59 protein-coding genes and 1 riboswitch (2 of these 60 cut by a window edge) are annotated in these 57,671 nt (G+C 29.2%); of the genes, 24 read left to right on the forward strand and 35 right to left on the reverse strand.

The features are described from left to right. The 3 genes in view from ACTTBO_RS02960 to ACTTBO_RS02970 are tightly spaced (at most 4 nt apart) and all read right to left on the reverse strand, a layout consistent with a single transcriptional unit that may run on beyond the window. Positions 1-190 carry the beginning of a putative hydro-lyase gene (locus tag ACTTBO_RS02960; protein WP_440656336.1) on the reverse strand. 596 nt of this gene lie to the left of the window's left edge, so only the first 190 of its 786 coding nucleotides appear in the window; the start codon lies at positions 188-190; its stop codon lies off the left edge, out of view. A 4-nt stretch (positions 191-194) separates the two neighbouring features. Continuing rightward, the gene (locus tag ACTTBO_RS02965; protein WP_440656337.1) at positions 195-677 is read right to left on the reverse strand and encodes a tetratricopeptide repeat protein; all 483 of its coding nucleotides are present in this window, start codon (positions 675-677) and stop codon (positions 195-197) included. Continuing rightward, positions 677-1,450: a 5-oxoprolinase subunit PxpA gene (locus tag ACTTBO_RS02970; RefSeq protein ID WP_440656338.1), complete on the reverse strand. Its 774-nt coding sequence runs from the start codon at positions 1,448-1,450 to the stop codon at positions 677-679. The genes ACTTBO_RS02965 and ACTTBO_RS02970 overlap by 1 nt, the downstream gene beginning before the upstream one ends. A gap of 28 nt (positions 1,451-1,478) precedes the next feature. Between ACTTBO_RS02970 and ACTTBO_RS02975 the strand changes: the two genes are divergently transcribed. The 10 genes from ACTTBO_RS02975 to ACTTBO_RS03020 all read left to right on the forward strand — a co-directional run bounded on the left by ACTTBO_RS02975 (position 1,479) and on the right by ACTTBO_RS03020 (position 12,240). Next, positions 1,479-2,156 carry an allophanate hydrolase subunit 1 gene (locus ACTTBO_RS02975; protein WP_440656339.1) on the forward strand — a complete coding sequence of 226 codons (678 nt, stop codon included), beginning with the start codon at positions 1,479-1,481 and terminating at the stop codon, positions 2,154-2,156. After that, positions 2,146-3,087 carry a biotin-dependent carboxyltransferase family protein gene (locus tag ACTTBO_RS02980; protein WP_440656340.1) on the forward strand — a complete coding sequence of 314 codons (942 nt, stop codon included), beginning with the start codon at positions 2,146-2,148 and terminating at the stop codon, positions 3,085-3,087. The genes ACTTBO_RS02975 and ACTTBO_RS02980 overlap by 11 nt, the downstream gene beginning before the upstream one ends. Further along, complete coding sequence (locus ACTTBO_RS02985) at positions 3,087-3,950, forward strand: DMT family transporter (RefSeq protein ID WP_440656341.1); 864 nt, start codon at positions 3,087-3,089, stop codon at positions 3,948-3,950. Before ACTTBO_RS02980 ends, ACTTBO_RS02985 begins: the two co-directional genes overlap by 1 nt. Before the next feature lie 41 nt (positions 3,951-3,991). Next, positions 3,992-4,081: riboswitch (glycine riboswitch) on the forward strand. Between the two features lie 78 nt (positions 4,082-4,159). Continuing rightward, entirely contained in the window at positions 4,160-5,260 is a 1,101-nt protein-coding gene (gene gcvT, locus ACTTBO_RS02990; RefSeq protein WP_440656342.1) for a glycine cleavage system aminomethyltransferase GcvT, read from the forward strand. Then, positions 5,260-5,640, forward strand: coding sequence for a glycine cleavage system protein GcvH (gcvH, locus tag ACTTBO_RS02995; RefSeq protein ID WP_262589607.1), 381 nt, complete (start codon positions 5,260-5,262; stop codon positions 5,638-5,640). Before gcvT ends, gcvH begins: the two co-directional genes overlap by 1 nt. Then, positions 5,640-8,510, forward strand: a complete 2,871-nt coding sequence (gene gcvP / locus ACTTBO_RS03000) for an aminomethyl-transferring glycine dehydrogenase (protein WP_440656343.1) — start codon at positions 5,640-5,642, stop codon at positions 8,508-8,510. Before gcvH ends, gcvP begins: the two co-directional genes overlap by 1 nt. 6 nt (positions 8,511-8,516) lie before the next feature. Continuing rightward, positions 8,517-9,755: an NAD(P)/FAD-dependent oxidoreductase gene (locus tag ACTTBO_RS03005; protein ID WP_440656344.1), complete on the forward strand. Its 1,239-nt coding sequence runs from the start codon at positions 8,517-8,519 to the stop codon at positions 9,753-9,755. After that, positions 9,748-10,512, forward strand: a complete 765-nt coding sequence (locus ACTTBO_RS03010) for a DUF1365 domain-containing protein (RefSeq protein ID WP_440656345.1) — start codon at positions 9,748-9,750, stop codon at positions 10,510-10,512. The genes ACTTBO_RS03005 and ACTTBO_RS03010 overlap by 8 nt, the downstream gene beginning before the upstream one ends. After that, on the forward strand, positions 10,512-11,690 hold the full coding sequence (locus ACTTBO_RS03015) for a class I SAM-dependent methyltransferase (protein WP_440656346.1): 1,179 nt from the start codon (positions 10,512-10,514) through the stop codon (positions 11,688-11,690). The genes ACTTBO_RS03010 and ACTTBO_RS03015 overlap by 1 nt, the downstream gene beginning before the upstream one ends. A 10-nt stretch (positions 11,691-11,700) precedes the next feature. Further along, positions 11,701-12,240: a DUF3833 domain-containing protein gene (locus ACTTBO_RS03020; RefSeq protein WP_440656347.1), complete on the forward strand. Its 540-nt coding sequence runs from the start codon at positions 11,701-11,703 to the stop codon at positions 12,238-12,240. On the opposite strand, the gene ACTTBO_RS03025 is transcribed toward ACTTBO_RS03020, so the two are convergent. Continuing rightward, complete coding sequence (locus ACTTBO_RS03025) at positions 12,241-12,999, reverse strand: SDR family NAD(P)-dependent oxidoreductase (protein ID WP_440656348.1); 759 nt, start codon at positions 12,997-12,999, stop codon at positions 12,241-12,243. A 21-nt stretch (positions 13,000-13,020) separates the two neighbouring features. On the opposite strand from ACTTBO_RS03025, the gene ACTTBO_RS03030 reads away from it, so the two are divergent. Together ACTTBO_RS03030 and ACTTBO_RS03035 are read left to right on the forward strand one after the other, a co-directional pair. Then, a complete protein-coding gene (locus ACTTBO_RS03030; RefSeq protein ID WP_440656349.1) occupies positions 13,021-13,488 on the forward strand; it encodes a TspO/MBR family protein in 468 nt (155 codons plus the stop codon). 2 nt (positions 13,489-13,490) lie between these two features. Beyond that, positions 13,491-14,594: an NAD(P)/FAD-dependent oxidoreductase gene (locus ACTTBO_RS03035; RefSeq protein ID WP_440656350.1), complete on the forward strand. Its 1,104-nt coding sequence runs from the start codon at positions 13,491-13,493 to the stop codon at positions 14,592-14,594. 1 nt (position 14,595) lies between these two features. Here ACTTBO_RS03035 and ACTTBO_RS03040 read toward each other — a convergent pair whose 3' ends face one another. Genes ACTTBO_RS03040 through ACTTBO_RS03065 form a run of 6 tightly spaced genes read right to left on the reverse strand, consistent with a single transcriptional unit; the run spans position 14,596 to position 22,204 of the window. Continuing rightward, positions 14,596-16,041, reverse strand: coding sequence for a protein adenylyltransferase SelO (locus tag ACTTBO_RS03040; RefSeq protein WP_440656351.1), 1,446 nt, complete (start codon positions 16,039-16,041; stop codon positions 14,596-14,598). Positions 16,042-16,046: 5 nt separating this feature from the next. After that, positions 16,047-18,815 (reverse strand): formate dehydrogenase subunit alpha, encoded by a 2,769-nt coding sequence (gene fdhF / locus ACTTBO_RS03045; RefSeq protein ID WP_440656352.1) that lies wholly within the window; start codon positions 18,813-18,815, stop codon positions 16,047-16,049. Further along, positions 18,815-20,470: an NADH-ubiquinone oxidoreductase-F iron-sulfur binding region domain-containing protein gene (locus ACTTBO_RS03050; protein ID WP_440656353.1), complete on the reverse strand. Its 1,656-nt coding sequence runs from the start codon at positions 20,468-20,470 to the stop codon at positions 18,815-18,817. Before ACTTBO_RS03050 ends, fdhF begins: the two co-directional genes overlap by 1 nt. A gap of 16 nt (positions 20,471-20,486) precedes the next feature. Continuing rightward, complete coding sequence (fdhD, locus tag ACTTBO_RS03055; protein WP_440651104.1) at positions 20,487-21,326, reverse strand: formate dehydrogenase accessory sulfurtransferase FdhD; 840 nt, start codon at positions 21,324-21,326, stop codon at positions 20,487-20,489. A 2-nt stretch (positions 21,327-21,328) separates the two neighbouring features. Next, positions 21,329-21,805: an HPP family protein gene (locus tag ACTTBO_RS03060; protein ID WP_262589592.1), complete on the reverse strand. Its 477-nt coding sequence runs from the start codon at positions 21,803-21,805 to the stop codon at positions 21,329-21,331. After that, on the reverse strand, positions 21,806-22,204 hold the full coding sequence (locus tag ACTTBO_RS03065; protein WP_440613951.1) for an iron-sulfur cluster assembly scaffold protein: 399 nt from the start codon (positions 22,202-22,204) through the stop codon (positions 21,806-21,808). A 42-nt stretch (positions 22,205-22,246) separates the two neighbouring features. On the opposite strand from ACTTBO_RS03065, the gene mobA reads away from it, so the two are divergent. The 6 genes from mobA to ACTTBO_RS03095 are packed head-to-tail and all read left to right on the forward strand — an operon-like array spanning position 22,247 to position 28,454. Next, the gene (gene mobA, locus ACTTBO_RS03070) at positions 22,247-22,852 is read left to right on the forward strand and encodes a molybdenum cofactor guanylyltransferase (RefSeq protein WP_440656354.1); all 606 of its coding nucleotides are present in this window, start codon (positions 22,247-22,249) and stop codon (positions 22,850-22,852) included. After that, positions 22,849-24,102: a molybdopterin molybdotransferase MoeA gene (locus tag ACTTBO_RS03075; protein WP_440656355.1), complete on the forward strand. Its 1,254-nt coding sequence runs from the start codon at positions 22,849-22,851 to the stop codon at positions 24,100-24,102. The genes mobA and ACTTBO_RS03075 overlap by 4 nt, the downstream gene beginning before the upstream one ends. Positions 24,103-24,151: 49 nt before the next feature. Continuing rightward, the gene (locus tag ACTTBO_RS03080) at positions 24,152-25,057 is read left to right on the forward strand and encodes a DMT family transporter (protein WP_262589588.1); all 906 of its coding nucleotides are present in this window, start codon (positions 24,152-24,154) and stop codon (positions 25,055-25,057) included. Between the two features lie 6 nt (positions 25,058-25,063). Continuing rightward, complete coding sequence (locus ACTTBO_RS03085; protein ID WP_440656356.1) at positions 25,064-26,281, forward strand: aminopeptidase P family protein; 1,218 nt, start codon at positions 25,064-25,066, stop codon at positions 26,279-26,281. Between the two features lie 5 nt (positions 26,282-26,286). Next, positions 26,287-27,402: a serine/threonine protein kinase gene (locus ACTTBO_RS03090; RefSeq protein WP_440656357.1), complete on the forward strand. Its 1,116-nt coding sequence runs from the start codon at positions 26,287-26,289 to the stop codon at positions 27,400-27,402. 2 nt (positions 27,403-27,404) lie between these two features. Then, positions 27,405-28,454 carry a threonine aldolase family protein gene (locus tag ACTTBO_RS03095; RefSeq protein ID WP_440656358.1) on the forward strand — a complete coding sequence of 350 codons (1,050 nt, stop codon included), beginning with the start codon at positions 27,405-27,407 and terminating at the stop codon, positions 28,452-28,454. On the opposite strand, the gene ACTTBO_RS03100 is transcribed toward ACTTBO_RS03095, so the two are convergent. Next, entirely contained in the window at positions 28,447-28,674 is a 228-nt protein-coding gene (locus tag ACTTBO_RS03100) for a hypothetical protein (protein WP_262589584.1), read from the reverse strand. The genes ACTTBO_RS03095 and ACTTBO_RS03100 overlap by 8 nt on opposite strands. Positions 28,675-28,703: 29 nt before the next feature. Here ACTTBO_RS03100 and ACTTBO_RS03105 point away from each other — a divergent pair, with 29 nt between their 5' ends. Then, on the forward strand, positions 28,704-29,174 hold the full coding sequence (locus ACTTBO_RS03105; protein WP_440656359.1) for a GFA family protein: 471 nt from the start codon (positions 28,704-28,706) through the stop codon (positions 29,172-29,174). Here ACTTBO_RS03105 and ACTTBO_RS03110 read toward each other — a convergent pair. From ACTTBO_RS03110 to ACTTBO_RS03135, 6 genes are read right to left on the reverse strand one after another with little or no spacing between them, the layout of a single operon-like run. Continuing rightward, entirely contained in the window at positions 29,167-29,994 is an 828-nt protein-coding gene (locus ACTTBO_RS03110; RefSeq protein WP_440656360.1) for a phytanoyl-CoA dioxygenase family protein, read from the reverse strand. The two genes, ACTTBO_RS03105 and ACTTBO_RS03110, sit on opposite strands and share 8 nt — an antisense overlap. Positions 29,995-30,008: 14 nt before the next feature. Further along, positions 30,009-30,938: a hypothetical protein gene (locus tag ACTTBO_RS03115; RefSeq protein WP_440656361.1), complete on the reverse strand. Its 930-nt coding sequence runs from the start codon at positions 30,936-30,938 to the stop codon at positions 30,009-30,011. 23 nt (positions 30,939-30,961) lie between these two features. Beyond that, entirely contained in the window at positions 30,962-32,035 is a 1,074-nt protein-coding gene (locus ACTTBO_RS03120; protein ID WP_440656362.1) for a Gfo/Idh/MocA family protein, read from the reverse strand. Beyond that, positions 32,032-33,042 (reverse strand): Gfo/Idh/MocA family protein, encoded by a 1,011-nt coding sequence (locus ACTTBO_RS03125; RefSeq protein ID WP_440656363.1) that lies wholly within the window; start codon positions 33,040-33,042, stop codon positions 32,032-32,034. Before ACTTBO_RS03125 ends, ACTTBO_RS03120 begins: the two co-directional genes overlap by 4 nt. A gap of 27 nt (positions 33,043-33,069) precedes the next feature. Next, positions 33,070-33,750 (reverse strand): formylglycine-generating enzyme family protein, encoded by a 681-nt coding sequence (locus tag ACTTBO_RS03130; RefSeq protein WP_440656364.1) that lies wholly within the window; start codon positions 33,748-33,750, stop codon positions 33,070-33,072. A gap of 4 nt (positions 33,751-33,754) precedes the next feature. Then, positions 33,755-34,579 carry a phytanoyl-CoA dioxygenase family protein gene (locus ACTTBO_RS03135; protein ID WP_440656365.1) on the reverse strand — a complete coding sequence of 275 codons (825 nt, stop codon included), beginning with the start codon at positions 34,577-34,579 and terminating at the stop codon, positions 33,755-33,757. An 11-nt stretch (positions 34,580-34,590) separates the two neighbouring features. Here ACTTBO_RS03135 and ACTTBO_RS03140 point away from each other — a divergent pair, with 11 nt between their 5' ends. Next, positions 34,591-35,364 (forward strand): MOSC domain-containing protein, encoded by a 774-nt coding sequence (locus tag ACTTBO_RS03140; RefSeq protein ID WP_440656366.1) that lies wholly within the window; start codon positions 34,591-34,593, stop codon positions 35,362-35,364. Here ACTTBO_RS03140 and ACTTBO_RS03145 read toward each other — a convergent pair. From ACTTBO_RS03145 to rpsF, 12 genes are all read right to left on the reverse strand, one after another. Further along, positions 35,361-36,689: an MFS transporter gene (locus tag ACTTBO_RS03145; protein ID WP_440656367.1), complete on the reverse strand. Its 1,329-nt coding sequence runs from the start codon at positions 36,687-36,689 to the stop codon at positions 35,361-35,363. The genes ACTTBO_RS03140 and ACTTBO_RS03145 overlap by 4 nt on opposite strands. A 31-nt stretch (positions 36,690-36,720) precedes the next feature. Beyond that, positions 36,721-37,596, reverse strand: a complete 876-nt coding sequence (locus tag ACTTBO_RS03150) for a DMT family transporter (RefSeq protein ID WP_440656368.1) — start codon at positions 37,594-37,596, stop codon at positions 36,721-36,723. After that, positions 37,593-38,516, reverse strand: coding sequence for a glutathione synthase (gene gshB, locus ACTTBO_RS03155; RefSeq protein WP_440656369.1), 924 nt, complete (start codon positions 38,514-38,516; stop codon positions 37,593-37,595). The genes ACTTBO_RS03150 and gshB overlap by 4 nt, the downstream gene beginning before the upstream one ends. Further along, entirely contained in the window at positions 38,506-39,801 is a 1,296-nt protein-coding gene (locus tag ACTTBO_RS03160) for a glutamate--cysteine ligase (protein ID WP_440656370.1), read from the reverse strand. The genes gshB and ACTTBO_RS03160 overlap by 11 nt, the downstream gene beginning before the upstream one ends. Before the next feature lie 29 nt (positions 39,802-39,830). Further along, complete coding sequence (locus tag ACTTBO_RS03165) at positions 39,831-40,388, reverse strand: HD domain-containing protein (RefSeq protein ID WP_440656371.1); 558 nt, start codon at positions 40,386-40,388, stop codon at positions 39,831-39,833. A gap of 3 nt (positions 40,389-40,391) precedes the next feature. Next, a complete protein-coding gene (purF, locus tag ACTTBO_RS03170; RefSeq protein ID WP_440656372.1) occupies positions 40,392-41,873 on the reverse strand; it encodes an amidophosphoribosyltransferase in 1,482 nt (493 codons plus the stop codon). Then, positions 41,827-42,372 carry a CvpA family protein gene (locus ACTTBO_RS03175; protein WP_440656373.1) on the reverse strand — a complete coding sequence of 182 codons (546 nt, stop codon included), beginning with the start codon at positions 42,370-42,372 and terminating at the stop codon, positions 41,827-41,829. Before ACTTBO_RS03175 ends, purF begins: the two co-directional genes overlap by 47 nt. Next, positions 42,372-44,765 (reverse strand): efflux RND transporter permease subunit, encoded by a 2,394-nt coding sequence (locus ACTTBO_RS03180; RefSeq protein WP_440656374.1) that lies wholly within the window; start codon positions 44,763-44,765, stop codon positions 42,372-42,374. The genes ACTTBO_RS03175 and ACTTBO_RS03180 overlap by 1 nt, the downstream gene beginning before the upstream one ends. Positions 44,766-44,785: 20 nt before the next feature. Next, positions 44,786-46,204 carry a replicative DNA helicase gene (locus tag ACTTBO_RS03185; protein WP_440656375.1) on the reverse strand — a complete coding sequence of 473 codons (1,419 nt, stop codon included), beginning with the start codon at positions 46,202-46,204 and terminating at the stop codon, positions 44,786-44,788. Between the two features lie 69 nt (positions 46,205-46,273). Beyond that, complete coding sequence (gene rplI / locus ACTTBO_RS03190) at positions 46,274-46,732, reverse strand: 50S ribosomal protein L9 (protein WP_440652727.1); 459 nt, start codon at positions 46,730-46,732, stop codon at positions 46,274-46,276. After that, complete coding sequence (gene rpsR / locus ACTTBO_RS03195) at positions 46,732-47,004, reverse strand: 30S ribosomal protein S18 (RefSeq protein WP_440652725.1); 273 nt, start codon at positions 47,002-47,004, stop codon at positions 46,732-46,734. The genes rplI and rpsR overlap by 1 nt, the downstream gene beginning before the upstream one ends. Continuing rightward, positions 47,004-47,357, reverse strand: coding sequence for a 30S ribosomal protein S6 (gene rpsF, locus ACTTBO_RS03200; protein ID WP_440656376.1), 354 nt, complete (start codon positions 47,355-47,357; stop codon positions 47,004-47,006). Before rpsF ends, rpsR begins: the two co-directional genes overlap by 1 nt. An 87-nt stretch (positions 47,358-47,444) precedes the next feature. Between rpsF and fabD the strand changes: the two genes are divergently transcribed. The 4 genes from fabD to gmk are packed head-to-tail and all read left to right on the forward strand — an operon-like array spanning position 47,445 to position 50,034. Then, positions 47,445-48,371, forward strand: a complete 927-nt coding sequence (gene fabD / locus ACTTBO_RS03205) for an ACP S-malonyltransferase (protein WP_440656377.1) — start codon at positions 47,445-47,447, stop codon at positions 48,369-48,371. Beyond that, positions 48,368-49,105, forward strand: coding sequence for a 3-oxoacyl-[acyl-carrier-protein] reductase (gene fabG, locus ACTTBO_RS03210; protein WP_440656378.1), 738 nt, complete (start codon positions 48,368-48,370; stop codon positions 49,103-49,105). Before fabD ends, fabG begins: the two co-directional genes overlap by 4 nt. Before the next feature lie 48 nt (positions 49,106-49,153). Further along, complete coding sequence (locus ACTTBO_RS03215; protein ID WP_008544320.1) at positions 49,154-49,393, forward strand: acyl carrier protein; 240 nt, start codon at positions 49,154-49,156, stop codon at positions 49,391-49,393. 8 nt (positions 49,394-49,401) lie between these two features. Next, positions 49,402-50,034 (forward strand): guanylate kinase, encoded by a 633-nt coding sequence (gene gmk / locus ACTTBO_RS03220; protein WP_440656379.1) that lies wholly within the window; start codon positions 49,402-49,404, stop codon positions 50,032-50,034. Here gmk and rsmA read toward each other — a convergent pair. The 6 genes in view from rsmA to ACTTBO_RS03250 are tightly spaced (each overlapping or abutting the next) and all read right to left on the reverse strand, a layout consistent with a single transcriptional unit that may run on beyond the window. Beyond that, positions 50,023-50,808 (reverse strand): 16S rRNA (adenine(1518)-N(6)/adenine(1519)-N(6))-dimethyltransferase RsmA, encoded by a 786-nt coding sequence (rsmA, locus tag ACTTBO_RS03225; protein ID WP_440656380.1) that lies wholly within the window; start codon positions 50,806-50,808, stop codon positions 50,023-50,025. The genes gmk and rsmA overlap by 12 nt on opposite strands. Beyond that, positions 50,805-51,767, reverse strand: coding sequence for a 4-hydroxythreonine-4-phosphate dehydrogenase PdxA (locus tag ACTTBO_RS03230; RefSeq protein WP_440656381.1), 963 nt, complete (start codon positions 51,765-51,767; stop codon positions 50,805-50,807). Before ACTTBO_RS03230 ends, rsmA begins: the two co-directional genes overlap by 4 nt. Next, positions 51,757-52,692, reverse strand: a complete 936-nt coding sequence (locus ACTTBO_RS03235) for a peptidylprolyl isomerase (protein WP_440656382.1) — start codon at positions 52,690-52,692, stop codon at positions 51,757-51,759. Before ACTTBO_RS03235 ends, ACTTBO_RS03230 begins: the two co-directional genes overlap by 11 nt. Then, entirely contained in the window at positions 52,673-55,492 is a 2,820-nt protein-coding gene (locus ACTTBO_RS03240; protein ID WP_440656383.1) for an LPS-assembly protein LptD, read from the reverse strand. Before ACTTBO_RS03240 ends, ACTTBO_RS03235 begins: the two co-directional genes overlap by 20 nt. Next, positions 55,482-56,555 (reverse strand): LptF/LptG family permease, encoded by a 1,074-nt coding sequence (locus tag ACTTBO_RS03245; protein WP_440656384.1) that lies wholly within the window; start codon positions 56,553-56,555, stop codon positions 55,482-55,484. The genes ACTTBO_RS03240 and ACTTBO_RS03245 overlap by 11 nt, the downstream gene beginning before the upstream one ends. Next, on the reverse strand, positions 56,552-57,671 hold the 3' portion of the coding sequence (locus ACTTBO_RS03250; protein WP_440656385.1) for an LptF/LptG family permease. Its footprint extends 26 nt past the window's final position; the window shows 1,120 of its 1,146 coding nt (coding positions 27-1,146); its start codon lies beyond the right edge, outside the window; the stop codon is at positions 56,552-56,554. Before ACTTBO_RS03250 ends, ACTTBO_RS03245 begins: the two co-directional genes overlap by 4 nt.

Raw genomic sequence — 57,671 nt, forward strand, 5'->3', positions numbered from 1 at the left:
TACCAAATCCAATTAATGGACAAGGTTTTGGATTTTTTTGACAGAAAGAAGCAAAGTCCATTGCATATTTGCTTGGTAAGATACAAAGATTTCCTTGAACATACTTATTAGCAGTACCCGCAGTTTGTTCTTTGTAATTATTTTCTCTTATAACTTTTCTTGCTTCTAATGGATTTTGAATATCTAGCATTAAATTAGTATTTAGATTTCTTAGTTCCTTTGATTATTTCTTTTAACTCGTTATATTCTTCACAGTTACAAGTTTTTAATACTTTAAGTCTTTCTTTAGCCAAATCCATTCTATTTGTAGCAACATAAAGTTCTCCAAGATATTCATTAATACCTTTATGGTTTGGATCAATTTCTAGACCTAAAAGATAATATTTTTCTCCATTTTCATAATCTCCTAGTTTTCTAGTTGTAAATCCTAAATAGTTTAACGTATCTGCTTGAAGTGGTTTCTTCTTATTTGATTTAATAAGCAAAGGTAAAGCCTTTTCATATCTCTTTTTGGCTTTTTCTAGTTTACCTTTTTTTTCATATTTTTTTGCAACTTTGATATGAGTTACAGCCTTATCATAATCAGATTTCACTTTGCTTGTACTATCTGTACCTGCAGCTATTAGGTTTGTTGAGAACAATGTTAATACAATTATTAAGAATATTTTTTTTATCATTATAAAAATTTCTCCATTTGGCTTAAAGGTTTTAAGTTTAGTCCATTTTCAATTAAATTTTCTCTAATTGATCTTGCGGTAGCAAGTGAACTTTCATTGTCACCATGTATGCACACAGAGTCGATTTCACAAGGTATTTGCTTTCCACTGTGACAATTCAGTGCCTGATTTTTTACCATGCTCAACACATGTTTTTTAGCTTTTTCAGGGTCAGTAATTAATGCATGTGGTTTTTTTCTAGAAACTAAATTTCCATCATCTTCATAGGTTCTATCTGCAAAAATTTCACAAGCAATTTTCATATCTAATTTTTTAGCTGCTTGTTCCATTTTAGAGCCAGTAGGTACTAAATAAATCAAATCTTTACTTATTTCATTGATTGCTTTTGCTAAAGTAGTTGCTAGATCAATATCCTCACACGCCATATTATTTAATGCTCCATGTGGTTTTATATGAGTTACATTTTCTCCATGATCTTGAGCAATCTTTTGTAAAATTTCATATTGATCAATAATTAATTTTCTAACTTCTTCAGGTGCCAGGTTCATTCTTTGTCTTCCAAAATTTTCTGGGTCATTGAATGATGGATGAGCACCAATGCTTACACCGTTTTTTTTTGATATTTGAACCACTTGGTTCATAGATTCTTCATCACCGGCGTGAAATCCACATGCAACGTTAGCAGAATTTACTATATCGAGTAAATCTGGATCATATTTATTTGAATGGTGTTTTGATTTTTCACCTAAATCACAATTTATATTAATTTCCATAGTTCTATTTGTTGAAGTATAACATGCCATGATAAAAAATATATCAAATCTTGGTGACGCAGCTGTTTATTGCGACTTTGGTGTAGAGGTAAATAAATCAGTTAACTCTGAGGTAATAAAATATTTTAAAGCTTTAAAAAAAGAGAATGTTCAAAGTATAAATAATCTTACTCCTTCTTATAATAAATTAATTGTTTCTTACGACCTTAGAAAAACAAACTTTAAAGAAGTTAAAAAATTAATTGAAAATTTAAATATTAATGAAACTCAAGATAACAATAGCACTAAAATAGAAATTCCTGTTTGTTGTGATGATCAATTTTCTCTTGATATAAAAAGATTAGAAGAAAAATTAAATATCAGTCGAGATAAAATTTTAGAAAATTTTTTTAGTAAGGAATATTTTTGTTATATGACAGGATTTATCGCTGGTATGCCATTTTTAGGTGATTTGGATGAAAATATGAGAGTACCAAGATTAGAAACACCAAGAGTAAAAGTCCCAAAAGGATCAGTAGCTTTAACTGAACAATTTGCAAATATTTATACATTTGAAAGCCCTGGTGGATGGAACATACTTGGTAATACACCTGTAGATGTTTTTGATAATTCAAAAGAGGTTGAGCCAAATTTAATAAATCCTGGCGACATAGTAGTTTTTAAACAAATAAATCTTGAAAAATATAATAGCTATAATGACAAATAATTTCGAAATTATAAGAGCTGGAGTAAATACAACCTTTCAAGACCAAGGAAGAAATAATTTATATCATATAGGAATTCCATTTAGCGGAGCAATGGACAATAGAAATTATAGTTTAGCTAACAAGCTGGTAGGTAATAAATTAAATTCACCAGTTATAGAATTTGCATACCAAGGACCACATTTAAAATATTCTGGAGATAAAATTAATATAGTAGTCACTGGCGATATTGTTTTTAAAATTATTAAAAATGGCACAGAAATTGATGGTAATTGTTATGAGAGTTATCAAATCGAAAGTGGAGATGAAATCAATCTTATCTCAACAAATAAATCAGTTTATGGCTATTTAGCAGTTGGTGGAGAATTAGATTTAAAATTTCAATGGAATAGTTGTTCGATAAATACCAAGGCAAAAATTGGATCAAATAATGGAAAAAAATTAGAGAACGGTCAAAAAATAAATATATTAAATATTAATTCAGACCAAAGTAAAAAAAAGACTAATTATATAAATTCTAAAGTTGAAAATATTAGAGTAATAAAAGGACCAAACTTTGATTATTTTTCTGATGAAGGAAAAAAGATATTTTTTGAAAAAGAATTTTCTGTATCAAAACTTTCAGATAGAATGGGAATGAGATTAGAAGGTCCAAAAATTGAAAATATTGTAAATACCAATATTAAATCAGAAGGTTTGTTAAAAGGAGTCATCCAAGTACCAGCAGATGGAAACCCAATTATTATGCTTTCAGACCATGGTACTATTGGAGGATATCCAAAAATTGGTGTGGTAGCTAGTGTTGATTATGATCGATTGGTACAAATATCACCTGGCTCAAAAATCAAATTTAAAGAGATAAATTTATCTGATGCTGAAACTTTATTTAAATTGTATGAGATGGATACTCAGAACTTACTAAATCAAATATAATGAATATTATTAGAAAACTTCCAGGGCCTTTTTTAATTTTCTTAGGTGCGTGTAGTCTTAGTTTTGGAGGTTTGATTGTTAAGTCATTTGAAGGAGCAACTCTTTGGCAAATATTATTTTGGAGAACAGTATTTTTCTTAGTTGTTATTAGCTTGTACTTAGCTTTAACTTATAAAAAACAAGTATTTAGATCCTTTTATAATTTAGGATTTCCTGGTTTCTTTGGTGGATTTATTTTATCACTTGGTTTTAGTGGTTATGTATTTGCGATGTATAACACAACAGTTGCTAATGCTAATTTTATTATTCAAACACAAACAATTTTCTTAGCAATATTTGGTTACTTTTTTTTAAAAGAAAAAATTTCAGCAATAACTCTTACTTCAATAATTCTTGCAATTTCAGGAATACTTTTAATGGTTGGGAGTTCTTTATCTCCAGGCCAAATGTCTGGAAATATTGCAGCTTTCATAATGCCAATTTCATTTGCTACATTAATTTTAGTAGTAAGAAAATATCCAACTGTTGATATGGTTCCTGCTCAATTTGTTGCAGGTGTTTTTGCGTTGTTAATCGGTTATTTAATGTCAGAAAAAATAATGATATCTCCAAACGATATCTTTTTAGGATTTTTAGCTGGGTTTTTACAATTAGGATTAGGTTTTATATTTATTACTATCGGTGCTCAACGAACACCATCAGCAATGGTTGGAATCATAATGTTAACTGAAGCTGTACTAGGTCCTTTATGGGCGTGGTTGTTTATAAATGAACAACCACCTTTTATTGTTATAATTGGAGGAACAATAGTTATTTTTGCAGTTTTACTTCAATTTTACAATTTATATACCTCAGAAAAATAAAGCGATCTAATAACATTTGACATTAAACAGTATTTATTAGAATATTTGTTAACGGGAGAGATCACAAACTTTGTGACACCGAAGGAGCAACCGCCCAGGAAACTCTCAGGTAAAAGGACCGTATTATATTAACTCTGGAAAGAGATTGAGTTCTCGCCGAAGGAGTAAAACTCTCAGGCAAAAATACAGATGGGTACTAAAGAGTTAGTATGGGAAAAAAAACATCATTAAATAAACTTCATCAAGATAACCAAGCTAAATTTGTGGAATTTGCTGGATATGAAATGCCCATACAATACAGTAAAGGAATTGTTGAAGAGCATAAATTTACAAGATCAAATGCAGGTATTTTTGATGTGTCTCATATGGGTCAATTATTTATCCATGGTGGAGAGGACTTAACTGCTGATCTTGAAAAAATTTTTCCACTTGATTTAAAAAATTTGAAACAAAACTGTTCTAAATATAGTTTTTTATTGAACGATAGTGCTGGAATTCATGACGATTTGATAATCACTAAAATTGAAAAAGGATATTTAATTATTTTAAACGCAGCCTGCAAAGATAATGATTTTAAAATTTTATCAGATTTACTGAAGAGTAAATATGAAATGGTTCTTGATGATCAAAGAGCATTAATTGCAATCCAAGGTCCAAAGTCAGTTGAGATTTTAAACAATACAATAGAAGGTGTTGAAAAACTTAATTTTATGACAGGGAACTGGTTTGATTATAAAGATCAGAAAGTTTTTGTAACAAGATCTGGTTACACAGGAGAGGATGGTTTTGAAGTATCTATTAATAACGATTTAGCTGAAGGCTTTACTCAAAATTTGATGGAAAAAGGAGCACAACTTATAGGACTTGGGGCAAGAGATACCTTGAGATTAGAGGCTGGATTGTGCTTATATGGTCATGAACTTGATACAGAAAAAACACCAATTGAAGCTAATTTAAAGTGGGCAATTTCTAAAGAGAGAATTTCAAAAGGTGGATTTATTGGTTCTGATAAAATTATGAAAGAAATACAAGAGGGTACCTCTAAAATTAGAATTGGGATTAAGCCAGAAGGAAGATTGATTGCTAGAGAAAAAACTAAAATCTTTGATGAGTCAGAAAAACTTATTGGCGAGGTTACCAGTGGGACTTTTGGCCCAAGTGTAAATGGCCCAATAGCAATGGGCTACATTGATAAAGAATTTTCTAAAGTTGATACAAAAGTTTTACTAGAAGTAAGAGGGAAAAAACATCCTGCAAGTGTTTGTGGGTTACCATTTTATAAAAAAAGTTACGTGAAAGGAGCAAACTAATGAGTGAAGTTAAATTTTCAAAAGAGCACGAGTGGATTACAGTGGAAGGCGATGTTGCTACCATTGGAATTACAAAACATGCAACAGAAATGTTAGGAGATATTGTTTTTGCTGAGTTACCTGAAAAAGGTTCAAGCGTTGAAAAAGATGGCACAGCAGGGGTAGTTGAGTCAACTAAAGCTGCAAGTGATGTTTATACTCCAGTAAGTGGCGAAGTAGTAGATACTAACCAAGCTATAGTAGATGATCCTGCTAAAATAAATGAAGACCCTGAGGGATCAGCTTGGTTTTTCAAACTTAAACTAAAAGATAGTTCAGAAATGGATAGTTTAATGAACAAAGAAGAATATGATAAATTTGCAAAGGAGAGTGCTAGCTAATGTTACATAACTCACAAAAAGACTTTTTAAAAAGACACATTGGGCCTTCAGAGGAAGATCAAAATAAAATGTTGAAGGAGCTTAATTATAATTCATTAGATGATTTAATAAAAAGTACAGTTCCAGAAAAGATACAATTGAAAGATGGATTAAATATAGGAGAGTCTAATTCTGAGTATGAAGCATTAAGAAAACTGAAGGCGATTTCAAAAAAAAATCAAATTTATTCAAATTTTATTGGTATGGGTTACTATGGAACTTACACTCCATATGTGATTTTAAGAAATATTCTAGAAAATCCAGGTTGGTATACTTCTTACACTCCTTATCAGCCAGAAGTAGCACAAGGAAGATTGGAAATGCTTCTAAACTTCCAACAAATGATTGTTGATTTCACAGGTATGGATATTGCAAATGCATCGTTGCTTGATGAAGGAACAGCAGCTGCAGAAGCTATGGGACTAAGTCATAGATTAAACAAAAAAGATAGCAATTTAGTTTTTGTTTCAGAAAATTGTCATCCACAAACAATTGATGTAATTCAAACAAGAGCAGAACCAATGGGATTAAAAGTACTTGTTGGTAATGAAGATAAAGTGTTAGATCAACTTAAAGAGGATTTAGTTTGTGGAATTCTCCATTATCCTGGAACTTTAGGAGACATTAAAGATCCAAGTGAAGCGATCAGCAAAATCCATAAAAAAAATGGAAAAGCTGTATTAGTCTCTGATTTATTAGCTTTAGCGCTACTTAAAACACCAAGAGAATTAGGCGCAGATATTGCAGTTGGAAGTTCTCAAAGGTTTGGAATTCCAATGGGTTATGGTGGACCTCACGCAGCTTTCTTTGCAACTAAAGATGAGTTTAAAAGGTCTATGCCAGGAAGAATTATTGGTGTGTCAGTAGATAGACATGGAAATAAAGCTTACAGACTATCACTTCAAACAAGAGAACAACATATTAGAAGAGATAAAGCTACAAGTAACATTTGCACTGCTCAAGCATTGTTAGCAATTGTTTCTGCCGCATATGCAATTTACCATGGACCAGATGGAATAAAAACTATTGCAGAACGAGTATCACAATTAGCTAAAAATTTTGCAGATAAATTAAAACAATCTGGATATGAAATTTATTCAGATCATTTCTTTGATACAGTTACAATTGTAACAAAAGATAAAACTGATCAAATCTATAAAAATGCTTTAGATCAAAAAGTAAACATTAGAAGAGTAAATTCTGAAATGTTGGCAGTTTCTTTTGATGAAAAGAAAAATGTTTATAGAGCAAATCAATTGTTGAAAATTTTTAATGCAGCTGAGTCGATTAAAAAAGAAGATCCGACAGTAAGCTTACCAAATTTACCAAAAAATTTATTAAGAACTTCAAAATATTTAGAGCATCCTGTGTTTAATTTATATCATTCAGAAACAGAGATGCTTAGATATTTAAAAAAATTAGAAGATAAAGATATAGCTCTTAACAGAACAATGATTGCACTTGGCTCATGTACTATGAAATTAAATGCTACTGCAGAAATGATACCTATTTCATGGAGAGAGTTAGCTGAACCTCATCCGTTTGTACCAGTAGAACAGATGGAAGGGTATAGAGCATTATTCACTGATCTTAAAAATTGGTTAAGATCAATTACAGGTTTTTCTGGAGTTTCACTTCAACCAAATGCAGGTGCTCAAGGAGAATATGCTGGATTAATGGTTATTAGAAAATACCATTTAGATAGAGGAGAAGAAAACAGGAATATATGTTTAATTCCAAGCTCAGCACATGGAACAAATCCTGCTAGTGCACAAATGGTTGGAATGAAAGTTGTAGTTGTTGATTGTGACAAAGAAGGAAATGTTGATTTTGAAGATTTGAAGAAAAAAGCAGAAGCACATTCTGAAAATCTTGGAGCATTAATGGTTACATATCCTTCTACTCACGGAGTATTTGAAGAAAAAATTACAGATATCTGTGAACTGATACACAAACACGGTGGTCAAGTTTATATGGATGGTGCAAACTTAAATGCACTTGTTGGAATAGCAAGACCTGGAAATTTTGGTCCTGATGTTTGTCATATAAACTTACATAAAACATTCTGTATTCCACACGGTGGTGGCGGACCAGGGATGGGACCAATTGCATGTAAAAGACATTTGCAAGTTTATTTACCTAATCATCCAGTTGTTAAAGATTGTGGACCCGCTACAGGAATAGGAGCAGTTTCAGCAGCCCCTTGGGGAAGCTCAAGTATTTTATCAATTTCTTGGATGTATATTAAAATGATGGGTTCTGAAGGTTTAAAACTAGCTACACAAGTCGCCATCTTAAATGCAAATTATATAGCTCATAGACTTAAAGATCATTTCCCAATTTTGTACAAAGGCTCAAATGGAAATGTTGCTCATGAATGTATTATTGATATTAGATCAATTAAGAGTGAGACAGGTATTACTGAGGAGGATATTGCTAAAAGATTGATCGATTATGGTTTCCATGCACCTACAATGTCTTGGCCAGTTGCAGGAACTATGATGATAGAGCCAACAGAGAGCGAGAGCTTATCTGAGCTTGATAGATTTTGCGATACTTTAATAAATATCAAATCTGAAATAGATAAGATCAATTCTGGTGAGTTTGATAAAGTAGACAATCCTATTAAGAACGCTCCTCATACGGACATAGAACTTGCTTCAGATGAGTGGGATCATAAATATTCAAGAGAGCAAGCTGCTTATCCTGCTAAGTTCTTAAAAACAAATAAATTTTGGCCACCAGTTGCAAGAGTGGACAATGTTTATGGAGATAAGAATATCTTTTGTACTTGTCCAAGTATGGATGAGTTTAAAGAAGACGCGGCATAATCATTAATGAAAATTGCTGTAGTTGGTTCTGGGATATCAGGCTTAAGTGCTGCATATTATTTATCAAAAAAACATCATGTAGATCTTTTTGAGAAAGAAGATCATTTTGGTGGTCATTCTCACACAATAGATTTAGTTTTTGATGAAAAGAAAGTATCTGTAGATATTGGTTTTATTGTATTTAATTTTCAAACCTATCCAAATTTAATTAAATTCTTTAAAGAAAATGATGTTCAGATTGAAAAAAGTGACATGTCTTTTTCGGTTTCTGTAGAAAATACAAACTTTGAATATTGTGGAAAAGGTTTGAATGGAATTTTTTCTAACAGATCTAATTTGTTTAATCCTAATTTTTTAAAAATGTTTTTTGATATCATTAAATTTTATAAAAATAGCGATCAAATAAATGTTACAGATCAAAAACTAACTTTAGGTAAATATTTAGAAAACAACAAACTATCAAAAACGTTTATTGATTACCATATCATCCCAATGGTATCTGCAATCTGGTCTATGCCACCTTATGAAGCTAGCAAGATGCCAATAACATTTTTTTTAAAATTTTTTCAAAATCATGGGCTCTTTAAATTAAAAAATAGACCTCAGTGGTATACCGTAACCAATAGAAGCAGAACTTATGTGAATAAAGTAATTTCAAAGATAAGTGGTGAGTACTATAAAAATTATAAAATTAAAAAAATTATAAGAAAATCAAAAGGGTTAGATTTATATTATGGTGGTGAAAGCGAATTTTTTGATTACGATAAAGTTGTAATAGCAGCTCACGCTGATGAAGCTTTAAAGTTGATTGATAATCCTACTAATGAAGAGACAAAAATTTTATCTAATTTTAGTTATAAAGAAAATATTGCATATATTCATACAGATAAAAGAGCGATGCCAAAAAATAAAAAGGCATGGTCCTCGTGGAATTCATCAATCAATGATGAAGATTTAGAAAAAAACTCGATTACTTATTGGTTAAACCTCTTGCAAAACCTTAAATGCGATCAGGATATTTTTTTAACTCTTAATCCTTATTTTGAAATTGATGAGAGTAAAATACTTAAAATAGTTAAATTTACTCATCCTTATTATGATCAACAAGCATTAGATGCTCAATCAGAGCTATCTAGTTTACAAAATAAAAAAGATTTACTTTTTTGTGGGAGTTATTTTGGTTACGGTTTTCATGAAGATGGAATAAAATCATCGATTGAAATGTTAAAATACCTAAATGACTAACTCATGCATATATAACGGGAAAGTAATTCATAAACGTTTTAAACCTAAAGAGCATTATTTTAAGTATAGTGTTTTCTCACTTTTAATTGATTTGTCAGAATTAAGAAAAATAGATCAGGAGATAAGCTTCTTTTCATTGAATAAATTCAATTTAATTAGTTTTCATGAAAAGGATCATGGTGAACGGGATGGATCCTCTCTTGAAGAGTGGGTAAAGAAAAATTTAGAGCAGAATAAAATAGATACTACAGATATTAAAATTAAGCTTCTCTGTTATCCAAGGATTTTTGGTTATGTATTCAATCCTTTAAGTATCTTTTTCGTTTACAATCAAAACGATAAATTAATATCTATATTATATGAGGTGAAAAATACATTTGGTGAACAACATACTTATGTTTTTAGAGTAGATAGTGGAAATAAATTAATTCAAAATAATTGTTCTAAAAAATTCCATGTTTCGCCTTTTATAGAAATGAATTGTAAGTATTTCTTTAGAATTCTAAATCCTGATGAAAAACTTTCTGTAATTATTGATCAATACGATCAAGAAGGAAAAATTTTATTTGCATCTCAAGACGGAAAAAAAACAAACTTAAATAGCAGTCAATTATTAAAATCATATTTAAATCACCCTCTGATGACTATAAAAATAATATCTGCAATCCATTTTGAGGCCTTTAAATTATGGATGAAAGGAATTAAGATTATTAAAAAAAAAATAAAAATAAGAAACAATTTAACGGTTGAAAATTAATGTTATTAAATAGAGCTGCAGATAAATTGGTTTTTAAATTTTTAAGTAAAATTAAAAATGGATACCTTGAAATAACTACCTATGAAGGTGAGATATTAAAGTTTGGTAACCCTGATCAATCTTTAAAGGCAAATATTAAGATAAAAAATCCAAATTTTAATTATAATTTAATTAGAGGTGGAAGCATTGGTTTTGCTGAAAGTTATATGAGAGGTGAATTTGAAACCGATAATCTTTCAGATCTAATTGAATTAACAGCTAGAAATATTCAAGTGGTATATAAATTCTCAGGTTTGCTTGATCTACCTATAATTAATTTTGTAAAAAATAAAATAATCAAAAATACCAAAAGTCGAAGTAAGGAAAATATTGCAAAACATTATGATCTTGGAAATGATTTCTTTTCATTGTGGTTAGATGATACTTTAACTTATTCAAGTGCAATCTTTGATGATAATTCGAAAAATTTAAGTGTTGCGCAAAATAATAAATACCAAAAATTAATTGATCTAATCAAACCAAGTATTGGTGATAAAGTATTAGAGATTGGATGTGGGTGGGGTGGTTTTGCAGAATATTTAGGCAAGAAATATGATGTGAAACTAGATTGTATTACTATTTCTAAAAAACAATTCGAATACGCAAAAGAGAGAATTCATAAATGTGGTTTAAATGAAAAAGTAAATATTGAAATAAAAGATTACCGAGATCTTCATGGAAAATATAATTCGATCGCTTCAATTGAAATGATTGAGGCAGTTGGGCAAAATTATTTAGAGAGTTATTTTAAAACTATAAAGGATAATTTATCAAATGGTGGGAAGGCTGCAATTCAAGCAATAACCATTGATGATAGTTTGTTTGATAGATATAAAAATAAACAGGATTTTATTCAAAAATACATTTTCCCAGGAGGATTTCTTCCCAATAAAAATAGTATTAATAGATATGTTTCAGATAATGGCTTAACGATCAATTCATACATTTCATATGCAGATCACTATGCAGAAACGTTAGCTATCTGGAAAGAAGAGTTTTTAAGAAAGTGGGATCAAATTAAAAACCAAGGATTTGATCTGACGTTTAAAAGAATGTGGGAATTTTACCTATCTTATTGTGAAGCTGGATTTAAATCTAAAAATATTGATTTGATTCAATTTTCAATGCAGAATAAATAACATCAATAATATGAAAATAATTAAATCAATTTCGTTGATAATTATGGCATTCTTAATTACAAGTTGCTCAAATAATAGTGCCATGAAACCAGAAGATTATAAAAATAAAGAACCTAGATTAATTATTGAAGAATACCTTACAGGAAACGTTAAAGCTTGGGGTGTTTTACAGAATCGATCAGGAAAAGTTACAAGACAATTCTCAGCTGATTTAGATGGAACATGGGATGGTAAACAATTAATTTTAAAAGAAAAATTTAATTGGGACGATGGTGAAGTTCAAGACCGAGAGTGGACAATTACTAAAATAGATGAACATAATTATGAAGGTACAGCAGGGGACGTTGTTGGAAAAGCAATAGGATATTCTTACGGACCTGCATTTAAATTTGAGTATGTTTTATTAGTTCCAGTTAAAGGAAAAGAATTAAAAATTACTTTTGATGATTGGATCTTTAAGCAAGATGAAAGGGTTGCAATCAACAGAGCTACAATGACTAAGTTTGGATTTAAAGTAGCAGAGCTAACTGTTGTATTCGTTAAAGATTAATTACTTCTTTTGATGCTTAGTCATCTTACCTACTAATTTAAAATAAAGTTTACTTGGAAGAAAACTAAAGAACTTTAAAGTTAAAGTAAGTGCTTTTGGAAAATGTATCTCGAAAACATTTTTATTAATTAAGCCATCATAAATTTGATCAGCTGCAAATTCAGGTGTTTTTAGAAATGGCATTTTAAAATCATTTTTATCAGTCATGGGTGTTTTAATAAAACCAGGAGAAACTAAACAAACTCGAACATTGTATCTTTTAAAATCAAAATATAAACTTTCTGATAAATTGTTTAGTGCAGATTTCGATGGTCCATACCCAGTTGAATTAGGTAATCCTCTATAACCAGCAATAGATGAAACTATAGTGATTATACCATTTTTTCTTTCTCTATAATATTGTTCAACTGCTTTAATTGAGTTCACAGTTCCAAAAAAATTTACTTTGAAGACATCTTCCATTTGTTCAACATCGATTTCTTTTTCTTTTTTTGGATTCCATGTACCAGTTGAAAAAAAACATATATCAATATTTTCAAACTTCGTTTTAATCTGGTTGAAAACTTCTATACATTTTGTTTTATCAGTAACATCTAAGGGAAATGATGAAATATTTTCATAATTTTTTGAAAGTTCATCTAGGAGCTCAACTCTTCTCGCAGATACCGCAACATTCCATCCTTTGTTTGCAAATTTAATTGCCAAAGCTTTACCAATTCCTGTGCTACCACCAGTTATCCAAATAGTTTTTTTGCTCATTTTTTGTTATGTATAAACATTATGTTAAAAAATAAAATTGTAACATTTATATTATTTCTTATCATTACATTTTCAGCCTCATTAATTGGAGGATTAGCTACAGTTACTTTCAAGGAGCCTTGGTATTCTCTATTAAATAAACCTGTTTTTAATCCACCAGACTGGGTGTTTGGTCCAGTATGGACACTTTTATATTTATTGATGACAATTTCTATTTGGATGTATTGGCATTCCAAAAATAAAGAGATGAATACAGTTTATATTTATTTTATTCATTTAGTTTTCAATGCAACTTGGAGTATAGTTTTCTTTGTATTTCACAACATGGTTTTAGCTTTATTAGTATTAGTTGTATTAATTGCATTTATTATCAATCTAATCATAAGATGTAGACGCGTCACAATGATAAGCTCGTATTTAATGATTCCATATTTACTTTGGTGTTGCTTTGCTCTAATTTTGAATACAAGTTTGATAATATTGAATTAATTATGGATGATGTTGTTGTAGTTGGTGGTGGCATAATTGGAGCAGCAACAGCTTATTTTCTCTCAAAAGAAGGGAGAAAAGTTAAGGTCATTGAAAGAGATCCAACTTACAAAACAGCTTCTTTTCCTTTGTCTTTAGGAGGTTTTAGAAGACAATTTTTTCAAAAAGAAAATATCTTACTTGGTAAATTTGCAAGAGAATTTATTTTTCAAATACCAGAATTATTGAAAACTGAAAAAAATCCTAATCCAACAGCAAGTATGGTAACCAATGGTTACCTTTTGATGTTTGGTCCTGAACATGCTGAAGAACAATATAAAGCTTTAGAAAATCATAAAGAATGTGATGCAGGTACAAAAAATATTAAAGGCTCAGAGCTATCGAAAGTATTTCCATATATTAATGATGAAGGTGTTGAGACTGCTACTTACACTGATAATCAAAGTGAAGGTTGGATTGATCCTTTTATGTTTCATAGTGCACTGAAAAGTAAGGCAATAGAACTTGGAGCAGAATTTATAAAAGGAGAAGTTAAAAGTCTTTCAGAGATAAATGCTAAAACAATTGTTTCTGCAGCTGGTTGCTGGACCAAAGAATTATTAGAAGACATTCCTGTTGAACCTCAAAAACACACAGTGTTCAGATTAAAATGTCCAACATATATAAAAGAAATGCCTCTAACTGGTGATTTAACTACGGGTGTTTATTGGAGACCTGAGGGTGGAGAGTATTTAGCAGGATCACCATTGTCAGTATTTGGTGCAGACGATTTAGAGCCAGCATGGAATGATTTTGAAGAATTAGTTTGGCCAGCACTAGCAAAAAGAATACCAGCTTTTGAAGAATTAAAATTAACTGGAGGCTGGGCAGGTTACTACGATTGTAACAGATTAGATAATAATGCTGTTGTTGGAAAACATCCTAAGTACGATAATGTTTATATGGCTACTGGTTTTACAGGAAGAGGATTAATGCAAGCTCCAGGTATTGGACGAGCACTAACAGAATTGATTACTACTGGCTCGTATCAGACAATTGATATTAGTGATTTTTCAGTTGAGAGAGTATTGGGAAAAAGTGCAAGACCAGAGCCATACGTATTATAAATTAGGTTCCACAAAAAGTTTGATACTTTTCATTTCCAATTGGTGCAGGTTTTTGAAATTCAATAATATTTTTTTGATTAGAGTAAGGATTACTTAAAACTTTTAAAAGCTTATTCATTGTTTCTAGATTTCCTTTGTCTGCATCAGTTAGAGCTTCTTCTACTTTTTGATTTCTTGGTATAACAAAAGGATTAGTTTTTTTCATCAGTTCTAAGTATTTGTCAGATGAATTATTTAGTTTTAATCTTTTCTCCCATTCATTAGTCCAATTTTTAAAATCATCATTTTTATAAACTTCACCATCAATCTCAAAACCCATTAAATAACAGAAGGTGTTTGTATAATCTGCATTATTATTTTTCATCCAATCTAAAAGTTTATTAATTAATGTTAGATCATCTTTATCTTCACCAAATAAACCAAGTTTATCTCTCATCATATTTAACCATTTCTCTTCATAAATATTTTGAAAGTTATCAATTAAGTCTGTTGCAATTTTAATCGCTGCATCCTCATCTTTATCAATAAGTGGGATTAGACATTCTGCAAATCTTGCTAAATTCCATTTTGTAATTGGTGGTTGATTTGAAAAAGCATATCTTCCAAATTTATCTATAGAGCTAAAAACAGTTTTTGGATCATACTGATCCATGAATGCACATGGACCATAATCAATTGTTTCACCAGAAATTGCCATGTTATCAGTGTTCATCACTCCATGAATAAATCCTACTCTCATCCAATTAATGACTAATTGACATTGTTTTTCCATTACAAGACTTAATAAATCTAAAGCTTTGTTTTTTGAGGACTTAATCTCTGGATAGTGTCTATCAATTGTGTAATCAACTAATGTATTAAGATCTTCTAGATTTTGAGTGGCTGCAATATATTGAAAAGTGCCAACTCGAATATGACTGGATGCAACTCTTGTTAAAATTGCTCCATTTAACAAATTTTCTCTAACAACTTTTTCTCCAGTTTTAACAACCGCAAGACTTCTTGTTGTTGGAATATTTAAAGCGTTAATTGCTTCACTAATTATGTATTCTCTTAACATTGGACCTAAAGCAGCTCTTCCATCACCACCCCTAGAAAAAGAAGTTCTTCCCGAACCTTTAAATTGTATATCGAAACGTTGATTTTTATTATCTATATGCTCTCCTAATAAAACTGCTCTTCCATCCCCAAGCATCGTGAAATGACCAAATTGATGACCAGCATATGCCTGTGCTATTGAATTAGTTCCATCAGGCAAACTATTTCCTGAAAATATTTCAGCTAATTTTTTTTTATCTATTCCTGAAAAGTTTAAATTTAAATTTTTAGCAAGTTCTTCATTTAAAATTACAAGATCAGGCTCATGAACTGGAGTAGGATTGATGTCTTCTTTAAATGTTTTTGATAGTTTTGAATATGAATTATCAAAATGCCAACCAATGGTCATTTTAATTAACTAACTTCAGCTTGATGTTCTTTTGGTTTAACTTCTGTTTTAAATTGATTAGAAATTTTTTGAACTTCAACTGATGAAACTTTGTATTCAGCACACATTGTTTCTTCATCTTTTCCATGACCAGTTACCATATTAACCATGTGTTCAGGGAAGTGGAATGTTGTAAATACAATTCCTTCCTTCACTTTATCTGTTACTTCAACTTTTAAAGCAACTTCTCCTCGTCCAGAATATAATCTTCCAATATCACCTGTATTTAAATCTCTATGAGCTGCATCTTTAGGGTGAATAAGTAAAACATCCTCATCAACAATGTTTATATTTTTTGTTCTTCTTGTCATTGTTGCTGCATTGTAGTGTTGTAGAACTCTACTTGTAGTTAAAATTAATGGATAATCTTTTTGATTAGCTTCTATCTCACTAGATTCTTTCCAATCAAAGTTTTTCAATCTTCCTTTTCCAAGTTTAAATGTTTCTGTGTGTAGAATTTGTGTATCTGTTCCATCTTCTTTTACAGGCCATTGTAATCCTAATTTACCAAGTCTCTCTCTAGTAACACCTTTAAAGAATGGTACCACATCAGCAATCTCTGCTAATACTTGATCTGCATCATAAGATGGTTGATCAAAACCTAATTTTTGCATCATCTCAGTTACAATTAGTCCATCTGGTTTTGTACCTGGTAATGGAGGAACTGCTCTATTAACTCTTTGAATTCTTCTTTCAGTATTTGTAAAAGTTCCATCTTTTTCTAAGAATGTAGTTCCAGGTAAAACTACAGTTGCAAGTTTTGCAGTTTCACTCATAAATATTTCTTGAACCACTAATAGCTCTAATGAGTTCATTGCTTCAATAACATGTGCACTATTTGGATCTGTTTGAACTATATCTTCACCAATAATCCATAAACCTTTTAGTTCTTTACTGATTGCGGCCTCAAACATTTGAGGAATTTTTAAACCTGGTTTAGTAGGGTGAGTTACACCATATTTTTCAGTATAAAATTTTTGATTGTTTTCATCTGCTACCTCAAAATAACCTGCACCTTGGTGAGGCTGACAACCCATATCCGCAGCACCTTGTACATTATTTTGGCCTCTAAGTGGATTTACACCAACACCTTTTCTTCCAATATTTCCTGTAATCATTGCTAAATCAGCAATTAACATCACTGTTTTAGAACCTTGTTCGTGTTCAGTAACTCCTAATCCGTGGAACTCCATTGAATTTCTTGCTGTTGCGTAAGCAATTGCAGCTTCTTTAACTAGTTGTTTATCAACACCAGCAACTTTTGCTAATTTATCAACATCCTGTCTTTCAATTTCTTTTAAGAAATTATCAAAACCTTCTGTTCTATCTCTTACAAAGTCAGCATTATAAAGTTTAGATTTAATAATAAAGTGTAACATCATATTTAGAACCGCAACGTTAGTTCCAGGTCTAAGTTTGATGTGATAATCTGCAAGCTTAGCTAATTCAGTTGTTACTGGATCAAGGACAATTAATTTTTTACCTTTCATCACTTGCTGTTTAATTTTTGCTCCTGTTACTGGGTGAGCATTAGTTGGGTTTGCACCAATAACTAAAAATAAATCTGCATGATAAATATCTTCTGTTGAGTTAGTTGCAGCACCTGTTCCAAATGTTTGCTGCATACCCCAAGCTGTAGGTGAATGACAAATTCTTGCACAACAATCTACACTGTTAGTTCCAACAGCCGCTCTAATCATTTTTTGGAAAACATAGTTTTCTTCGTTTGTACATCTTGCAGAAGAAATTCCAGCAAAAGCATCTGGTCCGTTTTCTTTTGTAATTCTATTCATTTCTTTTTTGATAAAGTCATACGCTTCATCCCAACTTGCTTCTTCAAACTTTCCATTTCTTTTTATCAATGGAGTTTTTAATCTGTCAGGGTGTTCATAAAAACTAAATGCGTATCTTCCTTTAATACAAGTGTGACCAGCGTTTACTTCAGTTTGTTTGGGAGTATCTATTGCAACCACCTTATCATCTTTGATAGAGGCTTCTAAGTTACAACCAACACCACAGTACGAACAAGTTGTTCTAACTTTTTTATCTACAGCTGCAGACTTAGATTGGAATACATCGGAAATTGCATCAGTTGGACATGTATGAGCACACGCTCCACATGATACACAAGAACTGTCTCCAAACATCATATCGTTATCTGTTGTAATTCTAGACTCAAATCCTCTACCACTCATTGTTAAAACAAATGATCCTTGAATTTCATCACATGCTCTGACACATCTTCCACAGTTAATACAGTTATCTAAATTCATTCTCATGTAGTCATGAGAAGTATCTCTTGGAATTCCTTTATGTTGCTTAGGACTATTGTATCTATGATCAGCAACACCCAAATCATTTGCAACTGTTTGAAGTTCACAGTTATTATTTACTTCACAAGTATCACATTCCATTGGGTGATCAGTTAAAACTAATTCAACAATATTTTTTCTAAGACTTGTTAATGCTTCGTTTGAAGTAAATATGTGCTGGTTTTCAGCAACTGGTGTATGACAAGATGCAACTACTCTAGTTGGTCCGTCTTTTTCTAACGCAACTTCAACTGAACAAACTCTGCAAGCTCCATATGGTGCTAAGTTAGGGTCATCACATAAAGTTGGTACCTTTTTTTCACCAACATAGCTTTTAACAAACTTCAAAATAGATGTATGATTAGGACCTATTTCATAAGGTTTTCCGTCAATATAAGCAATTTTTCTTTTCTCAGAGCTCATTAATTATCTTTCACCATATCATTTTTCATTTCATCACCAAAGTATTTTAGAATGTTTTGAATAGGAGTTGGGATCGCTCCACATAGAGCACATAAGCAGCCTTTTTGCATAGTAACCAACAATTCCTCTAGTAATTTTAAAGGAATTTTAGCTGTTTTCTTCTTAGCTTGATCAAACATTTCTTTTCCTCTGTAAGATCCAAGTCTTCCAGGAAAACATTTTCCACAAGATTCTTCTGCAGAAAATTCAAATAAATGATGAATGTATTCTGCCATTGGAAAATCTTTTGGAATGCTAACTACACTTGCGTGACCTAACATAAAACCTTTTGCTGTAAACTCTTGAAAATCTAAATTTAAATTTTCTATTTCACTCAATGGGACAACACCACCTAAAGGGCCTCCTATTTGAAAAGCTTTAATAGGTTCTTTGTATCCGCCACCAATTTCATTAAATATTTTTTTCATAGGTGTTCCCATATCAATTTCATAAACACCAGGATTATTAAAGAAACTATCTAAGCAAACTAATTTTGTTCCTGCTGACTTTTTATTTCCAACTGAAGAAAATTTTTCTGATCCATTTAACAAAATTCCAGTTGCTGCAGCTAAAGTTTCAACATTGTTAACTACAGTTGGTTTTTTGTATAACCCTTCTGTTACCGGGAAGGGAGGTCTTACATCTACCTCAGCTCTTCTTCCTTCAATAGAAGCTATCAAAGCTGTTTCTTCACCACAAATATATGCACCTTGACCAATACAAATTCCAAGGTCAAAAGAAAAATCTGTTCCTAAAATATTTTCACCTAATAGATTTAATTTTTTAAGTTCATTAATACATCCATTGATCGCTTCAATCGATTTTGGATACTCGCCTCTGATGTATAAAACTCCTTCATCACTTCCAATTACAAATCCACAAAGCACCATTCCAAAAATAACTTTTAATGGTCGATCTTCTAACAGGTATCTGTCTGAAAAAGCTCCTGAGTCACCTTCATCAGCATTGCAGATAACATATTTCTTATCACCTTTTGCTTTACTACAAAAATCCCATTTCATTCCTGTTGGAAAACCTGCACCACCTCTTCCTGTAAGGTTTGAGTCTAATAATGATTTTACTATTTCTTTTTTATCTGTTTTTAAAAATTTACTTAACTGTTCTTTAAATTGATCTGTTGAGGATAATTTATCATCCATTAAAAAACTTGTTGTTGCATAACTCTTAGAGAAAAACTTTTCTTGTTTAATTTCTTCACCTTTTAAAATTTGATCTATTTTTTCAATATCTTTTCCAGCATAATTTTCACCATCATAGTGAAATGCATGATTTTCATAACAATGACCTAGACAAAACATTTCTCCAACTTTGTCATCACCTAATTTTTCTTTTAATTTATCTTTTAGTTTGTCTTGAGTACCGGCACACATGCATGCACTACCGTTACAAACGAAAGCTTTTTTTTCTCTATGCGAAGGTCTTAAAAATTCATAAAAAGATTCAGCACCGTGAAGTGTTGAAACTCCAAGGTTATGTTTTTTTGCAATTTCTTTAATATCTTGTGGGTTTTCACTTAATGTGTTCTCTGAAATTTGCTTAAATAGGTTGTCTTTTAGGCCAATTCTTCCAGATAAATTACTTATATTTTTTGACACAATTTCCCTTTTTTTATTATTCCACCTTAACTTTTTTGTTATTTGTGTAAATATTAAAACTGTCCCTCTTTACGAAACCTATGAGGGTAATGTCAAACTTATTAGCTAAATCGATAGCAAGACTTGTTGGCGCACCAACCCCGATCATAATTCCAATATCTGTCATTAAAACCTTCTGAACTAGCTCAAAATTAAGTCTCCCAGAACACGTAATAAATTGGTCTTTTGGATCAAATTGGTTTTTCTCCAAAGCACAGCCGATAAGTTTGTCTAAAGCGTTATGTCTTCCAACATCCTCTCTAAGAGCTATCAATTTTCCATCACTATTAAATAGACCACTTGCATGGATACCACCAGTTTTGCTGAATTCAGACTGACCTTCTCTTAAAATATCAGGTGATTGAATAATTACATCTTTTGAAATTTTAGGTTCGGAGGCATTTGTCTTTGTAGTTTTAATTATCTCTAGCGCATCCAATGAAGATTTCCCACAAACACCACAAGAGGAGTTTGTTAAAAAATCTCTTTTAATTTTTGATATATTAACATTTTCTGAATTATTAAGTGTTGCTAGTATTTTATTTTGAATTTTATATTGACCAACTTTGTCTCCATAACTTTCAATGCTATCGATATCATTTAAACTTTTTACAATTTGTTCATTAAATAAAAATCCTCTTACAAGATCTTCATCATTACCAGGAGTTCTCATCGTAATAGATAAAGTTTGCTCAACCCAATTATCTTTTTCTTTGTACTTTAAAGAAATCTCTAATGGTTCTTCAATTGAAACTAAATCATCAACATCTTTAAAATTATTAGATGAATACTTTAAAACTTTATATTTTGAATTCATAATTATTTTAAAGGATAGTTTTTTTGCAATAAATATTTATTGATTATGATTGCGAGTAACAAAATTATGATACATCCAAATATAATTGGATTAATTAAATAATCATAAGAAGCACTTCCAATAATAACAATTATTGGATTTCCTCCTGCAGGAGGATGAACAACATTTAATAAAATCATTAAGAACACTCCAATACCTACTGCAAATGCAATACTCATATAAATTGGAAGTGGAATAAAATTAACAAATAATACCCCCACTAAAGCAGTTAATAAATGTCCAAAGAAAACATTTTTTGGTTGAGCAAAAGGACTTTCAGGAAATCCAAACAATAAAACCATGGATGAGCCAAATGATGCTGCAATAAAATATCCAAGAGTACTTTTGTAAGTTAATACTGTAAGTACCCCTATAGTGATTGTTGAAAAAAAACCTGCAATCAATGCTTTTTGCAATAATGGTTTTGTGATTTTTATCATTTATATTTTTAATGCTTTAACAATTGTTCTTAAAGGTAAAAGCAAACATTCTTTCCTTGAAAGATTTTTTTTATCTAAAATTTCTTTAAAATCTTTCCAGTGTTTTTCTAGACTTACTTTAACATCTTCAAACAATTTTTCACCAGCTGTAACAAAATCTTTAATTTCCTTTAAGTTTTTATCCTTAATTTTTCTAGATAATAAGCTGACAGATGCTTGGCAATAAATACAAGATTTACACTGATAACCCATATCTTTTACAACGTCATCTTTGACAATTAAGCTTATTTCCATCTCATCACCACAAATTGGATTTTTGTTTTTTGATTTGTGAGTAAAGTTTTCTAAAACTTTATTATTTTCTGTGTGAGACGCGATTTCTAAAATTCTTAAATCCATTTAATTTCTTTAATTCAACTTTGAATGTTTTATATTTTATTAATGGAACATAACAATATTTTAGGAACAGTGCTAGCAGGCGGGAAGTCACAAAGGTTTGGTGAAGACAAATCTCAGATATTGCTAGCTGATAAAATATTAATTGATTACATTTTGGCAGAAATAATTGATGAATTTAAGGAAGTATTAATAGTATCTAATAATTCAATTAAGTTTACTAATTCAGATAAAATTTCACTAATTGGAGATATTAAAAAAGATCTTGGTCCTCTAGGCGGAGTTCTTTCAGCAATGAAATGGGTAAAAGATAATAATAAAAATTATCAATGGATAGCAACTTTTCCAGTAGATACTCCCTTTTTTAAAAAAGAAATTTTAGATCAATTCGTTAATCAAATAGATGAAAATGAAAGTAGTTTATTTTTTATAAAATCAAACAATACTAGGCATAACATCTTTGGTTTATGGTCGATGAATTTATTAGATCAATTAGAAGATGATCTAGAAAAAGGAGCTAGAAAAGTTGAATTGTGGGCTAATAGTATTGGAGTTAAAACAATTAATATGGAGTTTCCAAATCAAGATCCTTTCTTTAATATCAATACAAAGGAAGATTTAGAACAAGCTAAAGAATTATTAAAAAAATGATTAGTTACGATCAATCTAGAAAAATTTTAAAAAAAGCAAAAATTAAAATTAAAGATGAAACTATATTGAGTGAAAATTCTCTTAACAGAGTGATTTCAGATAATATTTATTCAAAGATCAATTATCCAGCAGGAGATAATGCTGCATTTGATGGATTTGCAGTTAAATCAAAAGATACAAACGGAATTAAGAAAAATTCACCAAAACAATTTAGAATAATTGGATCCATTGCAGCAGGAACAAAATCATTAAATAAAAAAATTAAAAAATATGATGCTGTTGAAATAATGACGGGTGGGATAATCCCTAAAGGTTTTGATACAATCATTCCAATAGAACAGATTAATTTTTATCCAAATAAAAATAATAAAAAATATATTTTAGTTAATCAAAAAATTAAAAAGTTTAATCATGTAAGATTTGCAGGTTCAGACTTCAAAAAAGGTGAGATTGTTGTCAAAAAAAATACAATTATTCAACCAAATCATATTTTAGCTTTTAAAACTTTAGGGATAAAAAAGATTAAAGTTAAAAAGAAGATTAATATTTTATTTTTTTCAACTGGTAATGAAATTACTGACAAAGACAACATTCCAAACTGGAAAGTTAGAAACTCTAATAGTCATTACATCAAAAACCTTAGAGAAAACTTTTTATTTAATTTTAAAAATGGTGGAATACTTAGAGACAACCATCAAAATATTTATAAATCTCAAATTAAAAAACTTATAAATAGTAATACTGATATATTGATAACTTCAGGCGCTGTTTCTGCTGGAAAATATGACTATATTCCAAGTATTGTTAGAACATTTAAATTATCCAATTATTTTAAAAGTGTAGCAATCCGACCAGGAAAACCAATTCTATTTGCTAAAATTAAAGGAAAACAAAAAGCAATATTTGGTCTTCCAGGAAATCCAATGTCATCATCTGCTTGTTTTAGATTTTTTGTTATTCCTTTTATGAAAAATGTTTTAGGACTAAGTGAAGAACATCCTATTAGGGCAACTTTAAAAAATAGTTTTTCTAAAAAACAAAATTTTACAAGGTTTGCAAAAAGTAAATTAAGCACAACTAAAAATGGAAAAATAGAGGTAGAAATTTTACAAGGGCAAGAGTCTTTTAGAGTAAAATCTTTTGTTAAATCAAACATTTGGTCTTTGTTACCAGCAGGGAAATCAAAATTTAAAAAAGGGGACATCTTAGATTGTTTTTTCCCCAACCACTCTAATCAATCTTTGATTTAGAAACGTATTTTTGTTGTAGAAAAATCTTTTTGGAATTAGATTTCTACAAATGTTAGAGTTAAGAAATCCAAAACTTGCTGTTCCTATCGTATTGTTTGCTGGCATATTATGGTCATTTGGACCATTAGTTGTAAGATATATGGATAGTCCCAATCTTGTTCCTTGGCAGTATATATTTGGAAGAGGTTTAACTATTTTTATTCTACTTAATCTCTACTTATATTTTGAAGAGGGAAAAAACTTTTACAAAAATTACTATAAAATAGGATTATCAGGGATAGTCGGCGGTTCAGGTCTTGGAGTTGCAATGATCACGTTTATTTATTCTATAACAAACACCAGTGCTGCTGTTACTTTACTTTGTTTGGCTGCAATGCCTTTCTTTACTGCACTTTTAGCATTTTTATTTCTTAGAGAGCGAATTTCACTCAATGTTTGGATATCAATTATAATTGCTTCAGCTGGTATATTGATAATGGCAATTGGTAATACTGGTGAGAAATCTTTAATTGGTTTTGTATTTGGACTTACTTCTTCAATAGGTTTTTCAGTATTTTCAGTTTCGCTAAGATGGAGAAAGGAAACTCCTAAATTTACAACAGTTGCTTTTGCTGGTTTCTTTTGTTTTGTGTTCGCATCAATTATGATTTTGTCTACTGGACAAGCATTCTTTGCTACGAGTTATAATAGCTCTTTATTTTCACTTCATGGATTTTTAGTTTGTTCAGGATTAATTTTATATTCAATTGGTTCAAAAGCTATTCCAGCTGCTGAGTTAACATTGTTATCTTTAACAGAAGTTGTGGGTGGAATATTTTGGGTTTGGTTACCAATTTTAGGAATTAATGAAGTCCCATCAACAAATACAATTATTGGAGGTTTTTTTCTGTTTGTATCTTTATTCTACTACAGTTTAATTATGAGATGGAATAAACGCTACATAGCATTAAATTAAATTATTATGGAACGACCAGATTTTTTTGAACTTAAAAATGGTGAAAAAGTAAAATTACCATTTACAGATAAAGAGTATAACGATCGAGTAAGTAAACTTAGATCAGTGATGGAAAATAATGGTCTTAATATGATTATTTTAACATCTATGCATAACGTTGCATATTACACAGGTTTTATTTATTGTTCTTTTGGAAGACCATACGGATGTGTCATTACTCAAGATAAAATTTCAACAATTTCATCTAATATTGATGCAAGCCAACCATGGCGTAGATCGCATTGTGATAATGTTATTTATACTGATTGGAAAAGAGATAATTTTCTAAGAGCAATTGTATCAATTATTGGAAGAGATGAGCCTCCAAAAAACATTGGAATTGAAAATGATCATGTCACTTTAGATATGAGAGAAAAAATAGGATCTATTTTTACTTTCTCTGTTTTTAGTGATGTTTCAAAAGATCTAATGAAACTTAGAATGATTAAATCTGATGAAGAAATTGAGATCATTCGAAATGGTGCAAGGATTGCAGACATTGGTGGTGAAGAAATAGCTAAAAATATTAGAGAAGATAACACGGAGATCGAAGTAGCAATAGCAGCAAGAGATAGAATGGAAAGGGAGATTGTTAAAAGTTATCCAGGTGCAGAGTACATGGACACCTGGGTATGGTTTCAATCTGGTATCAATACAGATGGAGCTCACAATCCAAAGACTAATAGAAAATTAGTTAAAGGAGATATTTTATCTTTAAATACTTTTCCAATGATCTCAGGTTACTACACTGCATTGGAAAGAACTTTGTTTTTGGATCATGCAGATGATGCTTCCCTTAAAGCTTGGGAAGCAAACGTAAAAGTTCATAGGCGAGGATTAGAATTAATTAAACCTGGTGTTAAATGTTCAGACATTTGTCATGAGCTAAATGAATTATTTGCTGAACTTGGTTACCTTCAGTACCGAACATTTGGTTATGGTCATTCGTTTGGTATGCTTTCTCACTTTTATGGAAGAGAAGCTGGTTTAGAATTAAGAGAAGATATTGATACTGTTCTTGAGGAAAATATGGTCGTTTCTATGGAGCCAATGATCATGATCCCAGAAGGTAATCCTGGTGCGGGTGGATATAGAGAACACGATATTTTAGTAATAGGTAAAGATGGAGCAGAAAATATTACAAAATTTCCTTTCGGGCCTGAGCATAATATTATAAAAAACTAATCTTTATGAGAGAGAATAAAACTATAGTTAATAGTTGGAATGAGTGGGATCCGTTAAAACATGTAATTGTTGGAAGAGCGGATGGTACGTGTATTCCAGCACCAGAGCCAGCATTAGATGCAAAAGTTCCTGAAGATAGTGATATGCGAGGACAGTTTGGTCCACGAACTAAAGACACAGTCGATAAAGCAAATGAATTATTAGACAACTTTTCAAACATGCTTCAAAAAAGAGGCATTAACGTTGATAGACCAACACCAATTGATTTTAATCAAAAGACATCAACACCAGATTGGGAAGCAGAGACTATGTTTGGTTGTATGCCTCCAAGAGATGTTTTGTTAACTGTGGGTAATGAAATTTTAGAAGCAACAATGAGTTACAGATGTCGTTGGTTTGAATATTTATGTTATCGACCACTTCTTAAAGACTATTACAATCAAGATCCTAACATGAGACACGAGTCTGCTCCAAAGCCAAGACTAACAGATGCAGATTATAGAAAAGATTATCTATCAGATAAAATTGGGGTTCAAAAAAGATTAGAGTGGACTGAAAAAAAATATTTTGTAACTACTGAAGAAGAGCCATTATTTGATGCAGCAGATGTATTGAGATTTGGAAAAGATTTGGTTGTGCAACATGGATTTACAACTAACTTAAAAGGTATTGATTGGCTAAAAAGACATTATAAAGATCACAGAGTTCACGCAGTAAATTTCCCAGGAGATCCATATCCTATTCACATTGATGCAACCTTCACCCCAATAAAAGAAGGTTTAATTATCAACAATCCCCAAAGAAGACTTCCTAAGGAACAAAGAAAACTTTTTGAAGATAATGGATGGGAAATTGTTGATAGCGCTCAACCAGCTCATAACGAACCACCACCACTTTGTTATTCTTCAACATGGTTATCAATGAATGTTTTAGTTTTAGATCCTAAAACAGTTTGTGTTGAGAAAAGTGAAATTTATCAAGCTGAACAATTAGATAAATTAGGAATGGAAGTAATACCAGTAGAGCTTAGAGATGCTTATGCATTTGGTGGAGGACTTCATTGTTGTACAGCAGATGTATACCGTGAAGGAGAACTAAAAGATTATTTTCCAAAACAATAAAAATGGCAAAAATTAAAACAAAAAGAGAGCGAGTTAAATTCGCCTCCGATAATGTTGCGGGTGCTTGTCCTGAAGTATTAGAGGCAATCATTAAAGCAAATGAAGGAGATAGCACTCCTTACGGAAACGATCCTTTATCAACAGAGTTACAAGATAAGTTTTCTGAAATATTTGAAAAAGAAGTAATTGTTTTTCCAACTGCTTCAGGAACAGCTGCAAATGCTTTAGCTTTATCAACCATGACACCATCATATGGAAATATTTATTGCCATAAGATGTCTCACATTAATACGGATGAATGTGGTGCCCCTGAATTTTATACAGGAGGTGGAAAATTAATTCCTTTAACTGGAATAATGGGAAAAATAACTGCAGAAGAATTACACCAATCGATAGGTGGAAAAGGAATTGTTCATCACACCCAACCTTCATCAGTCAGTATCACTCAAGTATGTGAAACAGGGGAAGTTTATCAATTAGATGAAATCAAAAAAATTGCAGAGATAACTCACAAACATAATCTAAATTTACATATGGATGGTGCTAGATTTGCTAATGCATTGGTATCTTTAGGTGCAACTCCTGCTGAAATGACTTGGAAATCAGGCGTAGATGTATTGTCATTTGGAGCAACTAAAAATGGATGTTTAGCTGCTGAAGCAATTATATTTTTTAAGAAAGAATTAGTAGGGGACATTGCTTTTTTAATGAAAAGAGCAGGGCACTTGTTATCTAAAATGCGTTTTGTCTCTGCACAACTTGATGCTTATATTTCAAATGATGTTTGGTTGAGAAACGCAAAGCATGCTAATGCAATGGGTAAAAAGTTAAGTGATGGTTTATCAAAACATAATGATATTGAAATTGCTTATCCAACTGAGGCAAATGAAGTTTTTGCAAAATTTCCAAGAGAAAAAATAGAACACCTAAACTCAAATGGTTACAAAATGAATGAAGAAGAATTAGACGGAAAAGCTGTAAGATTAGTTGCTGCTTGGAACACTAAAGATAGTGATGTTGATGAATTGTTAAATACTATTAAAGCTAACTAGGATTCTCTTTTAAAAATTCAATATACTTTATAACTTCATCAAATTGTTCATCAGGAATGTCTTTGTAACTTGCATTGAATTTGCTCTTTACACAAATAGCAACATGAGCATAGGGGTTTCTTCCTTTAGGATGATTTGGATGGTCCGGTAATTGTCCCACCAAATAATCACCAGCTTCCTGAATAATTTTCCAGAGTTTACTTGCGTTTTCTTTGTTCATATTATTTAAAAATATTATAGTCTTTAATTATGACAGATAAAGAAATTCATCAAGGTGGCTGTGCTTGTGGAGAAAACAGATATGAAACAATTGGTAATCCAGAAAGAGCTAGAGTTTGCCACTGTAGATATTGTCAACTAAGATCAGGAAGTCCTTTTGGTGTCGGTGCTTGGTTTAAAGAAGAAAATGTAAAACATCATTCACAAAATTATAATCAATATAAATTTGTAACAGAGAGTGGAAATACTTTTGAAACAAATTTTTGTAAAAAATGTGGAACCAGTGTTTATTGGACTATATCAGCACCTGCTTTAAAAGGTTTAACAGCTATTGCTGCCGCAACATTTGATCCACCAAGTTTTTGGTTTGGGGTATCAGGTGAAATTTTCACAAGATCAAAAGCACCTTATATTGATATTAAATGTGAAGAACAATTTGAAACATCACCTACTTACAATCCAACCAAAAAGGATGAAGATAGGTTTGATGGATCTAAATAGAATTACTTTCCCACAATAGAGGAAAGTATTCTTCATCTAATAAATCACTATTTTCTTTTTTATATTTTTTATAAGTTTTAGCGGTTCCACCTTCATTTGTTGGATGAAACTTAGCATTACTTGGAACACAATGAGAAACAATTGCTCTTCGGTTATTGTTTGAAGTATTTATTCCTGATCCATGCCAGGTAAAGCCATGGTGAAATGAAACACCACCAGCTGGCACCTCTACATAAGCGACTTCTATTTGTTTATTATTTTTTTCAGCAAAAATATTTAATTCTTTTTTATAATCTTCGGGGGAGTGAAATTCTCCTTTAGGAGGTTGAAGACCCCATTTATGAGAGCCTTTAATATACTCTAATGTTCCAGTTTCTTTTGAAGTGTCATCTAATGACATCCAACAAGTCATCATTGTTTGTGGAATAAGCCAATCATCATAAGCAGCATCTTGATGAAATCCTAAGGTTTTTCCTCCAGGTGGTTTCCATAAAACATTATCCTGAACCAATCTTGCACCTTGCCAGTTCATTAAACGAGAACAAACTTCACCTATTATTTCATGACAAACTACTTTTTTTATTAAATGATCTGCCTTCCAAGCATTACAGATTTGACGAGTAACATCTTCAGGATCTTTACCAAATTTCCAGTTCCATTCATCTGGCTCAACTCCTGTTTCAAAATTACCTTTAAATAAAGGCTCAAATTTATTTCTAAGATCGTCTATGTAATTTAAATCTAAAAAGTTATCTAAAATCAAAAAACCATTATTATTAAATTCTTCAATTAAACTCTCAGAGAGCTCAAAATTAATCATCAGTTAATCACTTTTTAAAATAGAGTTTCAATATAATTTATAAAATAGTTGTTTTTTTCAACATATTTTGTGAAACAAGTTGATTGTGGAATATTATGACCTTTGTCACTCTCCATTTTTCTATCTACATCAGCCCATGTACAGCTGGTTGGTTTTAGGTCGCTATAATCAACAAAATTCAATTCTTTAAAATTCTTTAAAAAAGACAATGTTTCCTGGTCTTCAAATTTATCTTTATTGTGAGCGAACACGATAGCATTTAAAGTTTGAGAATTAATCATAATGTCTATCTGTGTTTTTCTAAAAGCTCCCCACTCAGGATACTTTTTTTTCCACTCATGCATTTTTCCAGCAAATGCAGGATTAATAGCAATTGTTCCTTTAATCTTTTCAGGAAATCTAGATTGAAGATTTAAAGAAGCCCAAGCTCCAGCCGAATATCCAGAAAGTATAATATTTTCAAAACCTAAACTTAATAATTTCTCTACTTCATTTAAAATTATTTTTTGTCTTTTTAAATTTTTGAATTCATCAACTAATTCAATTTTGCCATTTTCTTTTAATTGTTTTTTGTATTTTTTTTGGTTTTTTAGAGACATGCCTTTTACACCAGAACAAACTCTGTAGATTAAAATTTTGTTATCTTTAATAGTTTGATTGTGAAGTGTTAAAATTGCAGGGACAACTGCACCTTGCCAAATATATCCTGGAGATGGATTTTTTTTGCAGGAGTCTTTCTTGTGATCATTTGTGCTTCCGTGATTGTAAATTATAACAATAGAATTTTTTTTATTTTGAATATTTTCTATTGGATAAGATTTACCTTTTTCATCCACAAAAGAATTAATTTTTGATAGTTTATCTAAATCTTTATAATTTAAAGTCTCAGCAAAAGAATTATTTAAAAAAAATATTAAAGAAAAGAATAAAATTATTTTCTTCATAACAACTAAAAATATATACTAATTTATTTTGGTAACCAAGAATTATAAAGTGGATTATCTTTATCTATTGGAAGTTTGATGTTTTTATTTTGTCTGGAAGAATCATAAACAGCGGTAACAAATTCTAAAGATTTTCTAGCATCTGATAAAGTTACCTCATCACTAGTAGATCCATCTAATTTGTTTGCAATTTCATCAAACATACCTGCATACCAAGATTGAGGCTCTTCTACTTTTGATAACACCTCATCTATTTTAGCTTGAGTAACAGGGGATCTTGGTAAGAAATGCCATTCATCATCCGCTGGATTGTATGGTTTATCTGGAGATGCGCCAGACTCTGCTGTTAATCCATCAAAACAAAATCGAAGTCTGCTGGTATCGTTTGCAGCTCCAAGTGTAATTGAGCTTGTAACTAAAGTCCCATTTTCCATTTCAATTGATAAAGCTGCACAATCTTCAACTTCAATATCATTTACTCTTGTTGATAATTTAGCAAATACATTTGAAACTGGACCTAAGATCATACTCACTAAGTCATGAATGTGTATTGAATGACTTAGTATGGCTCCTCCTTGTTCACCTTCCCAAGTTCCTCTCCAAGGTTTTGAATAATAATCTTTCCCTCTATTCCAATGAGTTTCTAAAGAAGCAACCAAAGGTTTTCCTGCTAAACCAGATTTTATTAATGCTTTTAATTTTGAAAATCCTAGACCATATCGATATTGGAAAACTGGAAAAATAATTTTACCTGTTTCTTTACTGATCTTTTCTAATTGATCTACTTCTTTAAGACTTGATACTAATGGCTTTTCACAAATTACATGCTTTCCAGCTTCCATTGCTTTTTTACAAGCTGAAAAATGTAAGTGGGGCGGAAGACATATATCAATTATATCTATTTCTTTTACTTTTAATACTTCATCAAAGTTGAGTGATACTTGTGTTTCCGTGTCATTTGATAAAATATTATCAATTGCTTCTCTTGTAAGCCCACATAAAGTATGCACATAAAATCTTTCTTTAACTTTTTGAAAATCTTCATAGTGCATAGCACCTATGTTAGTTCCAATAATTGCTACTTGATATTTGTTCATTTTGTTTCAGCTTGTAATTGTGCTTTTATTGCAAGTTCCATTGAAAGATAAGTTAATTCCTGCGAGCAAGCAGTTTCAGTTCTATTGATTACATCATTAATTAAATTTCTAAAGTAGAGGAGCTTAACATCAGAACAATCGATATATTTTACCTCTTCATTATTAGCTAAATATAAATGATTACCTTTTTCTGATTTTGCTAAATCTGTATATTTTCTTATTTCAATATATCCTTTATCACCAAGGATTAATAATCTTCCATCTCCCCATGTCGGAAGTGCATCTGGAGTAAACCAATCTAATCTAACGTAGCCGTGTCCACCATTACCAGTTAGATTAACCTCTCCAAAATCTTGAAAACCAAGCTTTTCCTTTTTAGTAGTGTTTTCTACAAGAGCATGATTAATTTTTGCTTCATTTGAATTTGTAAATACTAAAAACTGATGAATTTGATGTGAGCCTATATCAGTAATTATTCCACCATAACTTTCTCGATCATAAAACCAATCAGGTCTTTCATAGTTGCCTTGTCTGTGTGGACCAGTTCCAATCGTTTGTTTTACTTTACCAATTTTTCCCTTTTTTACTAATTCCTCAGCTTTTGCAACAGCTGCTACATGAAATCTTTCTGAAAAATTAACAGACCATATTTTTCCAGTTTCTTTTACTGTTTCTTTAAGCTCTTTTAATTGATCTAAGGTAGTACAACCAGGTTTATCGACCATCACATCTTTTCCAGCTCTTAAAGCTTCTATTGAATTATGAGCTCTATCTTTAGGAATAGAAGATATTAAAATCATATCAATAGATGGATCATTTAATATTTCTTCCTTATTTTCTTTTCTTTTAATATTTGGATATTTTGAATTAAATTCATTTAAAGTTAATGGATCACCTTCTGTCCAAAAATGATTACACGTACATCCTTCTTTTAACATTTCATCCAACATGTCAAAGATATGACCATGATCGATACCTATTACTCCCAATTTTAAATTATTTTTCATTTGAAGATTTAATTTTAAAATAAAATTTTAATCAAAAGCACATCTAAAACCAACATAAATTGCATAAAAATTAGATGGTTTGTATTGCGCTCCGCTTTTAGAAGTCTTAGAACCTCCATACCACCACGATGCACCAGCTGTTAATGAATTATCATTTTTTTGATCATCTATCCATTCCCAAACATTTCCTCCCATTGCAACTAAACCATTAATTCCTTCTGGTAATTTAGTTACATCAATATGTTTGTCATAATTTAATAGTCCTTGAGAGTTCATATTTTTAGCTTCATCACCGCTTGGGTATTTATAGACTTTGCCTTTTTCAAACTCTGAAGAATTAAATACTTGCTGATATGCAGCGTAAGACCATTCATCAAAAGAGGGCAGTCTACCATCTATTGATTTACAGTAATCTTCAGCTTCGTATCTACTAACATGTACCGCTGGTTCTAATTCACTATCAGGATTTTCGCCGTATGGAGTTTTATATGTCCAACCAGCTCTTTTTTCCCAACCAGCACCCCATTCATATCCACCACCAGTTTTCTCTGCTTCAGTGATTAAATTATTTTTTTTGGCATAATTTTTAAATTCTTGAATAGTGATTTCATATTTATTTAAAGAAAAATTGCCAAAATCAATTTTGGGATTTTCAAAAGCAAATGTTTTAGAAAACAAAAATAAACTCAAAATAATTAATTTCTTCATTTAATTAGTAGTTTCCTTTTTTATCTGATCCTTTGTAAAAAATATCTTGTAGATATTGATTTTCTCTTTTTTTAATTAATAAATCTTCTTTGTTCATCAACGATTTTGGTCTTTGAATTATCTCATGGTGATGAAATTCATCAACACCTCTTGCTAATTGAACACTATTTTTGCCTAATAATTGTTTAACATTAGTGCCAATATAACTTTGGATTACAAAACCAATTCTTCTGTAATTACTTTTGTTTATTCCTGATCCATGAACTATTCTTGGGTGGTGTAATGACATTTGACCTGCAACAAGCTCAACAGACTTTACTTCATCATCTGGAACATCATTAACTGTTTGACCTCTTGTTAATAAATTTCCTTCATTAAATTTTTCATCATGATCTTTGATTTCTATATGTGATTTAGGCCACATTTTCATACAACCATTTTCTTCATTTGAATCTGTTAAAGCTACCCAAGCGGTAACCCAATTATGAGGTTCTAAACCAATATATTTTGCATCCTGATGATAACTTACAAAACCTTGTTGATTAGGATTTTTTATAAACAAAGTTGTTCCACATACTAAAATATTTTTTCCAATAATACTTTCTACAGCATCCAATAGTTTTGAATTATGAACTATGGCATCTAGTTTTGGAGAAATTAAATGAGCATTGTATCTTTCAGATTTATCAATTTCATCAGGCATTTCTTTTTCTATTAATTCAATTTCATCCCTTGCTTCTTTAGCTTCTTCTTTTGATAAAATATCAATTGGTGCTAAGTAACCTTGATCTTGGTATTCTTTAAGTTGATTTGAATTTAAATTAGCCATATGTTTTTGGAATGAATATTAGCATATCCTCTATTTATTTTTCACCAGTAAAATCAATCTCGTTTCAAAAAATTAATAAATGTGAGATTAAAAAAAATATAGGAATTATTAATGATCGTTTGTTTGCGTTCTCAAGATTATTAGATAGTGGAAAGGCTCAAAAGATGGAGCAGGAGCCTGGTGATAGAAAATTAATAAATTTTCTTACTTTAAAAAATACACCTATACTTAACAAATATTCATTTGAATTTAATGAAGGAAATCTCGAATTATTTGATGATCAAAAAAAATTAATTTCTATCAATCCTAACAATCCTGAAGAAGTAAGTTTAATAGAACAAGAAGTATTAAATTTAGATAACCAAGTTAAAGGACCAGTATTTCTATTAAAGAATAACCAAAACCCTTTTTTTGATACAAATAGTGGGGGAGAGATAATGAACTCAATATCTTTGATAAATCACAACAGTATTAAAGACTTTGAAAAAAACATGGGTGAAGAAGTTGAATATCAAAGGTTTAGAGGAAACTTCTATATAAGTGGTTTAGATGCTTGGGAAGAGAGAGGGTGGATAGGTAAATCTATCAACATTAATGGAGTAGCCTTTAAAGTTGACGACCATATTCCAAGATGCTCAGCAACTAATTTGAAACCTAAATCAAGTGACATAACTTTTAATCTTCCTCAGAAACTTAAAGAATTTTATGATCACATGGATCTTGGAGTATATTTAATTCCTCTAGAGGATGGTGAAGTATCTATTGAGGATAAAATTATAATTTAATTTGTTGAACTAGGTTCTTCAAAAACATTTTTTGTTTCATTTGTAGCTGTATTATCCAATGTTTCTGGCGTATCTGGGTCTAATTCTAATCCAGCAGGTGTGATGGTTGCAGGAACAGGTGTAAATGTAGAATCTGGATTGTCGACAGTTTCTCTTACTCTCATTCTATATAAGCCAAATGCACCAATTAAAGCATGAACTATAATTAAAAATCCAAAAAATCCATTTAATCCAAACCAACCCATAAATAGCGAACATAAAATAGGACCACTTATAGCCCCTAATCCAAAGATTAATTGTAGTCCACCACCAGCAGCAACGAATTTAGACTTTGGTACAAAGTCATTCGTATGCGCAAGGTTAAGAGAAAATAATGGAAGACACAAACTTGAATAAAGTCCAACTGCTATAAAAAATATAATTTTTCTAAAACTAAATTCATCCATGTAATAAATGTTTTGGATTGGATCATTAGACGTTAAAATTGATAAAAAAGCTAAAACAGAACTTCCAAGTGTGGTAATAATTATTACTCTTCTTCTATCAAACTTATCAGAGAAATATCCTATAGGACCTTGACCAAGTACTCCTGCAATTGTTGCAATAAATAATAAAACAGATGTTTCAAATAAAGTTAGCTTTGCAAGTGTTGCGTAAACTGAAATTAATGAAAAAAATGCAGCATGGATTACACCTGTAAAAAAAGAACTAAAGGTTCCAAGTGGTGAGATCTGATAAAGTTCTTTAATACTAATTGTTTCAATTTTTTTGAATTTAGGAGCTGGTCTTTTAGTTAATAAAATTGGAACAAGTGCAACTGATAAAAGAATAGAAACTAGAATAAAGGGTTCATAAGCTTTTGGTTCACTTAAATTAAGCAACAGCATTCCAAGTGCTAAACCAAAATAAATTACCATCATGTATGCTGATAATAATTGACCTCTGTTTTTATTTGTTGCTCTATCATTTAACCAACTTTCAGTAACAACATAACAACTAACTAAACTGATACCCGTTACAAATCTACTAATAGTCCACATAAATGGATTTACATAAACAACAGCAACTAACGCGCTTAAAGATGCAAGAGATGCAAAAGCCGCAAACACTCTAATGTGGCCAACTTTAGATACAAAATTTGGAGTAGTTCTAGACCCAATAAAATATCCAATGTAATAACCAGACATAAAGACACCAGTTGTAAAAACGCTGAAGTCTTCAAGTACAGATCGAATACCCATCAACTGCATTTGCAGACCGTGAGCTATCATCATGACTCCAATACCTATAAATAGGGCCCAGGATTTTCTTACTTCTTTTTGCATTTCTAAATATTAAGTATTAATAAATTGCGGGCTAAGTAGTTTTGGTTTGTGTTTTTTTTATGGCTAAGAATGAGTGAATAGCGATAGTTAAAATTATCACCACTCCTCCTTGAATTGTCTCCATCGACGGTTGCTCTTTTATAACCATCCATACCCAAATAGGTCCCAAAACTGTCTCCATTAGAAAGAATAGATTTACTTCAGCTCCCGTTATGTATCTTGGAGCTAGTGTTACCAATACAAAAGGAATAGCTACACACAAAATACCCATTGCTGGAATGATATAAATATCATTGTCTTTTAGCTCAAACGTATCAATAAAGAATAAAGCAACAAATGCTACGACCAGTTTACCAACCACAGCTGACGGAACTAAGTTTAGACTTTTTCCAGCTCTGATTATTGTCGCTCCAGCAGCAAGACCACATGCAGTAATAAAACCTAAAATATCACCAAAAATATTTCCTAATTTTACCGAGTCGTAAAATATATAAAGAACACTTAAAAACGTAATTGCAATAGCAACCAAAGTGTTTCGATCTGGTTTTTCTTTTAAAAATATTGCACCAAAAATAGCTGACAACATTGGCGCAAGTGCAATCATAACAAGCGTGTTTGCAACATTTGTGTTTTGAATTGATAGTACAAAAGTAATGTTGGTTATAGAAAATGTAACAATGTAAGCAACACCATAAATTGAATTTCCATAAAGTAATTTAAAAAAACTTGATCTGTAAATAAACAACATTCCAACAAATACAGTTACAAATGGAATGATACCTCTATAAAAAACTAATCCCCAAGTATCTAAATTTGAAAGTCTAATAAATAAACTATCAGGAGTGATAAACATCACTGCAACAAAAGCCATTAAAGAACCTTTTTGCTGATCAGTTAAATTATTCACGCTTTTAATTCTTTCCAAAAAGTTTTTGCTAAGTTTATTCCTGATAAATCAAAAAAAGTTTTAAGTCCTGTAGGAGAAGTAACATTGATGTCCCCATTTAATTTTTGATCTATAAAATCAATCCCTGCAAAATATATATTTTCTTTTTTTAAATCTTTCGCAATTAATTTTGAAATTTTATTTTCTTGCTTAGTTAAATTTATATTTACAGCTTTAGCACCTTTGCTCATATTACTTAAATAAGATCCCTTTTTTGGAACTCTAGAAATTGCACCACAAACTTTTCCATTAATTATAAATACTCTTTTATCTCCTTTATTAATCTTAGGTAAAAATTTTTGACACATAATATGATCATGTTTTTTAATAAATTTATTAATAAGTTTTGAATTAAATTTATTTAATAAGTGAATATCATTACCACTATAACTATGAATAGGTTTTATAATTACTTTCTTATGTTTTTTAATAAAATTTTTGATTTCATTTATATCCTGAGAAAAAAGCGTATAAGGCATATATTTTAAATATTTTGCTGAATATAACTTTTCGGAAATATTTCTTATTGATGTTGGATTATTTATTATTTTAACTTTATTTTTAATGAAATCTAAAATGTAAGTCGTTGAAATATATTCTAAATTAAATGGTGGATCTTGACGGATTAAAACAAACTTACATTTTGCAAGGTCTAAAGTTTGTTCTTTAATGATTTTGTAAAATTTTTTGTTTTGATAATTAAACTTTATGAAGAAGCCTTTAGCTAAAACTTTTTTGTTAATTATTGATAGATCTTTTGGATCGTAATAAAAAATCTTATATTTATTTTGAATTTCGTTAGCTAAAAAAACACTAGTATCAGTTACAGGGTTTAAGGTAGAGGGATGATTGCCTTGAATAGCTACTATTTTATTTGTCATATAATTCTTCTAAATTTTCATCTTTTGAAAATTTACTAATCATATGATCTGCATTTGTAGTCTTATTATCAACTACATTTTGTAAATGATTTAAGAAGATAGTTTCGTTATTTCCTTTTTTACTAATGATGTCCCTTTTCTCTAATCCTTTTCTAGAAATGTCCAAAAGAGCAGAAGTCCAATACAATAAGTCTTTACCCATTAATTGAGTATTAAATCCTTTTTGAGGAGCTTCTAAATAGGCATTAATAATCTTATCTGTTTCCCATGAAGAGACTAATTTGTATGCTTCATCTAAATTTCCATACAACATACCAATATTAAAAGCCGGTCCAGCACATACGCAATCCCAACCACAAGTATCCATTGATCTAAGCTCAATATATTTCTTCAATCTATTTTCAGTAAAGATTGTGCTCAAGTGCGTTGTAAGATCAGATTCAGTTGGAAGTCTATTTCCTATTTCTTCAATTTTTCCATCCATAAAATCTTTAAATGTATATTTTCTTCCTGAAATATATTGATCATTATGTTGAATGAATAAAATTGGAAAGTTTATTACAAATTCTGCATATTTTTCAAAATCTAAATTTTCAAAAAATAATTTAGGCAAACCACCTCTTGAAGTGCTTTGCCATACTTTAGATCTGTAAGATAAATAATTACTATTCTTTTTTTCAACTATTGATGAATTTGCAAAAAGTGCAATTGAAATTGGAACAATAGAATTAGCTAATTTAAATTTTTTAATAAAATCTTCTTCTGAATTGTAATCAATATTTAATTGTGTTCCACACGTTCGATACATCATATCTAAACTAAGCTGTCCACCTAGTGGCATGTCTTTTGTCATTAACTCATAACGTTGCTTAGGATTGTTTGGGATATCTTCTAATTTTGAAATAGGATCAAAACCTGCGCTAACTATTTTGATATCTAATTTTTTTGTTACTTGTTTTAATTCAAATAAATAATCTTGAGCTTCTGCACATGCTTCATGCATATGGTTTAACTTTTCACCTGATAATTCAATTTGGTTTCCAGGTTCTAGTGTAATATTTTTACCACCTTTATTAAGACCAATAATGTTTTCTTTTTCAAAAACAGGGTTCCAACCAAACTCAGTTAAGGCTGTAAACATTTCTTTTACTTTTGGGTAATCAATTCTTTTATTATCTTTAGTGTTGAATAAAAATTTTTCGTGCTCAATTCCAATTTTAAAGTCTTTTGTTTCTTTAATCCCTGACTTAAAATATTCTACAATTTGATCTTTAGTTTTAATCATGGCTTTTAATTAGTGATTTATAAATGAATTTAAAGGTAATAATAAGGTTCTTTTGAGAATATTTTCCTTATTAATGGCGTAAAATCCTCTAAAGACATACTTTTATATTCAGGATCAAATGAACATTGATCATATTTTTCGCAAAAATCTATTGTGTCCTGGTAGTACTTATGATCTTTAAATTTGTCTCTAGCGTTTCTATCACCACCTAGGTGATGAGCACTATAATAAGTTTGAAAAAGACCATGATGAAGAATGATCCAATAAGTTTTTTCAGAAACGTAAGGTCTTAAAATAGAAGCTGCGTATTGTGAATGATTCATTGGCGCAAGATCATCTCCTATGTCATGCAATAATGTTGCAACAACCATCTCATCATTTTCATTATTTTTAAATGCTCTTGTTGCAGCTTGTAAAGAATGTTCTAATCTTGTGATTTTATATCCTTCCAGCGTTGTAGTTTGCTTAGATAAATAATTAATAATTCTATCTGCTGTCTGCCTTTCAAAATTTTTTTCAAATTTTTCTAGTAGCTCATAATCCTCTTTAGAGCCATTTTTCATTTCAGTAAAATTTACTGTTTTCATATTTTAATTATTAGATGCTGTACTTAATAATGAAAGTTGAGTTATTTTGTTATCTCCCAATTCATCAACAGGTTTAACTGGATAATCACCAGTAAAATAATGGTCAGTTAATTGAGGATATGCCTCATTTCTTTTGTCAAAACCAATTGCTCTATATAATCCATCAATAGATAAAAATTTAAGTGATTTTGCTCCTATGTATTCGCAGATTTCATCATTTGTTTTATTTGCTGCTAATAACTCTTTTTTAGTTGGAGTATCTACACCATAAAAATCTGGATATTTGATCTCAGGACAAGCAATTCTAACATGAACTTCTTTTGCACCTGCATCATATAACATCTTAACAATCTTATACGACGTAGTTCCTCTAACTAACGAGTCATCAATTAGAATAATTTTTTTATCTTTAATTGTGCTTTGGTTTGCATTTAATTTTAACTTTACACCTAAACTTCTAATTTGTTGGCTTGGTTCAATAAAAGTTCTTCCAACATAGTGATTTCTAATTAGACCATGCTCAAAATTCATTTTTAAATGTTGAGCAAAACCAAGGGCCGCTGCATTACCAGAGTCTGGTACAGGTACCACAATATCTGCTTCAACATCATTTTCTTTTGCAAGTTCTTTTCCTAAATTTTTTCTATGTTCATAAGCTGTTTTGTTGTCAAGTAAGCTATCTGGTCTTGAAAAATAAATATACTCAAAGACACATGGTCTTACTTTTTTAGGAGGGAAGGGTTTTATACTAGTTAGTTCATCATTTTCAATTAGCACTATTTCACCGTTCTCAACTTCTCTAATAAATTTTGCACCAATAATATCTAACGCACAAGTTTCAGACGCTAGCACGTAGCTGTTTCCTAATTTTCCAATCATCAACGGTCTAATTCCATATGGATCTCTTACACCTATTAAAGATTTTTGGGTCATCATTACCAAAGCATATCCTCCTTGGATTTGGAATATGGCATCAATAACTTTATCAATTGTTTTTGATCTTTTAGATTTAGCAATTAACTGAACAATAGTCTCTGTATCAGAAGTAGTGTAAAAAATTGCTCCTTCTTCTACGAGTTTGTTTCTTAAAGATATTGAATTTGTTAAGTTTCCGTTGTGTGATACCCCAATTCCACCCGCGTTAGTATCCGCAAAGAAAGGCTGAATATTTCTTAAAATATTATTGCCAGTAGTACTATATCGATTATGCCCAATAGCATAATTACCTTTAAGGTTTTTTAAAACTTTTTCTTTATTGAAATTATCACCAACTAAGCCAAATCTTTTTTCTGAATAATATTTTTCTCCATCAAAAGTAACTATTCCACAACCTTCCTGACCTCTATGCTGTAGTGCGTGCAAACCTAATGCTGTTAATGCTGAAGCATCTTTAGCATTGCTAATGCCAAATACTCCACACTCTTCTTTTAATTTTGGATTAAATATCTTCAATTTTTTCTTTAGATTCTTGATATGTTTTTTCATTAGGGAATTCTTTTATCAGATAATTACTACCTTTTTCTAAATATGGAAAGGTGTATGATTTATCTAAATTAATCGGCCATTTATCATGGTTATAAACTATGTGAATTCCTGAAAATATACAAACTGAAACAATATATGCTTTTACAAAACCAAAAAAGAATCCAAAAGTAGAATCTAAACTTCCTATACCAGTATATTTCACAGCTTTACTGATACCCTTGTTAACTAATAAGACTAAAAAGATAACAACTATAAATATTGCAATTCCAAGTCCAACATCGAGAACATATTCGTTGTCAATTATATCTTCAACATAAGGTTTTATACGTGGAAATAAAATAAGAGTGATAACGTAGGCTAGAAGCCACTTTGTCATCGAAAGGATGCTTAAGACAAACCCTTTTCTATAACAACTAATTAAAGACCATATGGTTATTACGATATAGATTAAATCAATAATAGAGGATGCTTCAAAAAAATCTTTAAGAGCATCTACCATTAAGCATCTTTTCCAAATGGTTTAACCACTAATATTAATGCCGGTAGCAAAGTTAACACCGATATCATTGCAAGCAACATTGCAAGACCTGTAAACATTCCAAAATAGATAGTTGGTATAAATTTAGACAATACTAAAATTGAAAAACCAAAAACAATTGTGATTGAGGTATTTAGAATTGCAACACCAACTGTTGAGTGACACGTTTTTAAAGTTTTATTGTAATCTTTAAGTTTATTAAATTCTTCTTTGAATCTGTAAATATAATGAATACTATTATCAACAGCTATTCCGATTGTAATTGCAGCAATTGTAATAGTCATCATATCCAGTGGTATCCCTAATAATCCAATAATTCCTAAAATAAAGAATGCAGCTATAAAATTTGGAACAACACCTATTAATGAAAGTTTTATATTTCTAAATAAAATAATGAACATTGAGAAAATACCAATCATAACCAAACCAAGTGTCAAAATTTGTGACTTAAATAAACTTTGTAATAAATTATTAAATAATATTAGCACTCCTGCTAATTTGTAATCATCTTTTTCTAATCCTAATTCATTTTCTAGATCAAAATTAATTTTATTAATTAAGTCATTTCTTCTCAAATTTTCTTGAGAGTCTATTATTCTAAGACTTATTCGAGCTTCATTATTTTCTATTGATAGATAAGGATCAATTATTTCTGTTTTAATACTTTCAGGTATTTTTGAATACAATACTCCCATCTCTAAAGTACCAAGTGGATTATTATTATTAAGTTGTGTTGCAACATCAATAATTGATGAAAAAGATAAAACTTTACCAACCTGTGGAAGACTATCTAAATAATTATGAACAGACGCAATTCTATCTATTTTATCTTTAGTAAACCAATATTTTTCATCATTTGTATCTTCTTCGTCTCCCCAATCTTCAAATTCATCATCTTCTTCAGATTTCTTTTCTTCTTTTTTAGGAAATTTTAAAATAACTTCTAAAGGAGTAGTTCCACCTAGTTCCTCATCAATTAGCTTCATTCCTTTGTAAATTTCAGTGTTTTTATCAAAATAATTTATAAAACTATTTTCAACCTCAAGTTTGCTAATTCCAACCACACTTAAGACAATTATAATTCCAGTTGCAGAAAAAATTGTAAATTTGTTATTTAAAGAAATTGAACCAAGTATCGATGTAATTTTAGAATCTTGTTCTTTTTTTAGAGATACATTTCCATTTGAAGTAAAACTTAAAAGAGTAGGGAGCAAAGTAAAAGTTATTATAAAAGATGTAATCAAACCAAAAGTCATCATCCAACCAAAATCTATAATGGGTTTAATTTCACTAAAGATTAAAGATAAGAAAGCCAAAATTGTTGTTAAAACTGTATACAATATAGGCCAAAACATTTTGCTAGTTGTTAAGGAAATTATTTCAAAGTTATTTTTTGTTGGAAAATTTTTTTTAAGCTGAAGAAATCTGGTACTCATATGAATATTCATCGCCATTGTAAGAATAAGCATTAAGGCAATAAAGTTTGAAGATATAACAGTTACTTTCCACCCAAGTAATCCAAGCAGACCCATCATAATAATTACAGAGAAAAAACAACTACTAATAGGAACAACAATCCAAATTAGATTTCTGAATACAAACCAAAGTGTTGCTATAATAAATAATAAAACTCCAATACCAAATACAATGATATCACTTTTAATAAAAGTCATCATGTCATCTGCAATCATAGGAATACCACCTAAGTAAATTTTTCCTACATCCCCATAACTTTGAATTACTTGTCTTATCTCTAAAATGTTTTGATGATTTTGTTTTTTTATTTGATCTTTATAATTTTCAATTTCTTCTCTAGATTTGTTTTCAATATCTTCTAATTTTTTATTTTGTTTGATGTTAACAATAATCCCACTTGTCTTACCATCTTCGCTAATTACAAAATTCCTAAAGACAGGACTGTTTAAAATTTCACCAAATCCTCTTTCTCTGTCCACCTCTTCATCTTTTAAAGTTTTAAAGCTTTCTAATCTCTCTTGAAGCGGTGCGTCTGAATTATTTAAAAGAGGTATGTCTAAAAGTGTAATAACACTATGAACCCAATCTAAACTTTGAATTTTATATTTTATGCTCAATAGATTATTTATTGAAGAGTCTGTAACCATTCCTTCATTAGGAGTATAGGTGAGAACTAAAAATTCCTTCGAACCATATCTTTCTGTAATTTCCTGCAGGTATGCAAGATCTGGATCTCCATCAATTAACAATGTTTCTGATGAAGCATCTAGTCTAAAATCCTTAGAATAATAACCAAAACTTAAAATAGAGATAACAAGTAATATAAATATTGCCTTTGGGTTCTTTAAAACTAAGTTTTGATACATTTGAGCTAACATTAGCTCTTTTATATTGGAAATTAGTTAGTTTGAGTATCTTTAAATTTTGTAAATCTTTCCTCAAACTCAAGTGTAACATTACCAATTGGACCGTGTCGTTGTTTCCCAATTATAATTTGCGCTAAGTGCGCTACTTCATTCATTTTAGCTTGCCATTCAGCATGTTCTACAGTTGCTTCTCTTGGTTCTTTTCTTGATAGGTAATATCCTTCCCTATAAACAAACATTACAACATCTGCATCTTGTTCAATTGAACCTGATTCTCTTAAATCTGCTAATTGAGGCTTATGATCATCTCTCTGTTCAACTTGTCTTGATAACTGTGAAAGCGCAACTACAGGAACTGCGAGTTCTTTTGCAATTGCTTTTAGTCCTTGAGTAATTTGAGAGATTTCCTGAACTCTACCGTCTTTATTGTAAGTTGTTCCTCTCATTAACTGAATATAGTCAACCACGATCATATCTAAACCAAACAGTCTTTTAATTCTTCTTGCTCTATTACTTAAAGCGGCAATGCTAATAGCTGGTGTTTCATCAATATAGAGTGGAAGTTCAGCAATATTTTTAGATGTTTCTAGAAATTTATCAAATTGATCATCTGAAATTCTTCCCCTTCTTATATCGTTAGAACTAATTCTTGCCTGTTCTGAGATAATACGAGTTGAAAGCTGTTCAGATGACATTTCTAAAGAGAAAAAAGCTATAGAAGACTTTTTGCCACTATCTTGCAGTTTTTGAGCAGCATTGAATGCAATATTTGTTGCAAGCGAGGTTTTACCCATTGAAGGACGACCTGCAATGATGATCAAATCAGATTGGTGCAAACCTCCTAGTTTATCATCCAAATCTCTGAGACCTGTTGGAACTCCAACAATTCCTTCTTCATTTTTATATGCAGCTGAAGCCATTTCGATAGTTTGTTTCATGGCATCATCAAATTTAATTAGAGAAGAGTTAAAAGAACCTTTTTCAGCTAAATCAAATAATTGTCGTTCAGAATTTTCAATTATAGTTTGACCACTAGTATCAAGGTCATTTAATTTTGCACTATCAATAGTTTCTTCTGAAATTTTTATTAATTCACGTCTGACAAACATATCATAGATTATTTTTGAATATTCTACAGCTTGTCTTACAGATGTAGAAAATTTAGTTACTTTTACTAAATACTCTGGAACATTGATGTCATCTTTTTCATCTTCAAAATAATTTTTCAAAGTTATGGGGTTAGCGAGCATACCTTTGTAGATAAGACTTTCGATTGCTTCAAATATCTTTTGGTGCATAGGATCATAAAAGTTAATAGAAGAAACAATCGTATTAACTTCATCAAAAATATCGTTACTAACCAGTATCGACCCAATCACAGCTTGTTCTGCTTCAATATTATTTGGTAATTCTTTGAATTTATCTTTAACAATACTTAAATTGCTTTCCATATTTATGAATTTATATAAAAAAATTTAGTATTTAAATTTTAATTTTTAGCTGTTGAAAAGAATGTATAATTATTGAATTGTATCTGCTGATGTAACATTAACAATTATTTCAGCATCAACTTCTGAGTGTAAAGAAATCTTAACTTTAAATTTTCCTAAAGATTTAATTTCTTCAACTGGTTGTATCATTGAAGGCTTGATTTCAATTTTATTTTCTTCTTGAATAAGTTTAGAAATTTCAGTTGGTTTAACAGAACCATAAAGTTCATTGTTTTCAGTACTTAATTTTTGAACTGAGTATTCTTTATTATTGATTTGTTCTGCTATTTTAGCTGCTTCTTGTTTTCTCTCATTGTCTTTTTTAGATAAATCAGCTTTTATTTTTTCAACTTCTTTGATGTTTTCTTTAGAGGCATAAAGAGCTTTTTTATTAGCAATCAAAAAGTTTCTAGCAAAACCTCTTTTTACGTCTATTACTTCTCCTACAGACCCAATTCTTTTAACGTTTTCTAATAAAATAACTTTCATTATAATAATGCTAGATTTCTTGCTCTTTTAATTGATAGAGATAATTCTCTTTGTTTCTTTTGAGAAACATTTGTAATTCTTGATGGTAAAATTTTACCATTTTCAGAAACATATCTTTTTAAAAGTTTAATATTTTTGTAATCAACTTTAGGAGCACCTTTTACTGAAAGTGGGCAAGTTTTTTTAAATTTATATTTATTTGGCTGAAAAATACTTAATTTAGCAAAGTTACTTTGCTTTCCTTTTTTATTTCCACTTTGTCTTTTTGGCATTAGTTTTTAGCACTTTCTTTATTTTCACTATCTTCTTTTTTTCCAAAGTAGTTAGTATCTAAATCAAATTCTTTTACTCTAACAGTAAGATATCTTAGTAATTTTTTATCAATAGATTCGTTTTTCTCTAATTCTTCAACTACTTTGCCTTTACCTTTAATTTTAAAGTGTATGTAGCTACCTTTTTTATTTTTCTTAATTAGATAAGAAAGGTTTAGAAGGCCCCAGTTTTCAGTTTTTACAACTTCACCTTCATTTTTTTCTACAATTTTAGAATATTTTTCAGTTAACTGCTTTAACTCACTTGGAGATGTATCTTGTCTAGCTATAATAGTATGTTCGTATAAGTTCATTTATGTTCTTTAATAAAAAGTGAGGATATACTATTATAAAAGTTCAATTACAATAGATAAAAACACAAAAATTAGTAATATTTTTATATGTTTTCAGTATTATTTCCAGGTCAAGGATCTCAAATAGTTGGAATGGGAAAAGAGTTTTATGACAAATTTGATCTTGTGAAAGGGCTATTTAAAGAGGCGGACGAGACATTAAATTATTCAATTTCAAAGCTAATATTAGAAGGACCTAAACAAGAGCTTGATTTAACAACAAACACCCAACCAGCAATTTTTTTAATAAGCTATTCTATATTTAACGTTATTAAAAAAGAATTTAATATCGATTTAAATAAAGCAAAGTATTTTGCCGGACACTCATTAGGTGAATATTCTGCTTTATCTTGTGCTGGATATTTAAACTTTGCAGAAACATTAAAAATTTTAAGAATCAGAGGTGATGCTATGCAAAATTCTGTGCCAAAGGGTGAGGGTGGTATGGTCGCGGTTCTTGGATCAACTGTTGAGATAATAGAAAAGATACTAAAAGATAATGAATCCAAATTTATAGCACAAATAGCAAATGATAATTCGGAAGGGCAAATAGTTTTAAGTGGAAAAACTGAAGATTTAGAAAAATTAATTGAAGTATTAAAAGGAAACTCTATTAAAAATATAAAGCTTCCAGTTAGTGCTCCTTTTCACTGTAGTCTTATGAGTAAGGCAACAGAAATTATGACAGAAGAATTAAACAAGATTTTATTTTCTGATGGAAGTAATAAGTTGATATCAAATGTAACAGCTGAAGTCATTTCAACTTCTGAAGATTTAAAATCACTTTTAATAAAACAAATTGAAAATAGAGTAAGATGGAGAGAAAGTGTCTTAAATATGATAAATAATGACGTAGATCATTTTATAGAAATTGGACCTGGGAAAGTTTTGTCAGGTTTGGTAAAAAGAATTAACAGAGAAGTTAAAATTAATACGATAAACAGTATAGAAGATGTTGAAAATTTAAAAATATGAATGATTTAAAAAATAAAAATATAATAGTTACAGGTGCATCTGGAGGAATAGGAAATTCTATTGTAAAAAAATTATATGAAAGTGGTGCTAATATTTTAGCTTCAGGAACAAGAATTGAAAAACTTAAAGAATTAAAAAAAGAATTTGAAAAAATAAATATTTTAAAATTTGATATATCTCAAAGTGAAAAAATTGATGAATTTATAGAAAATGCTACAAAAGAACTAGGTGGTAGTTTGGATTGTATTGTTAATAATGCAGGTATTACTCAAGATAACCTAGCAATTAGAATGAGTTTGGATGAGTGGAGAAAGGTAATTGAAATTAATTTAACTTCTACATTTTTGATGAGTAAATTTGCTATAAAAAAAATGTTAAAAAATAAATCTGGAAAAATAGTAAATATTACTTCTGTTGTTGGACATACAGGAAATTTAGGTCAAGCTAATTATACAGCATCAAAGGCAGGAATAGTGGCAATGTCTAAAAGTTTAGCAATTGAGTATGCAAAAAAAAATATTAATGTTAATTGCATTTCACCTGGCTTTATCAAGACAGCAATGACAGACAAGATAGATGAAAAATTTAAAGAAACTATAATATCTAAGATACCTTCAGCACGTCTAGGAGAGCCAGATGATATCGCAAATGCTGTAGGTTTTTTATGCTCAGATCAATCTAGTTACATAAATGGAGAAACCTTGCATGTTAATGGTGGCATGTATATGGCTTGACAAAACAGCTTTTTAAACTATTAACGAATTATAACAAAAAGGATCAATATGTCAGAAGACGTTTCAAGCAAAGTAAAAAAAATTGTAGCAGATCACTTAGGTATCGATGAGGCAAAAGTAACTGAAGAATCAAGTTTTATAGATGATTTAGGAGCTGATAGCCTAGATACAGTTGAATTAGTGATGGCTTTTGAAGAAGAATTTGGATCTGAAATTTCAGATAGTGAGGCAGAGAAAATTTTAACTGTTGGAGATGCAGTTAAGTTTATCGAAGGAAAAGCAAACTAGAAATTTCAATGCCCTCAAAAAAAGATGGGGTGATGATCATACTTTCCTCGCCTTCTGGTGCAGGTAAAACTACTTTAGTAAAGTTGCTATCAAAAAAGGATAACTACGAAATTTCCGTTTCACATACTACTAGAAAACCTCGCCCAGGGGAGATTAATAATAAAGATTATTATTTTATTAACGACAATGAATTCAAAAGATTAATTAAAAATGAAGAATTTCTAGAATATGCGAAAGTATTTAATAATTTATATGGCACAACAAGGACACAAGTTATTGATAATTTAAACAAAGGTAAAAATGTTTTGTTTGACATTGACTGGCAAGGCGCAGATCAAATAAAAAATAAAAAACTCGATTTCAAGTTGATTTCATTTTTTATCTTACCTCCAAGTAAAGAAGTATTATTTCAAAGATTATCTAACAGAGATATGAGAGATAAGTTGATTGCAGAAGAAAGAATGAAACAGTTTGAAAGAGATGTTTTGCATTGGATAAATTATGATTATGTAATCATAAATGACGAAATAGAAAAATGTTATAATAAAATTGATAATCTTATAGAGGCAGAATTAAATGATGGTTCTAAAGATTATGATTTAAATTTTATTAGAAATCATATTGAAAAACTAACTTCGTAAATTCTCATATTCTTCTGTAAGTTTGTAATAAGTTTTAAAATCTAAATTTTGAGGTCTTAAATTTAAATCAATATTAAGTTTTTTCAATATCCTTGGATCACCATTAAAAATTTGATTGAATGGTTTTTTAATCATTTTTCTTCTATTGCTAAAAAAAACTCTAGTAATTTTTTCTAAATTTTTTGGATTATTAATTTTATAAAAATTTTTTCTTGGAGAAAAAAAAAGTAAACTACTATATATCTTTGGCTTTGGTAAAAATGAGTCAGGTTTTATATCACATATTTTTTTAATAATTAGTTTCCAATTTGCCAGAATTGATAATCTTCCATAATTTGAATTGTTGTAGCTAGCTACTATTCTGTCTGCTACTTCTTTTTGAAACATTAAAACTAAATTCTCAAACCAAAAATTATTATTTAAATTAATTATCCATTTGCTTAAAATTTCTGTAGATATATTGTATGGCAAATTACCAAAAACAATTACTTTTTCTTTAAATAACAAGCGTTCGTCAACATTTAAAATATCATCGTTTATTATTTTTAAATTTTCTTTGAATTGTTCTTTCAATTTATTTGCAAGGTTATTATCTTTCTCAATTACGGTAAAATTTTTAGGTTTTTTATTTAAAATATATTTCGTAAGGTTACCTGTGCCAGGTCCTATTTCTAATATAGTTTTGTTCTCAATAGCAACACAATTGACTATTTGATTTAAAACTTTTTTATCAATTAAGAAGTTTTGACCTAAACTTTTTTTTGCTCTTATCAATTTTTATCTAAAAATGAGATTGCTCTCATTAAACTAAGAGGGTTTGATTTATTTTTTCCAAGCATACGTTCATTTGGTCCATGATCAGGAGATATTCTTGTAAATGGCAATCCCAAAGTTATATTTATAGCATCATACTCAAATAATGTTTTTAATGGAGATAAAACTTGATCATGGTACATGCCTAGAATCACATCATATTTAGAACGGTTTTGTTTCAAAAAAATTGTATCTGAAGAGAAAGGCCCAAAGACTTTTACATTTTTTCTTTTTAAATAATTGATAGCGGGAGCAACTATTTTTTTATCTTCATCAAAAGAACTTACAGTTTCACAATGAGGATTGAGTCCTAATACAGCTATCTTTGGTTTCATTTTTAATTTTTGTCTATAAAAATTATTAATAAGTTTTGCTTTATCAATAATGAGTTTTTTACTAATACTTTTTGAAACATGTTTAATTGGAACATGAGTTGTAATAGGACAAACAGAAAGATCTTTATTAAATATTAGCATAGCATTATTTTTAACAAAAAATTTATCTGATATATATTCAGTAATTCCTAACTTTGTTTTACCTAAAAAAGTTTTTTTTGATATCGGACCATTAATTAACTTATTAGTAATTTTTTTTTTAATAAGATTAGTTGCAACTAAAAAAGATTTATTAATATAATTGTTTGATTTTTTTGAAATTTTTTCAAATGGTTTTTTCTGATTATATTCTACATTTATTAAATTTATGACTTTATTATCTAAGGAATAATTTTTAATTTTTTTTACATTAATTATTTTAATTTTTTTATTTATTTTTAATTTTTTCATTTGCAAAATTAATAACTTTTGAGATGCTATTAAAATTAGAGGACTTTTAACTTTTATTTTTATAGCTTTAAAAAAAATCTCAAGAAATATACTATTGGGTTCACCAGCTACAATCAGAATTGGTTTAAAGTTCATCAATTTTTATTTCTTTTTTAATTTTGTTAAAATAAATATTGGCAAATTGATTTAATTGTTGATTTGTTTTAACTTTAACAATTTTTTCAATTTCTTCATTTAAATTAAATTTTTTTTTTATTTTTTTAATATCATTTACTTTTAGGATTAAAAATCCTGCTGGAACTTGAATTGGTTTCGTATATTGATTGATACTAAGCTTAGAAATTTCATTTTTTATTTTTGAATTTAAAGTATTTTCATTAATCCATCCAACATTTCCTCCTAATGAAGATGACTCAGATATGCTGTGAATTAGTGCAGCATTTTCGAAACCTTTTTCATTAATATCATTCTTAATTAAATCTAACTTTTTTTTGAAATTATTCATATTCTTCAAATCAAATAGTATTTCTGATAATAGATAACTATTTGTGATTAAATTATCTTCAGACATTAGATTTTTTTTAATCTTATTTTTATCAATTTTTAGATTTTTTGAAAATTTAGAATAAATTAATTGATTCCAGGCAATTTCAATTTTTAACTTTTTATTTACTTCCTTGATATCCACACTACTTCTTTTAAGATATTGATTAAATTCTTCTTTAGAATTCAAACCTAATTTGACAATCATAGACTCCATCAAAATGTTTAAATATTGCTCTTCTACATCCAACTTATCAATATATTTAAGCAATTCCTTATGTTTGATTTTTTCTCTAACTAGTGAATCCATTGATAGTTTAAGGACTCTTTTTTTTTCTAAATTTTTAATATTTGGATTTAAAGCAGTTAAATAATTTATTTCTTTTTCTAAATCTATTGAGGTTATTATGTCATTATCAATTTTTAAGAGTATTTTATTTTCTAACGAATTTGCATATGAACAAAATAAAATTATCAATATTAGAAAGCTTAATTTTTTAATTGTATAAGTTATCATCAATCTCTTGTTCGTATGTTGTTAGAGGATAGAACGTGATTGTAAACAACAAGTCTTCTGTTGGTACTAGCTCTCTGTCTTCATAATAGGTTTTTCTATATTTAATACCTGCTGTTAAACAATCATTTTTATACTCATAAACTAAGTCATAAAATTCAGTTAAATTTAACTTTCTATTTCTTCTACTATTAAAAGATAAATAATTATTTTCATTAAATTGGTATTTTGTTGAGTTTTCTATGGTATTAGCACTCCCCATTACACCATTTTTTTCAATAAAATTAAATGTAGTAACAAAATTATTTAATGAAAAAGTAGAATTAATTGAGTTGTATTCAACTTTATTTAAGTTGTTTGTAACAGCAAAATCATATTCTAATGTCCAAAAATCAGAAAATCTATTTTCTATTGAACCGAAAATATTTGATTGTTTCTTATTTAATGTAGTTGATTTAGAAATTTCATTAACTTCTTCATTTCTAAAAACTGTAGCAACATCAATTTTAAAATATTTATTATAATCTACTTTATCTTCCACATTGTAACCTAATCCAATTGTTAAAGATTCACCTGACTCCAGGGTATCTTCCATTGCGAGCCTGTTTATATTAAATATATTATTTACATTTATTCCTCTACCAACGTTTGAATAATTTTTCATATCAGTTGGATTAAGTCTTAAAGATATTTTTGGAGTTAATTTGTTTAAATTTGTCTGACTTTTTTTTTCTAATGGTAATTCACTAGTCAGTTCAAAAATACTCATTAATTCTGATGATGGACTTGATTTATATTCAGTATCATTTTTTCCTACTGCATTAAGATTCTTAAGATAAATATTTATATTATTTTTTAATCCTGTATTAAATATATAGTCATTACCTAAATAATTTAGATTATTAATAATATTTGTTCTTAGATTGTTCGTATTTTTTAAATTATTATTTCCTTTTGAATTTAAGTTTATAGATCCATTAGCAAAATTTGATGAAAGGTTTTTAGAAAAATTATAATAAGGTAAAATATATTGATACCTATCACTATTTTTTAATTGTAAATTTTCGTAAGATTTGAAACCTGCATTAAAATTAAAACCTTTATTTTTTAAATTTAATTTTATTTCACTTGTTAAATTATCAGAGTCCTTTGGTTTAAGATTAGTTCCAGTTAAGTTATTATCAAAAATTTTTAAGTATGTGTCATTATTTACTTTTTCGATATTGACATTGATATCACTAATCAAATATTCATCTAAATTCAAATCTAACTTAAGTTTTGTGAATAAATGTGAAATACTAGTTTTTTTCTTAGTAATTGAAGATTTAAATCCATCAATATACGCATAATCAATTTCAAGTTCAGAATTTTTATTAACTTCCCTATATTCATTTTGCAACATTAGTATATCTTTATCAAATATTGTTGGCTTAAAAGTATAATCTTTATTAACATCTATAACTTTGTAATAAGGTAAATAAATTGATGATCCCAATACTTTAGAGTTGTTTAATCTTGGTTGCAAAAAACCTGATTGTCTTTTTACCGTAGGATCAGGATGAAAAAATTTAGGATAATAAAATATTGGAATATCATAAAGTTCAAGAACTGCATGATCATAAATTAATTGTTTTTTGTTTTTATCATGTTTTATTTTTTTAGCTTTAATTTTCCAAGGTGGACATTTTTCATTTTGAACTTCGCAACTAGTAAAAACCCCATTTGTTATTGTTGTTATTCCCCCTTCTTTAATTGATGTAGAGCCAAACAAACGTGGATCATTTCGTGAGTTGTCAAATATATTTTTGTGAACATAAATCTTAGGATCCTTAGCTACAAAGTCTTTATTTTTCAAATCAATTATACCATTTGAAAAATAGTATTTATCACTTGTTGGTTTTTCATTCTCTGTAATAATCAGAATGTTTTCACCTTTTAAAGTTTCAGAATCAATTAAATAATTAAATTTATCAACTATAAATAAGTTTTCCTCTAAGTCTTTAATGGTAGTATTGAAATTTGAAGACAGTTCTTTTTTAGAAACATAAAATATTAAATTTTTTGAAATAATACTATATTTTGATTGTACCAACGATGTTGTTTTTCCGGTTGTGATGATTTTTTCTTGATTTTTAAAATACGTTATATCTTCTGAATTAATTTGATAATTTTCAATTTTGTTTATTACTTCAACATTTCCTTCTGCGTTAAATATATTGTTAATTTTATCATAACTAAAGTTTTTACCTGTAATCAAATTTCCTTTGTCATCATTTGCAGTCGAATTTTCTTTTGTTACTAGTTTTTCCTCATTTTTAAAATAGGTCGCGGTCTCACTTGTTATTGTTAACTTATTGACACTGTCTTTTAAGATTACATTTCCATAAGCATTTAAAATATTTGTTAGTTTATTGTATTCAAAGGTATCAGCAGTAATCAAATTTCCTTTGTCATCATTTGCAGTCGAATTTTCTTTTGTTACTAGTTTTTCCTCATTTTTAAAATAGGTCGCGGTCTCACTTGTTATTGTTAACTTATTGACACTGTCTTTTAAGATTACATTTCCATAAGCATTTAAAATATTTGTTAGTTTATTGTATTCAAAGGTATCAGCTTCAATAGCGACTCCATTCACAGTACTTGCTTTACCTCTTTTTAAACCTTTGAAAATATTTCCATTATTTTCAATTTTTACTTCAGTTACATCAAAATTAAATTGATCATCAGCAACTAATTCAGAGAATATTAGATTATTAAAAAAAATTAAAAAAAAAACGTAAATAAATATATTTTTATTTTTCATTTATTTTATTTAACATTAAACTGACTGAAAAGAGTAAAATTAATAATGGAATACTTAATGAAGTGCCAATAGACAATTTTTCTGTTGAACCCATTATAAAAAAGAAATTATTAATATAGTAAATTATTACTGAAAAAAACAATCCTAAAGAAATTTTAAATGTTGTACTAGTGAATTTTTTAATTTTAAACATTGTAAGTGCTGCAAAAATAGTCATTAAAAGCATATATAATGGATAAAGAATTATTTTCATTAACTGAAGATCTATATCTTTAATCGAATAATTTAAATTTTTATAATTTTTCCTTAATTCTAAAAGTGCAATAATATTTAATGACGAGAGATCGGAATAAAGTCCTTTAATTCTATTTAGATCAAAATTTGTTTTAAATTTTAATATTTTCTTATTTTGTTTTTCATTGTTTGTAATAATTTCTGCATCATTAATTAACCATTCTTTCTTTGAAATATTTATTTTGTTACTTTTTATTTTTCTAATAGAATTATAATTTAAATCGAATTCACTTATGAAACTATTAATTAGATTTCCTTTTTCTATTTTGGAGGAATTAATTATCATAATCCTATTTTCTACTTTATCTCTTATCCATAAACCATTTTTTGTAATTACAGCTAAGTATTTTCCATCTTTAGTATATGGGGATTTGAGTTCTAAATATAAATTCTTTAAATTAGCAGAAAAACCATAAAATCCTATAATAATAAATAAACCTGTTATTAAAGAAATAAAGCTCAAAATAGATAAAATTTTTGTATTTTTTAGACCAGAATATTTAAAAGTTTCAATCTGGTTATTTTCAAAAAGTTTAATAAAAAATAATTGTCCAGTAATAAGAAAAATAAAAGGAAACATTTCAAAAATTACTGATGGTGAAATCAATAAACTCAATAATAATGGTGTAATAATCTCTATATCTATTTCTTTAAAAAAATCTAATTCACTTAATAAACTCATTATGAAAACTAAACTGAATGTAACCAAGGTAGAGTACAAAAAAGCTTTATAGAAAATAATTAAAATAAATTTTATATAAGTTTTCATATATTTATTTTAAACTTTAATCTGAAATAGTAGATGAAAGTAATGTATATGATAAATAAAATTGCAAAAGGAATAAAAATAAATTTAATATTATTAATTAAAATTACATCTATAAATCTTATAGTTGTTTCAGAAAAAATTACTGTAAATAAACCCAATAAGAAAACTAAAATTTTTATTTTAAAATAATGAATATTTTCTTTAGACGTGATTATTAATAAAAGAGGAATTAATGTCAAAATTGGTATATAAATGGGAACTAACAATCTCTTATAAATTTCTCTTAAGATATTAATTTTATTTTCATTAGAACAATTTTCGATTTTAGTATTTAGTGATTTTATGAATTTTAATTTAATTTTGTAGAGTGTACTCATACATTCAATGAGCTTTAAGCTAGGGAGTTCCTGTGTTTTGATATAAGTAGTAGTATTTGTTTTAGATGCATTTAGTGCAAAATTAAATTTTGAAAACCCAATAGTAGTTATCTTATTATTATTTACTTTAATGTTTTCACCATTAAACAAAACAAGATAAGGTACACCATTTATCTCTTCTAAAATTCCTTTCTTTGCGTGAATAGTTTGAAAATTATCTGGATCTTTTTCTTTTTTTATAAAAATATTTTTAAAGTTTCCTTGAATATCTTTTTTTTCAGTATAAATAGTTGTTCCTTTAATTGTGTCATTAAATTTTTGAGGCTTAATAAAATTTCCATAAAAATTTATTGTAGAAGTTCTTAGATATGATCTTGCAATATCCTGTGATTTTGGAACTAGATAACTTGTAAATAATATTTGTAAAAGTAATATAATTAACGAAAACTTTAGATAAAAATTTACTATATCAATTTTGTTTATTCCAAAGTTCCATAAAATCATTAATTCATTATTTAACTCATGTCTAATTGTGACGTAAAATAAACTAAAAAATAATACAAAAGGCATTAATTTACTTAATATTTTTGGAAAATTTAATATAGAAAATTTAATATAAATTAAATAATTCCTTCCATCTTCAATAATAATATCAAGAAAATTAACAGCCTGAAAAACCCAAATCACTATACTAGCACTAATTAAAGCAATACAGAAAAAAACCAGATAATCCTTTAAT

The sequence above is a fragment of the Candidatus Pelagibacter sp. HIMB1509 genome, assembly GCF_052047855.1.
GTDB lineage: Bacteria > Pseudomonadota > Alphaproteobacteria > Pelagibacterales > Pelagibacteraceae > Pelagibacter.

Excerpts from the sequence above, each read along its gene's own strand:
- fabG (WP_440656378.1), top strand. The coding sequence starts at position 48,368 with ATGAATGATTTAAAAAATAAAAATATAATAGTTACAGGTGCATCTGGA.
- ACTTBO_RS03005 (WP_440656344.1), top strand. The coding sequence starts at position 8,517 with ATGAAAATTGCTGTAGTTGGTTCTGGGATATCAGGCTTAAGTGCTGCA.
- fdhD (WP_440651104.1), bottom strand. The coding sequence starts at position 21,326 with ATGAATTCAAAATATAAAGTTTTAAAGTATTCATCTAATAATTTTAAA.
- ACTTBO_RS03060 (WP_262589592.1), bottom strand. The coding sequence starts at position 21,805 with ATGATAAAAATCACAAAACCATTATTGCAAAAAGCATTGATTGCAGGT.
- ACTTBO_RS03080 (WP_262589588.1), top strand. The coding sequence starts at position 24,152 with ATGTTAGAGTTAAGAAATCCAAAACTTGCTGTTCCTATCGTATTGTTT.
- ACTTBO_RS03115 (WP_440656361.1), bottom strand. The coding sequence starts at position 30,938 with ATGAAGAAAATAATTTTATTCTTTTCTTTAATATTTTTTTTAAATAAT.
- ACTTBO_RS03180 (WP_440656374.1), bottom strand. The coding sequence starts at position 44,765 with ATGTTAGCTCAAATGTATCAAAACTTAGTTTTAAAGAACCCAAAGGCA.
- mobA (WP_440656354.1), top strand. The coding sequence starts at position 22,247 with ATGGAACATAACAATATTTTAGGAACAGTGCTAGCAGGCGGGAAGTCA.
- ACTTBO_RS03140 (WP_440656366.1), top strand. The coding sequence starts at position 34,591 with ATGAATATTAGCATATCCTCTATTTATTTTTCACCAGTAAAATCAATC.
- ACTTBO_RS03230 (WP_440656381.1), bottom strand. The coding sequence starts at position 51,767 with ATGAACTTTAAACCAATTCTGATTGTAGCTGGTGAACCCAATAGTATA.
- gcvH (WP_262589607.1), top strand. The coding sequence starts at position 5,260 with ATGAGTGAAGTTAAATTTTCAAAAGAGCACGAGTGGATTACAGTGGAA.
- gshB (WP_440656369.1), bottom strand. The coding sequence starts at position 38,516 with ATGACAAATAAAATAGTAGCTATTCAAGGCAATCATCCCTCTACCTTA.
- ACTTBO_RS03120 (WP_440656362.1), bottom strand. The coding sequence starts at position 32,035 with ATGAACAAATATCAAGTAGCAATTATTGGAACTAACATAGGTGCTATG.
- fdhF (WP_440656352.1), bottom strand. The coding sequence starts at position 18,815 with ATGAGCTCTGAGAAAAGAAAAATTGCTTATATTGACGGAAAACCTTAT.
- ACTTBO_RS03185 (WP_440656375.1), bottom strand. The coding sequence starts at position 46,204 with ATGGAAAGCAATTTAAGTATTGTTAAAGATAAATTCAAAGAATTACCA.
- ACTTBO_RS02985 (WP_440656341.1), top strand. The coding sequence starts at position 3,087 with ATGAATATTATTAGAAAACTTCCAGGGCCTTTTTTAATTTTCTTAGGT.
- ACTTBO_RS03240 (WP_440656383.1), bottom strand. The coding sequence starts at position 55,492 with ATGAAAAATAAAAATATATTTATTTACGTTTTTTTTTTAATTTTTTTT.
- fabD (WP_440656377.1), top strand. The coding sequence starts at position 47,445 with ATGTTTTCAGTATTATTTCCAGGTCAAGGATCTCAAATAGTTGGAATG.
- ACTTBO_RS02965 (WP_440656337.1), bottom strand. The coding sequence starts at position 677 with ATGATAAAAAAAATATTCTTAATAATTGTATTAACATTGTTCTCAACA.
- ACTTBO_RS02970 (WP_440656338.1), bottom strand. The coding sequence starts at position 1,450 with ATGGAAATTAATATAAATTGTGATTTAGGTGAAAAATCAAAACACCAT.
- rpsF (WP_440656376.1), bottom strand. The coding sequence starts at position 47,357 with ATGAACTTATACGAACATACTATTATAGCTAGACAAGATACATCTCCA.
- ACTTBO_RS03075 (WP_440656355.1), top strand. The coding sequence starts at position 22,849 with ATGATTAGTTACGATCAATCTAGAAAAATTTTAAAAAAAGCAAAAATT.
- ACTTBO_RS02980 (WP_440656340.1), top strand. The coding sequence starts at position 2,146 with ATGACAAATAATTTCGAAATTATAAGAGCTGGAGTAAATACAACCTTT.
- rplI (WP_440652727.1), bottom strand. The coding sequence starts at position 46,732 with ATGAAAGTTATTTTATTAGAAAACGTTAAAAGAATTGGGTCTGTAGGA.
- ACTTBO_RS02975 (WP_440656339.1), top strand. The coding sequence starts at position 1,479 with ATGATAAAAAATATATCAAATCTTGGTGACGCAGCTGTTTATTGCGAC.
- ACTTBO_RS03010 (WP_440656345.1), top strand. The coding sequence starts at position 9,748 with ATGACTAACTCATGCATATATAACGGGAAAGTAATTCATAAACGTTTT.
- ACTTBO_RS03015 (WP_440656346.1), top strand. The coding sequence starts at position 10,512 with ATGTTATTAAATAGAGCTGCAGATAAATTGGTTTTTAAATTTTTAAGT.
- ACTTBO_RS03085 (WP_440656356.1), top strand. The coding sequence starts at position 25,064 with ATGGAACGACCAGATTTTTTTGAACTTAAAAATGGTGAAAAAGTAAAA.
- ACTTBO_RS03100 (WP_262589584.1), bottom strand. The coding sequence starts at position 28,674 with ATGAACAAAGAAAACGCAAGTAAACTCTGGAAAATTATTCAGGAAGCT.
- ACTTBO_RS03030 (WP_440656349.1), top strand. The coding sequence starts at position 13,021 with ATGTTAAAAAATAAAATTGTAACATTTATATTATTTCTTATCATTACA.
- gcvT (WP_440656342.1), top strand. The coding sequence starts at position 4,160 with ATGGGAAAAAAAACATCATTAAATAAACTTCATCAAGATAACCAAGCT.
- ACTTBO_RS03135 (WP_440656365.1), bottom strand. The coding sequence starts at position 34,579 with ATGGCTAATTTAAATTCAAATCAACTTAAAGAATACCAAGATCAAGGT.
- gcvP (WP_440656343.1), top strand. The coding sequence starts at position 5,640 with ATGTTACATAACTCACAAAAAGACTTTTTAAAAAGACACATTGGGCCT.
- ACTTBO_RS03095 (WP_440656358.1), top strand. The coding sequence starts at position 27,405 with ATGGCAAAAATTAAAACAAAAAGAGAGCGAGTTAAATTCGCCTCCGAT.
- gmk (WP_440656379.1), top strand. The coding sequence starts at position 49,402 with ATGCCCTCAAAAAAAGATGGGGTGATGATCATACTTTCCTCGCCTTCT.
- ACTTBO_RS03065 (WP_440613951.1), bottom strand. The coding sequence starts at position 22,204 with ATGGATTTAAGAATTTTAGAAATCGCGTCTCACACAGAAAATAATAAA.
- ACTTBO_RS03160 (WP_440656370.1), bottom strand. The coding sequence starts at position 39,801 with ATGATTAAAACTAAAGATCAAATTGTAGAATATTTTAAGTCAGGGATT.
- ACTTBO_RS03040 (WP_440656351.1), bottom strand. The coding sequence starts at position 16,041 with ATGACCATTGGTTGGCATTTTGATAATTCATATTCAAAACTATCAAAA.
- ACTTBO_RS03110 (WP_440656360.1), bottom strand. The coding sequence starts at position 29,994 with ATGATTAATTTTGAGCTCTCTGAGAGTTTAATTGAAGAATTTAATAAT.
- ACTTBO_RS03145 (WP_440656367.1), bottom strand. The coding sequence starts at position 36,689 with ATGCAAAAAGAAGTAAGAAAATCCTGGGCCCTATTTATAGGTATTGGA.
- ACTTBO_RS03035 (WP_440656350.1), top strand. The coding sequence starts at position 13,491 with ATGGATGATGTTGTTGTAGTTGGTGGTGGCATAATTGGAGCAGCAACA.
- ACTTBO_RS03215 (WP_008544320.1), top strand. The coding sequence starts at position 49,154 with ATGTCAGAAGACGTTTCAAGCAAAGTAAAAAAAATTGTAGCAGATCAC.
- ACTTBO_RS03125 (WP_440656363.1), bottom strand. The coding sequence starts at position 33,042 with ATGAAAAATAATTTAAAATTGGGAGTAATAGGTATCGATCATGGTCAT.
- ACTTBO_RS03235 (WP_440656382.1), bottom strand. The coding sequence starts at position 52,692 with ATGATAACTTATACAATTAAAAAATTAAGCTTTCTAATATTGATAATT.
- ACTTBO_RS03105 (WP_440656359.1), top strand. The coding sequence starts at position 28,704 with ATGACAGATAAAGAAATTCATCAAGGTGGCTGTGCTTGTGGAGAAAAC.
- rpsR (WP_440652725.1), bottom strand. The coding sequence starts at position 47,004 with ATGCCAAAAAGACAAAGTGGAAATAAAAAAGGAAAGCAAAGTAACTTT.
- ACTTBO_RS03025 (WP_440656348.1), bottom strand. The coding sequence starts at position 12,999 with ATGAGCAAAAAAACTATTTGGATAACTGGTGGTAGCACAGGAATTGGT.
- ACTTBO_RS03130 (WP_440656364.1), bottom strand. The coding sequence starts at position 33,750 with ATGAAGAAATTAATTATTTTGAGTTTATTTTTGTTTTCTAAAACATTT.
- ACTTBO_RS03020 (WP_440656347.1), top strand. The coding sequence starts at position 11,701 with ATGAAAATAATTAAATCAATTTCGTTGATAATTATGGCATTCTTAATT.
- ACTTBO_RS03245 (WP_440656384.1), bottom strand. The coding sequence starts at position 56,555 with ATGAAAACTTATATAAAATTTATTTTAATTATTTTCTATAAAGCTTTT.
- ACTTBO_RS03090 (WP_440656357.1), top strand. The coding sequence starts at position 26,287 with ATGAGAGAGAATAAAACTATAGTTAATAGTTGGAATGAGTGGGATCCG.
- ACTTBO_RS03175 (WP_440656373.1), bottom strand. The coding sequence starts at position 42,372 with ATGGTAGATGCTCTTAAAGATTTTTTTGAAGCATCCTCTATTATTGAT.
- purF (WP_440656372.1), bottom strand. The coding sequence starts at position 41,873 with ATGAAAAAACATATCAAGAATCTAAAGAAAAAATTGAAGATATTTAAT.
- ACTTBO_RS03165 (WP_440656371.1), bottom strand. The coding sequence starts at position 40,388 with ATGAAAACAGTAAATTTTACTGAAATGAAAAATGGCTCTAAAGAGGAT.